This window comes from Geodermatophilus sp. SYSU D01176 (genome assembly GCF_054050015.1).
This window is the reverse complement of record NZ_JBJGYN010000017.1, coordinates 1-57,338: the sequence shown is the minus strand read 5'-3', so window position 1 is coordinate 57,338 and position 57,338 is coordinate 1. Positions and strand designations below refer to the sequence as shown.

The window sequence follows — 57,338 nt, the reverse complement described above, 5'->3', positions numbered from 1 at the left end:
GGCAGCCCGGTGAGGTCGTCGTGGCTGGCCTGCCAGGCCAGGGCCTCCTGGTCGCGCACCCGCTCGGTGATGTCGGTGTGCGTGACGACGACCTGGCCCGTCGCCTCGACGCGGGCGGCCTGCAGCCGGAACCAGATGGTGTCGGGGCTCAGCACGCGGGGGTAGTCGTGGATGAAGGGCCGGTCGGCGACGCCCGGCCCGCCGGCCAGGAGCTCGCCGATGCCCGTGCCGATGGCCTGCCGGTTCTCCGGGGACAGGTGCTGGGAGAGCACGGTCAGGTAGTCGTCGCCGACCAGCCCGGGGCGGAGTCCGGCGCGGCGGACGAGCTCCCCCTGCCGGATCCACCGGCGGTTCACCGACGCGATCCGGCCGTCGCCGTCCAGCAGCACCGTGGCCGGGGGCAGCGCCTCCAGCACCGCGCTCAGCTGCTGCAGCTCGGCCGCCGTCCGGTCCTCGGTGCGGTGGCGCTCGTCGACGTCGCGGAGGAAGGCGGTGAGGCCGTCGGCGTCACCGAAGGCCCGGATCTCGTACCACCGGCCGTGGGGCTCGTAGAAGTACTCGAACTCGCGGACCTGCCCGCCGAGCAGCACCGCCCGGTACTCGGTCTCGATGACCGTGCCGAGCGTCTCGGGGAAGCACTCGAACGCGTACCGGCCGATCATGTCCTCGGCCCGGCGGCCGAGGACCCGCTCGGCGGCGGCGTTCACGTAGGTGAAGCGCCACGTCCGGTCGATCCGGTAGACGGCGTCGGTGACCGCGGAGAAGGGGTCGACGGGGGCGACCTGCCCGGTCGGAACGTGTCGGTGCACCCTGTCCGCTCTCTCTTCCCCTGCGGTACACGTCGGCCCCCGCCCGCGGGACCACACCCTCCACCGTCCCCCGCGGCACCGCGAGGGCGCGACGCACGACCGAGGGTAACCACACGTATGCAATTCAGACAGGGGTGACCCGGGCCCGCTCCACGATCGCGCGGACCGGCGTCCCGCCGGGGAGCGTGCCGGGCACCGCAGCCCAGTCGCCGGCCAGCCGGGTCGCGCAGAAGGTGTCGGCCACCGCCGCGGGGGCGTGCCGCAGGAGGAGCGAGGCCTGCAGGCACAGGGCCAGCAGGCCAGCGATGCGGCGCGCGCGCAGGGCGAGTTGCTCGGGGTCGGCGAGCTCGGCGGCCAGCCGGCCGACGGCGGCGTCCAGCCGGGCGTCGGCACCGCGGGCGAGCTCGATCTCGGCGCGGACGGCGGCGAGCGAGGCCGAGGAACGGCCCATCGCGCGGAGGACGTCGAGGGCGATGACGTTGCCCGACCCCTCCCAGATGCTGTTCAGCGGCGCCTGGCGGTACAGCCGCGGCATGCCGGACTCCTCGACGTAGCCGTTGCCGCCGAGCACCTCGAGCGCCTCGGCGACCACCGTCGGGGTGCGCTTGCAGATCCAGAACTTGGCGGCGGCCCCGGCCAGGCGGAGGAGGTCGGACTCCCCCGCGTCGACGGCCGCGGCCAGCCGGACCGCCAGCGCCGTGGCGGCCTCGCTCTCCACGGCCAGGTCGGCGAGGACGTTCTGCATGAGCGGCTGGTCGGCCAGCAGCGCGCCGAAGGCCCGCCGGTGCGTCGCGTGGTGGACGGCCTGGGTGAGGGCGGCCCGGATGGTGGCGGCCGAGCCGAGCACGCAGTCCAGCCGCGTCGTGTTGACCATCTCGATGATCGTCGGGACGCCGCGGCCGGGTTCGCCGACCGGCCAGGCCGTCGTCCCCTCGAACTCGACCTCGCCGGAGGCGTTGGCGCGGTCGCCGAGCTTGTCCTTGAGCCGCTGCAGGCGGAACACGTTGCGGGTGCCGTCGGGCAGCACGCGCGGCACGAGGAAGCAGGACAGGCCCTCGGGCAGCTGGGCGAGGACGAGGAACAGGTCGCTCATCGGGGCGCTGGTGAACCACTTGTGCCCGGTCAGCGCGTAGCTGCCGTCGGCGTTCGGGACGGCGCGCGTGGTGTTGGCCCGGACGTCGGAGCCGCCCTGCTTCTCGGTCATGCCCATGCCGGCGACCAGGCCGCGCTTGCCGGCGGGGTCGGTGAGCCCGAACTCGTAGGCGGTCGCGGTGAGGCCGGGCTCGTACCGCGCCGCGAGCCCGGGGGCTGCGCGCAGCGCCGGGACGGCGGCGTAGGTCATGGTCACCGGGCAGCCGTGGCCCATCTCCACCTGCGTCCAGCCGAGGTAGCCGACGGCGCGGCGGACGTGGGCGTGCGGCTCAACCGGGGTGGTGGGGTGGGCGGAGGACACAGCGCTCCAGGGCGCGCCGGCGAGGCCGTGCTCGAACGCGGTGCGCATGAGGTCGTGCCAGGCGGGGTGGAACTCGACCTCGTCGATCCGGTGGCCGTAGCGGTCGTGCGTCCGCAGGCGCGGCGGGTTCTCGGTCGCCAGCCGGCCCCACTCCTGGGCCTGCTCGCTGCCGGCCAGGGCGCCCAGCGCCTCGAGCGAGTCGAGGGTGGCCACGTCGGCGTGCCGGACGCAGGCCTCGGCCAGGGCGGTGTCGCCGGCGATCGGGTCGTACCCGATCAGCGGCGGGACCTGGTTGGTGACCTCGTGGGGGACGCCCATGAGCAGACGATGACATCGTCGTCCTCCGGACGACACCGCGGCCACGTGCCGTCCCCTGGTCGCGCTGAGCTCCCTCGACGTTCCTCGCGGGAGCCTTCGGGCCCACTCGCTCACGACACCCGCTCGGCCGGCCTCTCCTCCTCCTCGCCGGCGTGGGCGATGTGGGCGAGCTGCCGCCAGATGAGGGCCAGGATGACCGCCGAGCCGACGAAGCCGAACCAGAACGGTCCGGTCACGCCCCACACGCGGGCGACGAGCCCGCCGACCAGCTGCCCGGCGAGGATGCCGCCGAAGACACCCATCGCGTAGAGGCTGCCGACGCGGCCCTGCAGTCCCAGCGGCACGGCGCGCATCCGCAGCGTCCGCGACGTCGTGCTCCACACGAAGGCGTGCGCCCCGAAGACCACCATGACGACCATGGCCACCCAGGCGGTGGTGGTGACGGCCAGGGCGAGGTGGGTCAGGGTCTCCAGCACCAGGCCCACGCGCATGAGCGTGGCCAGGCTGGCGTGCCGCTCGAGCCAGTCGTAGGACGCCGTCCCGACGATGCCGCCGACGGCCAGGGCCGTGCTGAGCAGCCCGAAGCCGACCGGCCCCAGGTCGAGCCGCTGGTCGGCGTAGAGCACGAGGACCGACCAGGCGGCGCCGTAGGTGACGTTGAAGCTGACGATGGTCACGGTCAGGGTGCGGACGGCGGCGTTGCCCCAGGTCCAGCGCAGGCCCTCGGCGATGTCCTGCCGGACGTGCGAGCGCTCCGCCGGTCGCCTCCGCGCCGGCAGGCGCATGCGCGAGACGAGCAGTGCGCTCAGCACGACCAGCACCGCCTGGGCGACGAAGGGCCAGGCCGTGCCGGCGACGAAGAGGACGGCGCCCACGGCCGGCCCGGCCAGCTCGTTCATCGTGAGCGCGCCGGCCATCAACCGGGCGTTGCCGATGCCCAGGTCGGCGCGGGCCACCACCATCGGCAGCAGCGTGCCGGTGGTGGCGTCGGCGAAGACCTCGGCGACGCCGAGGACGAACAGCGCGGTGAGGACGACGCCGATGCCGACGTCCCCGGTGGACAGCGCGGCCGCGAGGACCACCAGCACGCCGGCACGGGCGAGGTCCACGGCGATGACCAGCCGCCGCCGGTCGACCCGGTCGGCGAGGACGCCGGCGTGCAGGCCGAACAGCAGCCAGGGCAGCCGTTGCAGCAGGGCGCCGAGGGCGACCAGCAGCGGGTCCTGCGTCTGGCTGGCGACCAGCAGCGGGCCGGCAGCGAGGGCGATGCCGTCGCCGAGGTTGCCCACCCACGAGGACCCGACCAGCCAGCGGAACGAGCTCCCCATCCGGGCGGGCAGCACTGCCTCGACCAGCCCCCGCACGGATAGGGACTGTAGGCACCGCCAGCGACGCGGTCCGCCGCTCTTCGGCCCTACGGCCGTCACTGTCACCACTGCACGTGACCCCGTTCCGCACGCACGGCAGCCGCGCGTTCCACGTGGAACGCGCGGCGGCGGGGATCGTCGGTCGGGATCAGGCGGCGGACACGAGTGGTGGTCCGGTCCGTTGGGGGCCGGTGAGGATCTCGGGGCCGTCGGGCCGCCAGGTGCGCCAGCGGCCGTCGGGTTGCCGCTGGACCCGGAAGTGCAGCTCGTCCACAGATGCGGCCCGCGTCTTGACCGGGTGCCGATCATGCCCCGGTCACCGTCCGCGCGTGCACCCGGAGACCGAGCAACTCCTCATGCCGCCGCTCTCCAGCCGGCACACCGTGGCCCTGGCCGAGCTCTACGCCGACCCCGACGGCCCGCACGTATCCGGCTTCGGCGGCGCGGACGGCAACGCGTCCGGCCTCCTCCCGGTCCCCCAGCTCGCCGCGCAGGAAGGCGGGTTGCAGGGTCCCCCTGGAGGTCCCCGCCGGCGTCCGCGGCACGGAACGCGTGCAGCGCACCGGCCAGGTCCCCGAGCTCCCCGAGGGCGGTGCCGATCGGGGCCTGCGCACCGCGGTCCCCGTTGGCCAGGGCCGCCTCCAGCACCGGCAGGGCCTCTGCCCAGCGTTCGAGGTCCAGGAGCACCAGGTCCCGATCGAGCCGGGCGTCCTGCTCCCCGCCCTCGACCGCGGTCGTGAAGGCCTCGAGCGCCTCGTCCAGGGGACCGAGCCCCCGGAGGGCGTTGCCCAGCCCGACCGACGCCACCACCGAGCCCCCCGCGGCCGCCTCCTGGAAGCAGCGCCGGGCATCGGGAAGACGGCCGGCCTCGGCGAGGTCGTAGCCCAGCTCGTAGAGCTCGTCGGCATCCCCGCTCCCGAGGATCCGCGCCAGCCGGGCGTCCCGACCGTCCAGGAGCTCACGACGGCGCGTCGGGGTCGCGCCGACGGGCGGATCCGCCGGCTCGTCCCCCGATCGGGGGAGGACGTCAGCGCAGCGGGCGGACCAGCCGGCCGATCGCGAGCTGGGCGAGCGGCGCGTACCCGGCCACCAGCGGCGCCGGGCCGGTCACCCGCAGGCCCGTGGTGGCGCCGCCGTCCGGCCCCTCGGAGACCCAGTGCAGGAGGTGCAGCCGCACCGGCCCGCGCGAGACCGTCCACGACCAGCGCCGCGCAGCCTCGTCCACCGACTCGACGACGAACGGCAGGCTCGCCCCCAGCGGCACGCGCACCCGCCCGCGCACGCCCGCCACCAACCGCGCCACGGGCAGGTCGACCCCGGTGATCTGCGGCGCCCAGTCCGACCAGCGCGCGGGGACGGCGTAGCGCTCCCAGACCGCGTCCGGCCCGAGGGGGCCCGTCGCGTGCAGCGTCAGGGACGTCATGGCAACTCCTCGTCGGCCAGCGGCCGGGCGCGGCACTGCACCACGACGGCGGTCAGCCCCTCGTCGGTTCCGGACGCGTGGTCCTCCCCCGGCTCCCACAGCGCCGCCTCCCCGGCCCGCAGCGGGCGCCGGTCTCCGGACGCGCCCGACACCCAGCCCCGGCCGGAGACGACGAGGAGCAGTTGCCACAGCCGCGTCGGGTGCCGCCCGATCGACCCGCCCGCCGCCAGCCGGACGACGTCCACGGCGAACCCGTCCTGCGACTCCTCCACGAGCGCCGCGCGCAGCAGCTCACGCCGGAGCTGTCGTACTCCCCCAGCGTCCGGGGCGGGACGGCGAGCAGCTCCATCAGGCGGGCGGCCCGCCGAGCAGCAGCTGCCGCAGCATGTGCATCGCCAGGGAGACCGACCGGTGCCGCACCGCCGAGCGCGAGCCGGGCAGCACCACAGACCGCGGCTGCCGTCCGTCGGGGCCCACCGCGCACAGGTGCACGGTTCCGACCGGCTTCTCCGGGGAACCGCCGCCGGGACCGGCGATGCCGGTGATGCCGACCCCCACGTCCGCGCCGAAGCGGTCCCGCGCCCCCTCGGCCAGCGCCGCGGCCACCTGCGGGCTCACCGCGCCGTACGACGCCAGCAGCTCCGGGGGGACGCCGACCAGCGCCTCCTTCGCCGAGTTCGCGTACGACGCCACCCCGCCCAGTACCCACGCCGACGACCCGGCCCGCTCGGTCAGCCGCGCCACCAGCAGCCCGCTGGTGCAGGACTCCGCCGTCGCCACGGTCAGCCCCCACGAGGCGAACGCCGACGCCACCAGGTCGTCCACGCTGGGCCCGGTCGAGAACAGCTGCGGACCGTGCGCCGCCGTCACCGCCTCGACCAGCCGGTCGTACTCCGGCTGCGCGTCCGGGCGGTAGCGGGTGACGACCTCCAGCTCGCCGTCCCGCAGGCACGTGGTGATCTCCAGGCCGGGCCACTCCGACTGCCGCAGCGTCACCGCCAGCTGCGACTCGAGCGTCCGCCACAGCCGCAGGGTCTCCTGGCGCAGCTCGGTGCGGCCGGTCAGCGCCCGCTGCACCGGCTCGGCCGCCAGCGCGGCCGGCCACATGCCCTGCAGCTCCGACGGCGGCCCGGGGAGGACGACGACCACCGGCCCGTCCCGCCCGTCGGCCGGGGGGACGACGAGGCCCGGCGCGGTCCCCACCGGCGGCAGCACGGTCGCCCCCTCGGGCACGAGCGCCTGCTTCCGGACGCCGGCCGCCAGCGCCTCCGGGTCGGCGTGCCACCCGCGGTGGGCCACGAGCCGCTCGACGATGCCGGCGATCTGCCGCTCCAGCACCGGGTCGACCGACGAGGGCCGGCCCTGCACGTCGCCGACGACCTCCGCGGTCAGGTCGTCGGCGGTCGGGCCGAGCCCACCGGTGGTGAGGACGACGTCCTCGCTGCGCAGGAAGCGCAGCGCGTTGCGCAGGTCCTCGGGCCGGTCGCCGACGACGAGCACCGCGCCGACGTCCACCCCCAGCCGGCGCAGCTCCTCGGCCAGCCAAGGGCCGTTGCGGTCGCTCACGCGGCCGGTGAGCACCTCGGTCCCGGTGACGACGATCCCTGCGCGCACTGCCACCGGGCCGACCCTAGTGAGACCTCGGCCGGTCCGCGTTTCCTGCCGGGCAGCGGGGCGCCGCGCCACTAGCGTGCGGGGACGAACCGGTCCGGCGCGCCCGCGCCCGAGCCAGGAGGAACCGTGACGCACCCGATCACCACCCCCGAGCCACCGGCCCCGCGGGACCCGGCCGAGACCGGCACCCAGGAGATCGGCGTGGGCGCGACCGCGGCCACCGCCCCCGGCACCCACCAGATGCCGCGGGTGGACGCCGACCCGCTGCCCGGCGGCGTGCAGCCCACCGGCCCGGTCGCCTCGCTGCCCGGCCCGCCCGGGACCGTTCCCCCGCCCCCGGCAGACACCGTCGGCCACCCGGTCGGCCTCCCCCTCACCAGCGGGGACAGCCCCCGCCGGGGCCGGGTGCCGCGCACCCCCCGCCCGTCACGCACCCCCGGCGCGACGCGGGCCCCGCGCTCGCCGCAGCAGCGGGCCGTCCGCCTGGGCGCCGGCCTGGCCGCGCTCTCCCTCGTGCTGCTCCAACTGGGCCTCGCGCTGGGCTTCGGCGAGGCGTCGCTGTGGTCGACGGTGACCCTGTGGTCGGTCTTCGCGACCCTCGCCACCCTCCTCGGCGCGCTGCCGTTCACCGGCCGGGTCCTCCCCGCGGCCCGGCGGCGTCCCGATGCGGCGTGGAAGGTGGCCGCCGCCGGACTCACCGGCGTGGCCGTGTTCTGGGTGCTGGTCGTGCTGCCGCGCGTCGACAGCGACCGCGGCTTCGTCCTCACCGCCGCGCTGGCCGCCCTCGGCGCCGCGCTCTGGATCGCCCCCAGCCGCCACCGGGGCTGAGCGACGGGTCAGCCGCGGCCGTTCCCCTTGCCGGACGAGTCCGGCTTCTCCTTGTCCTTGCCGTTCTGCCTGCCGTTCCCCGGCGCCTCCTCCTCGTCGACCTCGGCGACCTCGGCGGCGCCGTCCCGGACGGGCACCGGAGCCGGCGCGGGGGCGGGCGCCGGAGCGGGCGCGACCGGCACGGGGACGACCTCGGGGACGACCGGTTCCGGGACGACGGGTGCCGTGACGACCGATCCGGGGGCGGGCACCGGAACCGGCGGGGCCGTCGCGACGGTGAGCGTCACCAGGTCACCGGGGGCCAGCGCCCCGACCGGCCCGATCTCCACCACCGAGCCCGGGGGGACGCCGGAGCGCGCCACCGTCGTGCGCTGCACCCGCAGGCCGAGTGCCGCGAGTTCGGCCTCCACAGCGTCGGCCGGGCGTCCGACGTGGTCGGCGGCCGCGACCACCGGCGCCGCGACCGGCTCCACCGGCGCGGACGTCGGGGCCACGGTGTCGGCGACGGCGGCCGTCGTCCCGGCGTCCCCGCCGCCGAGCACCTGCAGCGTCCCGACCCCGAGCCCCACGCCCAGCAGCAGCGCGGCCGCCGGGACCAGCAGCCGCCGTCGGGGACCCGCGGGGACGGCCGGCAGGGCCGCGGTCGTCGCCGGCAGCGGCGCCAGCGGGCGGCCGGCGCGCACGGCGTCGATCGCCGCGCGGACGGCGGCCCCGTCCGGGAAGCGCAGCGCCGGGTCCTTGACCATGGCGCGGGCGACGAGGGTGCGCACCGGCTCCGGGACGTCGTCGGGCAGCGGGTCGGGCTCGTCGCGGATCTGCGCGAGCGCGATCTGCACCGCGCTCTCGCCGTCGATCGGGCGCCGGCCGGCCAGGCACTCGTAGGTGATCGCGCCCAGCGCGTAGACGTCGCTGGCCGGGCCCGCCTTGGCGCCGTCGGCCTGCTCCGGTGAGAGGTAGTGGGCGGTGCCGACGACCTGCCCGGTACGGGTGAGCGGCACGCTCGAGGCCGACAAGGCGATCCCGAAGTCCGTGATCTTGACGACGCCGTCCCAGCCGACCAGCACGTTGCCCGGCTTGACGTCGCGGTGCACCACCCCGGCGGCGTGCGCCACGGCCAGCGCCGCGGCGGTCTGGCGGACGATGTCCAGCGTCCGGTTCGGGTCCAGCCGGCCGCAGCGGGCGAGCAGCGCCGACAGCGGCTCACCCTCGACCAGCTCCATCACCAGGTAGGCGAGGGTCTCCCCGTGGGCGGTGACGACCTCTCCGTAGTCGTGCAGCGCCGCGATGTTCGGGTGCACCAGCCGGGCGGTGTGCTGGGCCTCGGCGCGGAAGCGGGCGAGGAACGTCGGGTCGCCGGTGTACTCGCTGCGCAGCACCTTGACCGCCACCGGCCGGTCCAGCAGCGCGTCGTGGGCCCGCCAGACCTGCCCCATGCCACCGGTGGCGAGGAGCGCGAGCAGCTCGTAGCGGTCGCCGAGCGTGCGCACCCCCGGCTCAGCCACCCGTTCCTCCTGCACGTCCGCGCCCGCGGCGGTCCCGCAGCGAGCTCCCAGGGTGCCACCCCCCGGCCGACCCGAAACCCCGGAGCGGCACGTCCACCCGTCCGTGGACGCTCAGCGGTCGTCGCGGTCCCGGTCGTCCTCCCACGGCGGCCCGGAGGACGACGGCTCGGTGTCCTCCGGAGGACCGGACGGCTCCGACGTGCTCGGCTCGGCGGTGGTCGGGTCGGGCTCCGCAGCGTCGGACTCCGCCGGCGGGGGGGTCGTCGGCTCGGTGGTCCCGGGCGGGGGCGACGTCCCGGTCCCCGGAGCGCTGCCCGCCGGCTCCTCCTCCGGCGTGGCGGTCGGCGTGGGGGCCGACTCGGTCGAGACGGGCGCGGGCTCCGGCTCGGGGGTCTGCTGCGGCCGGTCGCCGGTGTCCTCGGAGACGCGGGTCGCCGGCGCGGGGTCGCGCTGCCGCGTCGGGGCGGGCTCCGGCGCGACCGCGTACCGGACCCGCACGGCGTCGCCGGGCCGCAGCTCCGCGCCGGCCGGGTCGACGGCGGTGACGACGCCGGGGGCGGCGGCGGCGGTGACCTCCTCCACCCGCTGCACCAGCAGGCCGAGCGCCGAGAGCGCGAGCGCCGCCTCGTCGACCTGCCGCCCGACGTAGTCCTCGGCGGCCAGCACGATCCGGGCGTCCTCGGTCTGCGCGGCGACCACGGTGGGCCCGGGGTCCTCGTCGCCGGAGACGGCCACGAAGACACCGGCGGCGGCGCCGGCACCGAGCAGCAGCGTCACCACCGGCACGAGGACGGCGGCCAGGCCGCGCCGGCGGGGCGCCGGTGGGCGCACCGTCTGCGTCGCCGGGCCGGCGGCCGGGCCCTCGACCGGCGGCCGGACGGGGAGGACGGCGACGCTGCGGGTCGGCGCGGGCTCGGGGACCGGGCGGCCGGCCCGGACGTCCTCGACCGCGGCGACGAACGCGGCGCCGTCGGCCATCCGTGCCGCCGGGTCCTTGGCCAGCGCGCGGCGGATCAGCGTCCGCACGTCGCCGGGCAGGTCGTCGGGCAGCGGTTCGGGGTCGTCGCGCACCTGCTTCAGCGCGATCGTCACCGCGTTGTCCCCGTCGAAGGCCGGGTGGCCGGTCAGGCACTCGTAGCCGACCAGGCCCAGGGCGTAGACGTCGCTGGCGGGGGTGGCGTGGTGGCCCTCGGCGACCTCGGGCGCGAGGTACTGCGGGGTGCCGATGACCTGGCCGGTGCGGGTGAGCGGCACGCTGCCGGCCGACCAGGCGATGCCGAAGTCGGTGATCTTCACGCTGCCGTCGTCGCGGACCAGGATGTTGCCGGGCTTGACGTCGCGGTGCACCAGGCCCACCCGGTGGGCCTCGGCGAGCGCGGAGGCGGTCTGCTCGAGCAGGGACAGGGTGACGGCGGCCGGCAGCCGGCCCTCCCGTTCCAGGACCGCCGACAGCGGCACGCCCTCGACCAGCTCCATCACCAGGTAGGCGAGCGTCTCGCCGCTGCCGTCGGTGGCCTCGGTCTCGCCGTAGTCGAAGACGGCGGCGATGTTGGGGTGGCTCAGCCCGGCGGCGTGCTGGGCCTCGGCGCGGAAGCGGGCGCGGAAGGTGGGGTCGCCGGTGTACTCGCTGCGCAGCACCTTGACCGCGACCGGGCGGCCGAGGAGGACGTCGGTGCCGCGCCAGACCTGCCCCATGCCGCCGGCGGCGATCAGCTCGGCGAGCTCGTACCGCTCACCCAGGTTGCGCCGACCCGGCTCCACCACCGTGGCTCACTCCTCGCCTGTGACCGGCCGTACGACTGCGGCCGCCGGGGGCGCCGGTGCCCCTCGTCCCTGGATGTCCCGCACCCCGTACGGCTACACATGGCGTGGTGGGCGCCGGGCGTGTCGACCGGGTGGACGGCGCCGCGCGCCCCGGCCGCGCCGCGTCCCGTCCGCCGTCCATCCTCCCAGGCCGGCGGGCCCCCGTGCCCGGACCGTTCCGTCACGATCCGGCCACGGTCGCGCCCCCCGGGCGGGATCGCCGGTCTCCTACGCTTCCGGCCCCAGGAGCGCGCGGGACCGCCGATCCCGCTGCGTGGGGGCACACCGAGGACGACCGAGGAGGGGCGCCGATGCCCGAGACCGTGACCCGCGAGGACGCCGGCGGCGTCGCCACCATCACGATGCTGCGGCCGGGGCTGACCCACCAGTCGCGCCGCGAGCTGCTCGACGTCGTCCGCGAGGTGGCCGCCGACGGGTCGGTGCGGGCCGTGGTGCTCACCGGCACCGGCCGGGCCTTCTGCGTCGGCCAGGACCTCGGCCAGCACGTGGAGGCGCTGCGCGGGGACGCCGCGACGTCGCTGTCGGTGGTCGAGGACGAGTACAACCCGCTGGTGCTGGCGCTGGCCGGGCTGCGGGTGCCGGTGGTCGTGGCCGTCAACGGCGCCGCGGCCGGCGCGGGACTCGGCATCGCGCTCGCCGGCGACCTGCGGGTGGCCGCCGCGGGTGCCAAGTTCACCACCGCCTTCGCCGGAATCGGGCTGTCCAGCGACTCGGCCCTGGCCTCCCGCCTGGTGCACTGCGTCGGCGGCTCCCGCGCGGCCGAGCTGCTGCTGCTCCCCGAGCCGTTCCTCGCCGAGACCGCTGCAGGGTGGGGTCTGGTGCACCACGTGGTGCCCGCCGAGCAGGTGCTGGCGGAGGCACAGGCGCTGGCCGCGCGGCTCGCCGCCGGCCCCACCGCCGCCTACCGGGCGATCAAGACGGTGCTGGCCACGGCGGCCACCGACTCCCTCGAGGACACCCTGGCACTCGAGGCACGGCTGCAGACCGACCTCGGCAGCACCGCCGACCACCGCGAGGCCGTCGAGGCCTTCCTGGAGAAGCGCGCCCCGCACTTCACCGGTCGTTGACCGAGCGTCCCTTGCCCCGCACCTCGTGCGGTGCCAGGCTGCGGCGGTTCCGGCAGCCCGACGGGGGGAGCGGCACGTGACGGGACCCACCAGGTCCGACCCGGCGGCGTCGCACCGCGCGCTCCCCCGGCGGGTCGTGCTCACCGGCAACACCGCCGCCGAGGCGCCCCCGGCGCGGCCGGCGGTGACCAGCGACCTCGCCCCGCCGCTCCCGCGCACCCGGCCGCCCCGGCCCGCGACCGTGCGCGCGACCGCGGCGCTGTGGTGGGCCGGCTGCCTGGCGGCGGCCACCGGGATCCCCGCGGCCCTGCTCGACCTCGGCGGGCTGCGCGACCGGCTGGCCGCGCTGGCGACCGCCGAGGACCCCGCCGTCCCCGCCGACCTGGTCGCCGACGGCGTGCGGGCCACCATCGCGCTGGTCCTCGGCGGGGTCGCCGCACTGGTCGCCGTCTCGCTGGTGTGGACGGCGCTGCTGCTGCGCGGCCGCGGGTGGGCCCGCTGGGCACTGCTGCTCACCGCGCTGCCCACCGTGCTGGCCCTCGACGTGGCGCAGACCGTGGTCGCCGGGGGCGCCGACCTGGACCGGTGGGCGCTACTGGCCGCCGCCGGGCTGTTCCTCGTCGCCCTCCTGCCGCTGCTGACCCGCTCGGCCCGCGCCTCCTTCTCCACCCGCTGACCGGTCCAGCCGGGCGAGCAGCGCCTCGCACGCCCGGACGACGACCTCGGCGGCGTCCGCGGCGGCCCGGCCGGCGAGCGGGTCAGCGGCGGCCTCCCGCCAGCGGGCGAGCGCGTCCAGCGCCGCCTTCCGCAGGACGTCGTCCGGTGTGCCGGCCGGCAGCCCGAGACGCGCGGCAGGACCGGTGCCCCCGGCGCCGAGCAGCCGCTCCCCCTCGGCCCGCAGCTCGTCCGGGAGCGGGCTGCCCGCCGCGCGGGACCGGGCCAGCAGGTCCAGCTCGGCGAGGTCGGGGGTGGCCAGGCGCAGCCGCTCCAGCGCGGCGCGCAGGTCGCCGTCCCCCGGGACGGGGTGCTCGCGCAGCACCGCCTCCAGCAGCCGCAGCGCCGTCCCGGCGCGCAGCTGCGCGCCCCGCTCGGTGAAGTGCACCTGCAGCAGCCGCCGCAGCTCGGTCAGCCCGCTCCGTGCCAGCAGCTCCTCGGCCAGCGTGGTGGCTTCCGGGACGCCGGCCCGCACCAGCGCGATCGACAGCCGGATGCCGAACAGGCCCAGGCGCTCGAGGAGCGCGGCCCGCACGTCCGCCGAGAGCGGCACCGGCGCCTCGGGCCGGGTGAAGCGGTCGGCGGTGAGCAGCATCCGGGACACCTGCCGCTGGTCGGCGTCGGCCAGCGCGCGCAGCGCCACGAAGTCGCCGTGCCGGAGCGTCCGGCCGGCCAGCGCCAGCAGCCCGGCGACGGGGACCACCGCGGAGCTCACCGCCGCGACCTGCGGATCGGCCGACATCCGGCGGGCCACGGCGTCGGCGGCGTGCAGCGCGTCGAGCCGCCCGGCCCCGACCTCGTCGGCGCGGGAGAGGACGGTGATCGTCGTCGTCAGCGCGCCCTCCCCGCCGGTGCCGGCCTGGAAGGCGGCCAGCACGGCGACGTCCTCGGGCTGCGGCTGGCGGGTGAGGAAGACGACGGCGTCGGCGCCGGCCGGTCCCTCGTCGGTGCCGAGGAAGCCGTGGGTGCGCGCGCTGGTGCCGGTGGACAGCGACGCGATGCCCGGGGTGTCGACCACGGTCGCCGGCCGCAGGTCGTCGGCCGGCCAGTCCACGACCAGCTGCGCGACCTCCTCCGGCGGCGTGCCACCGAGCTCCAGGCGCAGCCCGCCGTCCGCGCGGCGCACCGGCAGCGTCCGCCGTGCCCCGTCGGTGCCATGCAGCTCCACGCGCGGCGTGGCGCCGTGCCGGTAGAGGGTGACCACCCGGGTGCACTCGCCGGCGTCGGTGGGCGCGACGCGCGCGCCCACCAGGGCGTTGACCAGCGTCGACTTGCCCGACTTCACCCGGCCGACCAGGGCGAGGCGCAGCGGCTCGTCCAGCCGCCGGCGCTGGGCCGCGAGCCGGGCCGCGGCCTCGGGGACGCCGGCGTAGTGCGCCAGCGCGTCGTCGAGCAGCGCGCGGACGTCGTCCAGGGGCGTCGTCACGCGGCGGGCACCGCGGCCCGGTTCAGGGAGCGGACGTCGGCGGCCAGCCGGTCGAGCTGGTCGCGCCGCTGCCGCAGGGAGCGGATCCGGGCGTCGCGCTCGGCGGTGGCCTCCCGGGTCGAGCGCTGGGCGGCGGCGACCGCGTCGGCCAGTGACCGGGACATCTCCTCGGCGGTGTCGGTGATCAGGTCGCGCAGCGTGCGGGAGACGGTGCGCAGCCGGTCCTTGAGGTGCTTGCCGACCTGGAACACCACCTCGTCCAGGTGCCGGCGCACCGCGTTCTTCGCCTCCGCCCGCCGCCGCTGCAGGCGCTGCTTCTGGTCGTCGTTGTAGGCCTTGCGGCCGAGCAGGACGCCGGCGGCCAGCGAGACCGGGTTGATGATCGCCATCCCGGCCAGGCTGGTCACCAGGCCGGTCATGAGGACGCCGGTGTAGGAGCCGCGCAGCCCGATCAGGGTCCGCTCCCGCAGCGTCATCGCGCCGTCGTCCAGCTCCGGCAGGTCGACCAGGCCCGCCAGCGCGTCCCCGGCGGCGCCGACCGACAGCGCGGGGACCGATCCGCCGCCGTCCCGGGCGAACTGCTCGATGACCCGTGCCGCCAGCCACTCCGAGCGCTGCTCGGCCCAGACGTAGCTGTCGGCGACCGCGGCGGCGATCCGCCGGTCCAGCCACTCGACCAGCTCCGGCCACATCGGGCCGGGGTCCTGCGCGTCGATGGCCTCCTCGGCCTCGCGGAGGACCGCCCGCGAGCGGTCGCGCAGGTCGAAGTCGATGTCGGCCACGAGGTCGCTGACGCCGTCGGCCAGCACCTGCTGCCAGCGCGAGGAGCGGCGCCGCAGCTCGTCGGCGGCGGCACGGGCGTCCTCGAGCCCGCGCACGAGCTCGTCGCGGGCGGCCGGGTCCTCCAGGCCGGCCAGCTCGGAGCGCACCGCCAGGGACAGGTGCTCGGTGACGGAGGTGAGGTCGTGCACCAGCGCCCGGCGGGCGAGGACCTCCGCGCGGTCGGCCACCTCGCGCCGCAGGTGGGTGACGAGCTCGCCGATCCCGGACTCCTCGTGCAGCTCCCGGTCGCGGTGCTGCACCGCCAGCTGGGCCAGGGTGGCGGAGACGGCGAACAGCGGGGCCTCGATCCCGCGGCGGGCGAGGTGGCCCCGGTCGAGGTCGGCCACCTCCCGCCAGTGCGGGCAGGCGTCGGTCTTGGTCAGGACGCACACGACCGTCGGGCACAGCGCGACGGCCTGCTCGAGGAAGGCCATCTCCGGGGCGGTGAACTCCTGGCTGGCGTCGGACACCAGCAGGACGGCGCCCGCGGTGGGCAGCAGGTCGACGGTGCGCAGCGCCCGGTGCGAGCCGACGCCGCCGACGCCGGCGGTGTCCACCAGCTCGAGGCCGTCCAGGAGCCGGCGCGGCAGCTCCACCTCGGCCTGGACGAGCCGCTCGGTGTCCGCGCCGGTGACCCGCGCCGCGACCTGGTCGATGGGCACCGGCACGCGCTCGGTCGGCCCGTCGTCCGCCGGCTGGGGTCCGGTGGCCAGCACGAGGCTGGCGCGCGGGGCCTCCCCCGCCCGCACCACCGTGGGGACGACGGTCGCCACGTCGTCGGCCACCGGGCAGACCGGCGCGCCGACCAGCCCGTTGACCAGCGAGCTCTTGCCCTGCTTGGGCTCGCCGACGACGAGGACGCGCACCCGGGGGTCGGCGCTGCGGGCGCGGGCCTGCAGCAGCCGGCGCTGCAGGTCGGGCCGCTCGCACGCTTGCGCGAGCGTCACCGCCCGGTCCAGCACCTGCGACGTCGTGACCACGGGCACACCTCCTCGTGTCCCGGTCTATCACCGGGAAGCGGGTCGGGGACAGGCAGCAGCGGGTCCCGGTCGCCCCCGCGGAGCGACCGGGACCCGGGTCACCTGCAGGTCAGGCGCCGGCCTCGACGATCGACTCCTCGGCGTCGATCACGATGGTCTCCTCCTCGACGAAGACGGCGTCGACGGAGTTGTCCTCGTTCTGCGACTCCTCCTGCTGCCCGGCGTTGGCGTCGTCGCCGGCGATCGCGACCTGGTTGTCGCTGGCGATGTCGTCGTCCGAGGCGTCGATCGTGGTGGTGTCGTCGTCGGAGTGGTCGTTGCCGTTCAGCGAGCCGTTGAACGAGTCGTCGACCCCGTCGTCGTCGGACAGGTCGTTGCCGTTGAACGAGCCGTTGACGCTGTTGTCGGTCTGCGAGTTGTCCGAGTGGTCGTTGCCGACGTTCTCCTGCGACAGGTCGTTGCCGTTGAACGAGTCGTCGACCCCGTCGTTGTCCTGCGAGAGGTCGTTGCCGTTGAACGAGCCGTTGACGCTGTTGTCGGTGTTGTCGCCGACCTGCCCCCCGGTGGTGGCGGTCACGTCGTTGTCCTCGTTGTCGCTGCCGTTGCCGTTGAACGAGTCCTCGGCGTGGTCGACGTCCAGGCCGTCGTTGTCCTGGTTGAAGCTGTCGACCGCCTGGTCGCCACCGATGTTGACCGGGCTGTTCTCCAGGTCGACGTCCACGTCGGTGTTGTAGGAGTCGTGCACCGAGTTGTCGCTGTTGTCGACCGAGGAGTCCTCGACGTCGTCGCCGGCGACGATGCCGCCCTCGTTGTCGATCTGGGTGACGTCGCCCTCGACGTCACCGAAGATCGCCTGCGCGTCGCCGCTCACCCAGATGCTGTGCGAGGCGTCGATCTCGACGGTGGTCTCGTTGTGCGTGTAGTGCACCTCCTGCAGGTGCGTGATGACCACCGTTTCCGTGCCGCCGGCGGGCACGGGCGCGGAGTGGCCCCCGCCACCGCCGCCGCCGGTGTGGCCGCCCTCGTACTCGCAGTCCTCGTCCTCCACCGGCACGGGCTTGTGGTCGGGCTTCTCGGCGTCGTCGCAGTCGCGGTCGTGGCCGTGGCCGTGGCCGTGGCCGTGGCCGTGGCCGCCGCGGTCGTAACCGTCCTCGTCGTCGCGGCCGTGGCCACCACCGTCGTGGCCGTGGCCACCCCCGTCGTGGCCGTCCCGCCCGCCGCCGTAGCCGCCCCCGTCGGCCCAGCCGGTGACCGTGGACATGTCCGTCACCATGGGCATGAGGTCGGCGACCTCCTCGGGGGAGGTGTCGTGCAGGCCGGCCGCGGCCAGCTCGCCCTCCGGGTTCGCCGCGTAGGCCTCGGCCTTCTCCGGGTTGCGGAGCAGGTCGAGGATGAAGTCGAGCAGCGTGCTCGCGATGGTCGACATGGCGCACTCCTGGGTCTCGAGCCGTCCACCGTCGGCCGGCTGCTGCGGCGCAGTCCACGCCCGGACGCCGTCCCCCGGCATCGGGGAGGCGCCCCCCACCGCCCGGCCCCCATGGGGGATGCGCGCTGACTCTCCGTTAGGGGCTCCGGGGTGTCGCCCCCTCCTCACCGTCAGGTGCGGCCCGCGGCCCGCGACGGCCGAGACAGGCGGGGCGGGAGCGACATACGTTGCGACGACCTCGACCGGCCAGCGCGGGCCGGGCAGGAGGCGAGCGGGGGGCGATCGGTGCGCAACGACGAGTACGGGCTGGGGGTCGACGTCGGGGACGGCGCCGTCTCCGCGGCGGTCTGCGGCGTGGACGGCGGCGCGGTGCCGCTGCCCCTCGGCGAGGGCCGGGTCACGGCGGTGGTCGGCGACGACGAGCGGACGGCGCTGGTCCCGGCCGACGGCACGGCGCGCAGCCCGCACCTGGTGGCGCGGGTCGGCGACCCGGTGCCGGTCTACGCCGGGGGTCGCGGGGTGGCGGCCGCTGATCTGGTCGCAGACGTCGTCCAGCGGGTCCGCGAGCTGGCCGCGGCGCGGGAGGGCCGGCCGGATTCCTGGACGGTGGTGACCGTGCCGCCGTCCTGGGCCGGGCACCGCTGCGCCGCGCTGGCCCGCGCGCTCGCCGCCGCCGGGGTCCCCCGCTTCTCGCTCGTCTCGTCCGCGGTCGCGGCCGTCTCCGCGCACGTCGCCGCCGGCGACCTGCCGGCCGAGCCGACGGCGGCCGTCTACGACCTGGGCGCCGGCTCGCTCGACACCGCCGTCGTCGGCCCCACCGCGGACGACCCGCTGGCGCACCTCGCCGTCCCCCCGGCGCCGCTGGCGTGGGGCGGGCGGGACATCGACGACGTGGTCCTCGCCCACGTCGTCGGCTGCCTGGGGACGCCGGTCGGGGACGCCGGTGCGCTGCGGGCGGCCTGCGCGACCGCCAAGGAGGCGCTGTCGACGGCGACCGCCGTGCGCGTGGACGTCGACGGGGTCGGGGACGGACCGGTCCGGCTCACCCGCGAGGAGCTCGACGAGGTCCTGGACGAGCCGGTGCGGCGGTCGGTCGCGGTGCTGGCCGCCGCGGCGGCCGCCGCCGGGCTGGCCCCGGAGGACCTGGACGCCGTCGTGCTGACCGGCGGCGGGGTCCGGGTGCCGCTGGTCGCCGAGGTGCTCTCCGGTGAGCTGGGCCGGCCGCTGGTCGTCGGGGACGATCCCGCGCTGACCCCCGCGCTGGGTGCGGCCGCACTGGCGGCGGAGGCGCTCGCGGTCGACGCGCTCGCCCCGGACCCGACCGTCGCGGGAACGGCCGCCGTCGAGATGCCTCCCGTCCCGCCCGAGGTCGCCACGGCGGCCACCGAGGAGCGGCAGCTCGCCCTCCCCCCGGCCCGCGGCCCGCGGGACCGGAGCCGGCCGGCGTCCGCGCCCCGGGCGGCGACCCGCCCACCGCGGCGGGCGCGGCGCGTCGGCCGCGGCGTGGTGCTGACCGGCCTGGTGCTCGGGCTGCTGCTGCTCGGGCCCGCGGCTGCCGGCCTGTTCGACGCCGTCCTCGCGCCGGCACCCTCCGGTGGGCAGGCGGTGGCCGAGGCCGACGACGGGGGCGTGGTCGCCCGGGGGTCGGCCGCGGTGGGCGACAGCGACAGCGGCGCCGCCGTCGCGCGGGGCGGGGACGACGCCGAGGCGGCCGCACCGCGGACGTCCGCGGGCTCCCCCGGCTCCCCGGCCCGGACCAGCCTCGCCGCCGCCCTGGCCACCGCCGCGCGCACCGGCCCGCCGTCGGGGTCGGGCAGCGCCGAGCCGGACTCCGAGCGCGCCGCTCCGGGGAGCACGACCGCCGCCTCCGGTACCACCCCCCGGGGTTCCGCCACCGCGACCCCCGGCACCCCCACCGCCCAGACGCCCGGTGCCCCGGGGACCTCGTCGGGCCCGACCACGTCGGCCGGCACACCACCGGTTCCCGGGCAGTCGACGGCCTCGCAGCCGCCGGTCTCCGAGCCCCCGGCATCGCAGCCTCCGGCCTCCGAGCCGCCTGCCTCGCAACCCCCGGCCTCCGAGCCCCCCGCCTCCGAGCCCCTCGCCTCGGAACTCCCGGCCTCCGAGCCGCCGGCCTCGCAGCCGCCGGCGGAGCCGCAACCCCAGCAGCCCGCGGCCGAGCAGCCGACCGGAGAGCAGCCCGACTCCGAGGCGGCACCTCCCCCGGCCGACACCGCCGACGCGCCGGCGGAGCCGGCGTGAGCACCGCGACGCCGTGGGGCCCGGAGCTGGTCCGGGAGCTGACCGCCCCCTCCGGCCGGGCGCCCGCCGTCGTGACGGTGCAGGGCCCCGGGGGGACGGGGAAGTCGCTGCTGCTGGGCGAGCTGGCGACGGCGCACGCGCGGGCAGGGTTGGCCGTGCTGGACGCCGTCCCCGAGGACCCCTGCGCGCTGCCGGGGCCCGTGGCGGTCCTCGTGGACGACGCCCACCGGCTGGCCGAGACCGACGTCACCCGCCTCGCGCTGCTGCTGCGCTCGCCCACCGCCCGCGTCGTGCTCGCGCTGCGCCCCTGGCCGCGGCCCCCGGCGCTCGGCGCGCTGCTGGCGGAACTCGGCCCGGCCCGCCGCACCGTCGTCCTCAGGCACGCCGACCGGACCCAGCTGCGCACCTGGGCCCGGGAACTGCTGGGCGAGGCGCTGGCCCCGCCGCTCGCCGACGCCGTGCTGGCCCAGAGCGGGGGAGTGCCCGCGCTCGCCGTCCCGCTGCTGCGCGCGCTGGGCCGGCGCGGCGGCGTCCCCGCCCAGGCCGGCCGGCTTCCCGTGCCGGAGGAGGTGACCGACCGGGTGCGGGCCGACCTCGCCGCCGTGGACGAGCCGACCCGGGCGCTGCTGCACGCCCTCGCGGCCGGGGCGCCCCTGGACGAGGACGTGCTGGGCGAGGTGCTCGGGGTGCCGCCGGACCGGGCGGTCGACCTGCTCGAGGCCGGCCGGGCGACCGGGCTGCTGCTCGACACCGGCGAGGTGGTGCCGCTCGCGGCCCGGGCGCTGCTCGCCGCCACCCCGCCCGACGTCACCCGCCGGGCGCGCCGCCAGCTGCTGGCGCTGCTCGTGGAGCGCGGCGACGAGCCCGTCGAGCTGGCCCGGCGGCTGGCCGCGGAACGAGTGCGCGACCGGCACGCCGCGCGCCTGCTGGAGCGGCACGGCGAGGCGGCGTTGAGCGACGACCCGGCGCTGGCCGCCCAGCTGCTCGGGGAGGCCGCGCGCAGCGGGGCGCCGGTGGCGTCGCTGGCCGGGCGGCGCGCACAGGCCGCGGCGCTCGCCGGGGACCTCGACGGCGCGCTGCAGTGGGCCGACACCGCGCTGGCCGACGAGACCGCCCCCGACCGGGGCCGCGCGGCCGGGGTGGCCGCGGCCGTCCTCGCCCAGCGTGGCCTGCTGTCGCGAGCCGCGGGGCTGTGCCGCCTGGCCGGCGCCGAGCGGTCGGGGTCCGCGGCCCTGGCGCTGCTGGCGACCGGCGCGCCGGAGGCGGCGACCACCGCGCTGGACGAGGCACGCGCCGTCCCGGGGCTGCCCACGGTGCTGTCGGTGAGCGAGGAGCTGACCGCGCAGGGCGTGCTGCAGTCGCTGCGCACCGGGGAGGACGCCGCCGCGGACATCGCCGCCGCCCTGTCGACGCTGACCCGCGCGGCCGCGCTGCTGGAACCGGTGGGCCGCACCGCGCTGCTGGTCGACTCCCCCGCCGCGCTCGCGGCGCTCGTCGCGCTGCACAGCGGCGAGCTGGGGGTGGCCGAGTCGGTGCTGCAGCGCGCGGTCGACGCCGACCTCGGCGGTCCGCCGTGCCGGCGCCGGCACCGGCTGCTGCTGGCCTGGATCGCGATGCTGGCCGGCCGGCTGTCGCTGGCGCGGGAGCAGGTCCGGCGGGCGCAGGAGGGCGGCCGGCCGTTCGAGCCGCGCGACGACGTCGTCCTGCAGGCCCTGGAGGTCGGGCTGGCGCGGCGCAGCAGCGACCTGCCGGCGCTGGTCCAGGCGTGGGTGCGGGCGCGGGAGGCGGTGGTCCGCCACCCGGTGGACCTGTTCACCCTGCTGCCCTTGGGCGAGCTGGTGGTGGCCGCGGCGCGGTTGCGGGACGGTGAGCGGCTGCGCCCGCACCTGGCCGAGGCGCAGGCGCTGCTGGCGCGGCTGGGCGACCCGCAGCTGTGGGCGGCCTCGCTGCACTGGAGCGGCGCGCAGGCGGCGATCCTGGCCGACGACCCCGAGGGGCTGCGGCCGCACGCGGCGGCGCTGGTGGCGGCGGCGCGGACCAGCCCCTACGCGGCGACGCTGGCCCGGGCCGGGCGGACCTGGCTGCAGGTGCTGTCGGGCGACGTCGACCCCGACGAGGTGGTGTCCGCGGCGGAGCAGCTCACCGCGGTGGGGCTGGGCTGGGACGGATCGCGGCTGGCCGGGCAGGCGGCCGCGCGGGCGACCGACGCGCGGGCCCGCTCGGTGCTGCTGGGCTGCGCCCGGTCACTGGCCGACAGCGCGGGGTGCGAGACCGCCCCGGCGGTGCCGCTCCCGCGGCAGGCGGGTGAGGGCACGCCGCCGGCGGTCACCGGGGCGCTCAGCGACCGGGAGCGGGAGGTGGCCCGGCTGGTCGTGGCCGGGCAGACCTACCGCGAGATCGGCGGGCGGCTCTACATCTCGGCGAAGACGGTGGAGCACCACGTCTCCCGGATGCGCCAGCGGCTGGGCGCGGGCACCCGGTCGGACCTGCTCGCCCGGCTGCGCGCCGAACTCGCCGAGGAGACCGAACCCGCCTAGCCCTCACGGCGATCCCCGCGGGGATCGCCGGAGGAGGTCAGCGGGACAGGACGACGCAGGCGGGGCAGACGTCGCGGGCCGGCGTCGGCCAGGCCTGCTCGACGTCGATGCGGGCCAGCGAGCCGCAGAGGGTCAGCTCACAGGCGCCGTCGACCTCGGCGGTCGGGCGGTGCAGTTCGACGGCGTGCCAGAGGGCGGTCGTCGGGCCGTGGGCGCGGCTGCGGGCGGCGACGACGGTGGCGGCGAGGGTGGAGGCGCTCATGCCCCTGGTGTCGGCAGGACGCCGGTGCCCGGTTACGGCCGTCCGCGGGGACCTCACCCGGAGGGGTGAGCCGGTACACCCCGAGCGGGTCGAGCGGGCCCGGGGGCAGGATGCCGGACATGGAGCTGACCAAGCACGGCCATGCCTGCGTCGTCCTCAGCGAGGACGACCGGCGGCTCGTCATCGACCCCGGGGTGTTCACCGACCCCTCGGTGCTGCAGGGGGCGAGCGCGGTCCTGGTGACCCACGAGCACGCCGACCACTTCGCGCCCGAGGTGCTCCGCGCGGCCATGGACGCCGATCCCGCCCTGCGGGTGTGGACGAACGGGTCGGTGGCCGCACAGCTCGACGGCGCGGCCGGCCGGGTGCACGTGGTGGGGGACGGCGACGCGCTCACGATCGCCGGTGTCGACGTCACCGTGCACGGGGAGCTGCACGCGGTCATCCACCCGGAGATCCCGCGGGTGGGCAACGTCGGGTTCCTGGTCGGCGGCGTGGTCTTCCACCCGGGGGACGCGTTGACGGTCCCGAGCGAGCCGGTGACGACGCTGCTGCTGCCGGTGCACGCGCCGTGGTCGAAGACTGCCGAGCTGATCGACTACGTCCGGGCCGTGGACGCGGACCAGGCGTACGCCATCCACGACGGGCTGCTCAACGACGCCGGCCTGGGCATCGTCGGCGGCCTGCTGGGCGAACGGGGGCCGGGGACGCCGACCCCGTTCAGCCGGCTGACCCCGGGGGACTCCGTCGAGCTCTGACAGCGGTGTGCTGGTTGGTTGACGGTTCGTGCCGTCGTAGCGGCGAGATCGGCGCTCTCGCACGGTCACCGGCCTCGACGCGTGCGAGATCGCCGGTCTCGCCCGTTGAGCCACCCCCACCAACCCGAGAACCCCCGGGGACCGGGGTCAGCGGACGGCGCGGTGGCGCCCGCCGGACACGCCCTCGGCCACGCCGATGAGCAGGATCGCGGCGAGCAGGGCGAAGAGGAAGCCCCAGAAGTTCAGCTCGGTGATCGAGCCGACGTCCAGCCAGTCGGCGATGAGACCGCCGATGACGGCGCCGACGACGCCGAGCAGCATCGTCGCGAGGATGCTCATCCGCTGCCGGCCGGGCTTGAGCAGCCGGGCCAGGGCCCCGATGACCAGGCCGACGACGATGAGTCCGAGGATCTGCACGGTCTCCTCCTTCGTGCTCGTGGGGCGTCGTCGCGGACCGGGCCCGCGCCGCCCACGACCGGCTGTCCCCGGGGGACTCGTCGGGTGCTGAGCCCCCCGGGGACCGGCGTCAGCGGACGGCGCGGTTGCGGCCGCCCGTCGTCCCGGCGTAGATGCCCACGAGGATCACCGCGGCGACGACCGCGAGGATGAACCCGAGCACGTTCAGCTCGAAGATGCCCCCGGTGCCGAGCAGGCTGGCGATGAAGCCACCGATCAGCGCGCCGACGACGCCGAGCAGCATGGTCGCGACGATGCTCATGGACTGCTTGCCCGGCCTGATGAGCCGGGCGAGCGCCCCGATGATCAGGCCGACGACGATGAGCCCGAGGATGTCCATCACCATGGCGTTCTCCCTTGCAGCCGGGGGGCGCGCCCAGAGGTGGCGCACCCCAACAGCCGGATCCGTACCCACAAGATCACACGGGCACACGTACCGGCGGCAGGGTCGCAGGTCACACGGCTGGTAGCTGCGCCACGTGAGCGGGCAACCGGTCCAGCTCGCCCTCCACCGTGCGCTGCACCATCTCCCGCACCCCGCCCCGCATGAGCCGCTGCGTGAGGCGGTGGGTGAGCCGCCCGTCGGAGTGCGGCTCGTGGCTGACGGTGATGGTGACGCGGGTGGCCCCGGGCCCGGCGTCGGCGAGCTCGATGCGCGTCGTCCAGGTCTCGGGGGTCAGCTCCAGGCGGGTGGTGACCCGCTCCTGCGGCACCCACTCGACGATCTCGCCCCGCGGCGCGCCCGCCGGCGGCTGCACGCCGTCGTCCAGGCGGCCGGGGACGCAGACGAACCGGGTGCCGAGGCCCGGCCGGCTGCGGCCGTCGACGAGGTAGGAGACGTCGCAGACGGCGCAGTACGGCTCGAGGACGGCGAGCGCCTCCCACACCCGGCGCCGCTCGTGGGGCACCTCACGGCTACCGGTGACGGTGACCGGCTGGGGCATCGGACCTCCGGGGACGACGGGGAGCGGCCCCGCCGACGGTAGTCCGCAACGGCCACCCTCCAGGGGCCCGCCGGCCCCGGGAAGGACCCCGTCCTCCTCATCCCTCGCAGGCTCGGGGTGAGCCTCGGGACGGGGGCCGGGACGGGGTCCTCCGACGAGGCGTGGGGGGAAGGGTGGTCCCTTCTTCAGCGGCCGCTGACCGAGACCTCGAACTCGACCTGGCTCACGTCGGGGCGCAGCCGGGAGAAGCTGTGCACGAGGGGGTGGCCGGCGCTGTCGCGGACCGTCGTCCGGACCACCAGCAGCGGCGAGCCGGCGACCACCTGCAGCAGGTCGGCCTCGTCCGGAGCGGCGGTGCCCACGTCGACGACGATCCGCGCGTGGGCGAGGTCGGCCGAGTACTCCCGCCGGAGGAACTCGTACAGCGAGCCCTGGCTCAGGTCGGCCTCGGCCGCCCGCGGGTAGGTGGCAGCCGGCAGGAAGCTGTGCGCCACGTGGTTCGGTGCGCCGTCGACGCTGCGCAGCCGCACCAGCTCGACGACGTCGGTCGCGGGCTCCAGGCCCAGCTCGGTGGCGACCGGCGGCTGGACCGGGACGATCCGCTGGGTGAGGACCGTGGTGCCCACCTGCGCGCCCTGCTCGGTCATCACCGAGCTCCAGCCGGCGATGCGGTGCACGAAGCTCTCGCGGTACTCGTGGCGGATCGCCGGGCGGGTCACGTAGGTGCCCCGGCCCTGCTCGCGCACGAGGTGGCCGTCGGCCACCAGGCCGTCGACCGCACGGCGCAGGGTGATCCGGCTGACCCCGTACTCCTCGCACAGCACCGGCTCGGGCGGCAGCAGCGTGTGCTCGGGCAACGCGGACACCCGGCGGCGCAGGTTCTCGCGGACCGAGAGGTACTTCGGTCCCGACACGGCGCTCGTCACGGCTCAAAGGTACTGCGCATGTAGACGTCTGGTCGTCTACAGACGTCTCCCTCACCCGACCGTGTCCCCCCGATCACCCCACCCGACGATGACCTCCGGCCATGTTTACCCCCGACGGATGGCACACATGATGTGGTGTCCTCCCGGCATCCTCGCGCGGTCACTGTCAGAAGTGGCCGAGTGCCGGGAGAGGCCGTGGACGGGAGGGGGACGGTCGTGGCCCAGGACCACCGTGCCCGCCAGTACGCCGCCACGCACCAGCGGATCTACGAGGCCGCCATGGAGCTGTTCCGGGAGAACGGCTACGAGGACGTGCCGATCTCCCGCCTGGCCGCCGCGGCCGGGGTCTCGGTGCAGACCTTCTACGCGCACTACCCGGGCAAGGACGAGCTGATCATGGCGCTGCCCGACCGGGCCGAGGTCGACGCCCTGCTGGCGTCGGTGCCCGCCGACCGGCCGCTGGGTGAGCGGATGCGCGCCGTGATCCACGCCTTCATCAGGGGGCTCGCCGGGGAGCGCCGGACCGACGCCCTGGCCCGGTGGCGGGTCATCACCGCGACGCCCCGGCTCCGCTACCGGGCGGCCGAGTACGAGCGGGCGACGGCGCAGATGTTCCTCGAGGCGCTCGGCGAGGACGAGCGGGCGGACCCCGCCGCCTCCGTCGTCGTCACCGCCCACATGTCGGCCTACACGCAGGCGCTGCTGCGCTGGGCGGAGTCCGGCGGCGAGCTGTCGTTGGAGGAGGTCATCGAGGAGGCCCTGGCCGCGCTGCGGGGGCTGTGAGCCTCAGGGGGCACGCAGCTCGACGACCGCGACCTCGGGCCGGGCGCCGATCCGCATGGGCGGGCCCCAGGAGCCCGCGCCGGTCGTGACGTAGAGCTGGGTGTTCCCGACCCGGGACAGCCCCTGCACGACCGGCTGGTCGAGCCGCACGGCGTAGTCGAAGGGCCACAGCTGGCCGCCGTGCGTGTGCCCGGACAGCTGCAGCCCCACCCCGGCCGCCGCCGCCTGCGCCACCTGCACCGGCTGGTGGGCCAGGAGCACCACCGGGACGGCGTCGTCGCGGCCGTCGAGCGCGGTGTCGAGGTCGGCGCCGTGGCCGGGCACACCCGAGCTGATCGCCGTCCGGTCGTCGATGCCGGCGAGGTCGACGTACGCGCCGCCGCGCCGGATCGGCACCCGCTCGTTGCGCAGCACCTGCACACCCAGCGTCGGCAGGTGGCGCAGCCACGCGGTCGTGTCCACGAAGTACTCGTGGTTGCCCGTGACGAAGTAGACGCCCTGCTCGCTCACCAGGTCGGCCAGCGGGGCGACCTCCTCGCGCAGCTCGCTCAGCTCGCCGTCGACCAGGTCGCCGACGATCGCCACCACGTCGGGCCGCTGGGCGTTGACGATCTCGACCAGCCGCTCGAACCGCCGGGTGCTCGACATGGCGGAGAGGTGGCCGTCGGAGAAGGTGACGATCCGCAGGCCGTCGAGGGCCGGGGACAGCCCGGGCAGGGTGACCGGGACCCGGCGGACCACCGGTGCGCTGTTGGCGAAGTAGGCGCCGGCGCCCGCGGTGCCCAGCGCCACCGCCCCCGCCGTCACCGCCAGCCCGCGGGCCAGCAGCAACCGCCGCGAGGGGGAGAGGACCCCGTCCTCCTCACCGTGGGAGGACCCCGGCCTCCCCACCCTTCGCCGGCTCAGGGCGGTGCCCTGGACGGGGCCGCGGCGAGCCTCTGGACGGGGCCGCCCCGGGACGGCACCGCCTCCACGTGCCGTTCCCTCGTCGCGTCGAGCCGCTGCGTCGTCGCTTCCCGGAGCTCTCCGGGCCCCACTCGCGACGACCTGCTCGTCCCCGGCCACCGTCGCCGGGCTCGCCGTCCCCCGGAACCGTCCGCGCAGGATGAGCCTCAGCGGCTCGAGGGCGAGCAGGGTGAGGAAGAGGTAGAACGCGACGCCCAGCCAGCTGAAGCCGACCCACTGGACCACGGTGCTGAGCAGCGAGTCCTGCCGGCGGAGCAGCACCGCTCCCACCGGCAGGACGGCGAGGAGCACCATGCCCAGCGTCAGCAGCCGCCGCCCCCGGCCGGGGCGGGTGGTGCTGCGGACCAGCCGCCACCACAGGTAGCCGTGCAGCAGCAGCACGGCCAGGAGGACGACGGTGGCGAAGCCCAGCAGGCCGATCAGGGACAGTTCCGGCTCCTCGTGCTCACGGTGCGGCCGGGACGGCCCCCCTCCCCGGACACGACGCTCCCGCGCCGCCCGTGGTTCCCCGCGGGTCCTAGCCCAGCTTGGCCACGGCCTTGACCGCGCGCCGCAGGTCCGGCTCCAGTGTCCAGAACTCCGCCTCGGCCGCCGCTGCCCGGGCCTCTTCGAGGCCGTGCAGCCGGCCGTAGGTCCAGGCGTTCTCACCCGCGGCGAACGCGGCCCGGCCGACCCGGACCGTGACCTCCCGGGTGACGACGGTGTCCTGGGCGGCGCCGAGCTGGTCCTGCACCTGCTTGGTGCACGCGACCAGCGCGCCGGCCGGCTCGCCGAACTCCACCTCGGCCACCTCCGCGGTGTAACGGACCCGCTTGGTGGCCTTGCGGACCTCGTGCAGCAGGTGGTGCCGCTCCTCGCCCTCGGCCTCCCGCGCGGCCTCGACCAGTCGGCGCAGCCGCTTGCCGGTGCGGCGGACCGCGTCGGCCAGTTGCGCAGGTGCCGGCTGCCCGGCCTGTTCGGTCAGCGGGGGGTCGGCCAGCAGGGCGTCGAGGGCGTCGAGGAGCTGCAGGTAGCGCCGGTCGGTGAGGGTGCGGGTGACCCGGCGGGCGCCGCCCTCGTGGTCCTTGATCTGGGTCTGCTGCAGCCGGGCGGCGACCGGCCCGAGCACGAGTTCCACCGGCTGCGCGGCCACCAGCTCGCGCAGGTGGGCCAGCGCGACCTCGGCGTCCCGCGCCCCGGAGAGCTCGGCACCCACCCACTGCAGCTCCGCGCGCAGCGGATCGGTGTGCTCGCGGTCCAGCACCGGGCGGAACGCGGCGAGGATGCTGCGCAGCCGGCGGCAGGCCACCCGCAGGTCGTGCACCCCCTCCGGTTGCTCGGTGCGCACCGCGAGGTCGGCGTCCCGCAGCGCCTGCAGCTGGCCGGCCAGCGCGCCGAGGACGACCTCGCCGGCCGTGCGGGTCACCTTCTTGCCCTTCTTGCCCTTCTTCCCCTTCGCGCCGGTGCCGGCCGCGGCCGGCACCGGACCGGCCGCCGCGGGCAGCCGGCCGTCGAGCACCCGGCCGAGCTTCGAGGGGACGGTGGAGGGCCGGGCGCCGGCCGCGGTGAGCCGCTCGGCGACCGGCTCCAGCAGCGCCTCGTCGCCGTCCACCAGCTCGACCTCGAGCTCCCGCCAGGTGGTGACGGTGGCCGGCTCGCCCGGCTCCGTCGCCAGCGCGGTGCCGACGACGGCGTCGTCGGCGACCTCCGCGAGCACCCGGCCGCCCTCGTCGAGCAGCCGGTGCACGAGCCGGCGGGTGGTGATGGTGGCGACCGGCCCGGTGGTCGCGGTGCCCAGCAGGCCGAGGACCGGCGCGACGACGGCGCGGGGAGCGGTGCGGGCCGCGCGGCCCAGCGGCTGGCGCAGCTCCCGCCGGGCGCCGTCCGCCCCGGGCAGCTTGACGTGCCAGCCCGCGTCGGCGCCCCCGGTGCGCCGCCGCAGCGTCACCCGCGAACGCAGCAGCCGCAGGTCGGCGGTGTCGTAGTAGGTCGCCTCGAGCGCCTGCTCGTCCGGATCGCTGACGGCGGCGACCCCGCCCACGCCGGTCAGGTCCGGCAGGGCGAAGGTCTCGTCGGCCTCGAACTTGCGCTCGACCTCGACGTGCTCGGTGGTCACGCATGCCACGGTAGGCAGGGACGCGCAGGCCAGCACGCCGGCGGACGCGCGCGGGCGACGTCATGTTCGGCCGGTGTCCCGGGTGGGCACGCTCGTCCCGCAGGGTCCCGTGGGGGATCTGCGACGACGAGGGGAGCCGACCCGGTGTTGAGCGAACGAGAACTGTCGGCGGCGATCGGCAGCGCGGCCTACGGGCCCGACGGCGAGAAGATCGGCACGGTCGAGCACTTCTTCACCGACGACCGCACCGGCGCTCCCACCTGGGTGGCGGTCTCGACCGGCCTGTTCGGCACCCGGCACTCCGTGGTCCCCGCGACCGACGCGACCTTCACCGAGGGCAGCGTGCGCCTGACGGTCACCAAGGACGCCGTCCGCTCCGCTCCGTCGGTCTCCGATCAGCACCTCGACCCCGACGACGAGGCCCTGCTGCGCCGCCACTACGGCCTGGACGCCGGGACGACGGCGGCCCGGACGGGCGACGACACGACCACCCGCGACCTGTCCCAGCTGTCGCCCGAGGCCGGGTCACGCGACACCCGGCAGGACACGGTGGACGTCGACCGGGCGGCCGCGCGCGGGGAGACCGTCCCGGTCGCCGCCGTCCCCCCGACGCCCCCGCCCTCGGACGGCGCCATGACCCGCAGCGAGGAGCAGCTGCGGGTGGCCACCGAGCGGTACGCGGCCAAGCGGGTGCGGGTGGTGAAGTACGTCGTCACCGAGGAGGTGCAGGTGACCGTCCCGATCCGCCGCGAGGAGATCCGGATCGAGGAGATCCCCCTGGACGACGGCGTCCCGACGACCGGCGACGCCCTCGACGCGGTCGGCACGGGGGGCCTGCCGGAGACGATCGTCCTGCACGCCGAGCGGCCGGTGGTCGGCACCGAGGTCGTCCCGGTCGAGCGGGTGCGGCTGCGCACCGAGTGGGTGCAGGAGCAGGTGCAGGTGCGCGACCAGGTGCTCCGTGAGCGGGTCGACGTCGACCAGGACCACGTGGGCCAGGGCCATGTGGGCGAGGACCACGTCCGCCGGGACCACGGGGGCGAGGACCACGTCGGCCGGGACCACCACGGCCGGGACCACGACGGCCGGGACCACGACGGCCAGGACCGCGTCGGCTGACCCGCTACGCCCGCCGGTCGGCGAGGCTCTGCCGTCAGCGCCTGTCGGCGAGGCTCTGCCGTCAGCGCCTGTCGGCGAGGAACTGCAACCGCTCGCGGGTCGCGGTCACCTCGGCCGGGTCGACGTCGGCCACCAGCACCGTCTCGACCCCGGCGGCGGTCGCCAGCAGCTCCCCCATCGGGTTGACGATGCGGCTGTCGCCGGTGTGCTCGGTGCCGTCGCCCGCGGTGCCGACCCGGTTGCAGCCGACGACGTAGGCCTGGTTCTCGATCGCCCGGGCCTGCAGCAGCGTCTGCCAGTGCAGCCGGCGGGCGGCCGGCCAGTTCGCCGTCACCAGGTAGACGTCGGTGTCCAGCGCGGCGGACCAGAAGACGTCGGCGAAGCGCAGGTCGTAACAGACGAACGGGGTGACCCGCAGGCCGCCGACGTCCACGGTCACCGGCTTCTCCCCGGCCCGGAAGCGCTCGTGCTCGCCGCCGTGGGTGAACGGGTGCAGCTTGCGGTAGCGGTGCACCGTCCCGTCGGGCGCAGCCAGGACGAAGGAGTTGTAGGGCAGGTCGCCGTCCGGGGCTACCTCCGGGCAGCTCCCGGCCACCCAGACGCCGTGCTCGGCCGCCCGCTCCTGCAGGAACTGCGCCGACGGGCCGCCCTCGGGCTCCCCGATGCCCGGCGTCATGGAGAAGCCGGTGGAGAACGTCTCGCTGAGCAGCACGAAGTCCGCCCCGGCACCGACGGCCCGGGCGACCAGCGGCGCCAGCCGGGCGAAGTTCGCCGCCCGGTCCTCCCAGACGATGTCGTGCTGCACCACCGCGAACCTCATCGACCCCTCCTCCCCCGCGATCCCCGCGGGGATCGCCGCTCAGGCCATCCTGCCCAGTCGCTCGACCGCCTCGCCCAGCACCGCGTCACCCTTGCAGAACGCGAAGCGCACCAGGTGACGGCCCAGGTGTGCGTGCTGCGCGGAGTAGAAGACCACGGTCGGGACGGCGACCACACCGGCACGCTCGGGCAGCGACCGGCAGAAGGCCAGACCGTCCCCGTCGGGCTGCACCGGCCGGACGTCGACCGTCGCGAAGTACGTCGCCTCCGGGCACACCACGGGCAGCCCCGCGGCGGTCAGGCCCTCCACCAGGAGGTCGCGGCGGTCCTCCAGGTCGCGGGCGATGCCGGTGAAGTACGCGTCGGGCAGCCGCAGCCCGGCCGCGACCGCCGGCTGGAACGGCCCCCCGTTCACGTAGGTGAGGAACTGCTTGGCCGTGCGGACGGCGGACACCAGCGGGGCCGGCCCGCAGATCCAGCCGATCTTCCAGCCGGTGACGTTGAAGGTCTTGCCGGCGCTGCTCACCACGAGGGTGCGCTCGCGCATGCCGGGCACGGTGGCCAGCGAGGCGTGCCGGCTGCCCGAGAAGACCAGGTGCTCGTACACCTCGTCGGCCAGGACCAGCAGCTCGTGCTCCATCGCCAGCGCGGCCAGGATGCCGAGCTCCGCGCGGGTGAACACCTTCCCGGTGGGGTTGTGCGGGGTGTTGAGCAGCAGCAGCCGCGCCCGCGGCGTGACCACGGCCCGCAGCTCGGCGGCGTCGAAGGTCCACGGGCCGGCGCCGGACGCCGGGGGCCGCAGCGGCACGGGCCGGGCGACCCCGCCGGCCATCGCGATCCCGGCGGCGTAGCTGTCGTACATCGGCTCGAAGAGGACGACCTCGTCGCCGGGCTCGAGCAACGCCAGCAACGCGGCGGTCAGCGCCTCGGTGGCGCCGGCGGTCACCAGCACCTCGCTGTCGGCGTCGTAGGCGTGGCCGCCGAAGCGCTGCACGTGCTCGGCGACCGTGTGCCGCAGCTCCGGGATGCCCGGGCCCGGCGGGTACTGGTCGTGCGCGGTGCCGATGGCCGCGCGGGCGACGTCGAGCACCTCGGGCGGGCCCGGGTAGTCGGGGAAGCCCTGACCGAGGTTGATCGAGCCCGTGGCGACGGCGAGCGCGCTCATCTCGGCGAAGACCGTCGTCCCGAAGCCCTGCAGGCGGGCCGACAGGTACGGCGCGCGGGTCATGGGGTCAGCCTGTCAGTTCCACGTGGAACCGCGCCCCTCGGCGGTTTCCGCGGAAACCGCCGGAGTGAACCGCCAGGGACACTGGTCCGCCTCCGCGCCTCGGCCCGCCCCGCGCTCCCCTCGGCGACTTCCGCGGAGATCGCCGGAGTCAGCCGACGCGCACGTCCTCCATGCCCTCGATCTGCACCACGTCCCCGCGCCGGACCTGCCGGCCGCGCCGCTCCTCGGGCTCGCCGTTCACCCGGACCGCGCCGGTGAGCAGCACGTCCTTGACCTGCGCACCGGTCGGGACGGCGTCCACCAGCTTGAGCAGCTGACCGAGCCGGATGGACTCCTCGCCGGGCCGCAGATGCACGGTGCGCACGCTCACCACCCGCCCAGCTCGTCGCCGACCGCGACGGAGCTCGGGCGGGTGACCAGCGCGCCGACCGCCAGGCACCCGCCCCGCTCGCGGTGGATGGTCTTGAGGACGCCGGTGTCCCGGCCGATCCCGCCGGGCTGCGGCCGGGTGACCATGACGCAGCGGTCCACCTGCTTGACGACGTCCAGCCCGGCGCCGCCCAGCCACACGCGCTGCCCGACCAGCGCGTCCTCCCCCGCCCCGTCGAGGACGACGTTGGCGCGGAACCGGCGCCGGTCCCAGGCGCCCAGCGTGCCGGTGGAGACCAGCGAGACGCGGGTGCGGGAGCTGTCGTGGAAGGCGCCGCGGGCACCGGGGAAGGCGTCCCGAGAAGGACCCCTCTGCCCCCCATCGCTCGCAAGCTCGCGCTGGGCTCCTGCAGAGGGGCCAGCGTCGTCGCCGGCCTCCCCGACCTCGGTGGGGTTCTCGTACAGCCGCTCGCCGGGCGCGTCCGCCGCGGCCCGCAGCGCCACCGCCCGGCCCAGCCAGTCCGACAGCACGGCGTCGTCGGCCGTGAGGCGCCCGTCCGGCAGCACCACCTCGGCGCGGCCGTCGGGGCGCAGCCGGCCGGTGAGGAACAGCAGGTCCGGCACCCGCCGGGCGGTGAGCCCGTAGCCGGTCACGACGTCGAACAGCGCCCACTGCCGGTCGCCGGCCAGACCCTCGTGACCGACGTCGACGCCGGTCAGCCGCTCCCCCTGCAGCGACTTGACCGGGTAGCGCCACAGCTCGGCGACCTGCACGTCAGCCGTTCCAGCCCAGCGTCCAGGTGCCGGCCCACTCCGCACCCGGCTCGAGGACGACGAGGTCGACGTGGTCGGCCAGCGCGTTGGGCGGACAGGTCATCGGCTCCACCGCGACACTGCGCCGGCGCTGCCCGGGCTGCAGCGTGTCGCCGGTGAAGACCTGCAGCCACGGCCACGACGGGTCGACGGCGAGCTCCAGGGTGCCCAGCGCCGCGCTGCGCAGCCGGACCCGCGCCCAGCCGTCGGCGTCGCGGTCGAGGTCGGTGACCGGGGTGTCGAAGGCGCGGTCCCCGATCCGGCCGGCCGTCCCGTCGAGGGGACGCCGCTCCCCCGTCGGGAGCCCGCCGTCGTCCACCACCAGCTCGGTGCGCGCGGGCAGCTCGAGCTCGGCGTCGGCGATGCCGCCGTCCTCCTGCGCCCCGACGGCCAGGTAGGGGTGGAAGCCGGCACCGAAGGGAGCGGGCTCGGAGCCGGCGTTGCGGACCCGCATCGTCACGGTGAGACGCTCCGGTCCGAGCACGTGGTCGATCGCCGCGGCGAGCCGGAACGGGTAGCCGGACCGGGCCTCGACGACGGTGCCGACGGTGACCGCGTCGCCGGACTGCTCGAGCACCGCCCACGGCTGCCAGCCGACCAGCCCGTGCATGGCGGTGGGCTTGTCCGGGCCGGCCAGCTCCAGCTGCAGGTCCCGGCCGTCCCAGCTCCAGCGGCCGTCGCGGATCCGGTTGGGCCAGGGCAGCAGCACGCGGCCGCGGCTGGCGCCCGGCACCGTGCCTGCGGCGTAGCCGTCGAGGAGCTCGCGGTCGCCGGCGGTCAGCGTGCGCATCGCACCGCCACGCAGGTCGACCACCAGCCGCGCGTCGCCGGAGGCGATCTCGACCTCGGTGGGCTCGGTCGCGGGCCAGGTAGCGCTCATGGGCCCACCCCACCACACGACGGCCCTCCACCAACGGCGAGATCGGCGGTCTCGCACGGCTGGAGCCCCGCGACCGGCCGAGATCGCCGATCTCGCCCGATGAGGTCAGGACGGGTCGAGCACCCGCTCGTAGAAGGGGGAGTCGCCGTCGTCCGCCCCGGCACAGGCGCCGAACCCGGCGATCGGCCGGTAGCCGCGCCCTCGTACAGCGCGACGGCCTCCGGCTGCCGCGGACCGGTCTGCAGCCGCAGCGTCGTCCAGCCCCGGTCCCGCGCGGCGGCCTCCGGCCCGGCGAGCACGCCCCGACCGTACTGACGCGTTCCACGTGGAACCGGTGACGTCCGTCAGTACCGCCGGGCCGCGCCCCCGACCCAGACTGGAGCCCCGACCCGAGGAGGCCACCCCGATGCCCGAGCCGCACCTGCGCGCCGCCGACGCCGACCGCGCGGCCGTCGCCACCCTGCTCGGTGAGCAGATGAGCGCCGGGCGGCTCACCGTCGCCGAGTACGACGAGCGACTGGCCCGCGCCTACGCCGCCCGCACCTACGGCGAGCTCGAGGCGCTCACCGCCGACCTCCCACGCCCGGCCGCGCAGCCCGCGCCGGTCCGCCATGGTGCCGTCCACCGCGTGCCCGCGTGCGGCTGGAGCGGAGGGCCGTCGCGCCAGGCGGCCTGGCGGAACTGGGCCGTGACCGCTGTCATCGTCCTCACCGTCTGGGCCGCTACGGTCATCGGCTCGGGCGAGTTCCGCTACTTCTGGCCGATCTGGGTCATCGGCCCGTGGGGGGCGGTGCTGCTCGCCCAGACGCTCGGCCGCCGCGGCCCCGACGAGGTCCGGCGCCGGCTCACCTGACGTGCGGGTGGCGAATCGCTGGAGTGGGTACAGCGATGCCGACCACCCACACCGGAGGACCGGGGGACCGATGCACACGATGACCGAGCGCTTCACCGACGCCCTGCACCGGATCGACAGCGACCGCGACGTCCAGCCGATGCTGGACCTCACGGGGGACGACGCCGAGCTGGTCAAGCTCGACGAGCACCACCAGGCCAGCGGCAAGGACGGCGCGAGGACCTTCTGGGAGGACTACCGCAACGTCTTCGGCGACCTGGAGACCACGTTCACGCACAGCATCGTCGGCGAGGAGAGCGCCGCCCTCGAGTGGACCTCGACCGGCACTCTGCGCAGCGGCAAGCCCTTCCGGTACCGCGGGGTGACCGTCATCGAGGGCGACGAGGACCGGCTCACCGGCGTCCGCACCTACTACGACTCCGCGGCCTTCGTGCAGGAGCGCGGCGGCACAGCCTGAGCGGGACCCCGGATGCAGCGAGCCGGCCCCCGTCGGGGACCGGCTCGCTGTGGTGTGGGCGAGGGGGGAGTTGACGGAGCGTCACTGGGCGATTCCCCATCCGGGACGGTGTCCGCGTTCGACGCGGACCCGAGCGAGGTGTCGGTGTCGTTGGGCGGTTGTGCCGTCGACGGTCCGCATTCGGGCCCGGTCGTCCTGGGGTTCATGGTCGCGACCGTACGACCGCATCCCGACAACGATCCGGCCGTTCCCGCACGGGACCGGCAGCGCTGCGCTTGGGCGAACTGCGCCTGGCGCCGCCGCCGCGGGCAGTCGCAGGACAGGCCTCAGCGTCCTGTGACCGTAGGGGCGCGCATCTCGTCGGCGAGCCGAAGCACCAGTCGGTCGCATCCAGATTCGAAACCCCGAGGCTGAGACGGTCTGCGGTGCACCTCGACGGCGGCGTGCGCGGGAAGCTGAGGGCCGGCGAGGAGCGCACGGCCGGAACCCGGCGGCTCTGTGGCGTCGGGCCGGACGCCGGCCGGCTTGGGACCGCCGGAAGTGTCAGACCCGGCGATGACACTGGCTGCTGTACGTCGGCGCGGCGAAGAGTGAACGACAGCAGGGCGCGACCCGCTCAATCCGCGATCGGCCGCGCGGCGGGTCGGCTGCCCGGCTCTGAGGTAGACCTAGGCGGGCTGCAGTCGGTCGGCCAGCCCTGCCGCGGTGAAGGCGGCGGCGACGTCGTCGCGGCTCTCGGTGAAGTGGCCCCAGCTGTCGCAGTGGGCGGCCACGACCCGGCGGGCGCCGAGGATCTGCGCGGCCTCGACAGCCTGGGTGCCGTCGATGGTCACCAGCGCGCCGTCGAAGAACGGAGTGCGGGCGGCGCCGGCGAAGAGGACCGCGGTGTCGACCGGGCCCACGCGGTCGGCGATCTCCCGGACGAGGTCCAACGAGGCGTTGTCGCCGCTGACGTAGACGGTGGGCAGGTCCGCGGCGGTCAGGACGAAGCCGATCACCTCGCCGGTGACCGGCTCGCAACCCTCGGGGCCGTGCTGGGCGGGAGCGGCCGTCACCGTCACGGTCCCTCCGTCGGGACGGGGCAGCTCGACGGTGTCCCACGGGGCGAGGCCGCGGGCGGTGCCACCGAGGCGCTCGGCACCGCTGGGCGTCGTGAGCGTGAGCGGCACGTCGGCCAGTAGCTCCCGGCCGGCGTTGTCGAGGTTGTCCGGGTGCTGGTCATGGGACAGCAGCACCGCGTCGACGGCGCCGATGTCGGCCGGGCCGACCGGGCAGGGAGCGGTCTTGGTCAGCACCAGGCCCGGGCCCAGCGGGTACTCGCCGGGAGCGTCGAAGGTCGGGTCCGTGAGGAACCGCAGGCCCCCGTACTCGGTGAGGGTGGTCGGGCCGCTGAGGACCCGGACGGGGATGGGGATGGGGCCGGCGGTGGAACGGACGTCGGTCAAGGTGACACCTCACGGGTATGGGTCGGATATTCCGTGAGGTGACGGTAGACGTTTCTCACGGGAGATCGCAAGGCGTACCATGAGAACCATGTTGGAGGCCGTGACCGCCGAGTCCGCGCATCGCGCCCTGCCGCCGGCGCCGGGTGCCGAGCAGCACCTTGCCCTGGATTTCGCCAACAGCGCCGTGGCGTTGCCGGGAGGTCAGTTCCTCGAGCTGCTGGGCACGCCTGCGGCCGCGACGGAGTGGCTGGCCGATCGCGATCTCGCGCCGTCGGATGCCGGTCTGCGGGACCAGTGCGCGGCGCAACTGCGGGCCTTGCGAGAGCAGGTCCGGGCGCTGCTGGCGTCGCGGATCGACGGCCTCCCGGCTCCCGCGGCCGCCGTGCGGGCGGTCAACGAGGCGCTGACCAGCGTGCCCACGGCGGCCCTGTTGCAGTGGGACGAGGCGCACGGGCTGCACCGGACGCCGCCGCACCGCACCACGCAGATCGTCGACCACGCGCTGGCCGTGCTGGCCGCGGACGCCGCCGACCTGCTCACCGGGCGCGACGCCGAGCGCCTGGCCGCGTGCGCGTCCCCGCCGTGCAACCGGTACCTGCTGCGCACGCACGGCCGCCGGCACTGGTGCTCGGTCCGCTGCGGCGACCGCGCCCGCGCCGCCCGCGCGTACGCCCGCCGCAGCCAGCTCAAGGGCGCCTGACGGCCGTCCTCCGCTGGGCGGACGCAGGCCGCGATTCGGCGCAGCATCAGTGGTGCTCGGTTCCGTGGAGGTCCTCGGTCGTCGAGGGCTTGCTCGGGCGACCCGTGTCCGCCGCCGTGGTACTGGTGCACGACGGCGTGCCCCTCGTCCCGGCCGATGAGCCAGCGGTTGACCGGCACGGTGACGACGAAGGCGACGGCGAGTGCGCCCCAGGGCGGCGGGCTGTCCAGACCGGCGTCCATCGCGCCGGGCACCAGCAGCATCACCGCGTTGTCGACGATCTCCATGACGGTGATCGAGACGGTGTCGGCGGCCAGCGCGACCGGGATCGCCGCGCGCAGCGGCAGCCCTGAGCGCATCACCGGCCCGATGGTGAACGAGTAGCTGAACACGAACGCCAGCACGACTGCCAGCACGATGGTCTGCACGTCCGACCAGCCCAGCGCGGAGCCGATGACCATGCCCAGGACCTCGCCGATCGCGCAGCCGGTGAGGCAGTGCAGGGTTGCGGACACGGCCAGCCGGGTCAGGGCGGCGCCGGTCGGGCGGCCTTGGTGCACGGAGTGGTCCACGGGGTGCTCCTCGGTCGGTCACGTGCTGGGTGGGCAGGTACCCGGTCAGACGGCGGCCGCGCGGGACGCGTCGTCGGCACGCTGGGTGCCGCGGGTGGTGACGGCCAGCGCGACGAGGACGGCGGCGGCCAGCAGCAGGCCGGCTCCGGCGAGGAAGCCGGAGGTGTAGCCGTGCGCCAGCGCCTCGCCGGCGCGGGCCACGACGTCGTCGTCGGCGTCGGCCAGCCCCTGCTGCAGCACCCGGGTGGCGTGGGGCAGCGTCTCGTCGGCGGCGGTGGTGGAGACGGTGGTCAGCACGGCCAGCCCGAGCGCGGCGCCGATCTGCTGGGCCATGTTGACCAGAGCCGAAGCCACGCCGGCCCGGTCCTCGGCGACCCGGTGCACGGCGGTGAGCGTCAGCGGCACGAACGCCAAGCCGAGGCCGAAGGACGTGAGGAACAGCGCGGGCATGACGTCGACGGTGTAGGAGGGGTCCACGTCAAGCCGGGACAGCCACGCCATGCCGGCGGCGGCCAGGACCAGCCCGGGCGCGGCCAGCACGCGCGGCGCCAGACGCTCGACCAGCTTGGACGCCATGCCCGAGGCCAGGATGATGCCGGCGGCGAAGGGCAGCGAGGCGACGCCGGTCTTCAGGGCGCCGTACTGCAGCACCTGCTGCAGGAACAGCGCCAGCAGGTAGAAGCTGCCCATCAGCCCGGCGCCGATGAACAGCACGGTGGCGTAGGCGCCGGCGCGGTTGCGGTCGGCGAACAGGCTCAGCGGCAGCAGCGGACCGGTGGTGCGCGCCTGCAGCACCAGGAACACGACCAGCAGGACCGCGGCGCCGGCGAACGCGGTCAGGGTGAGCGCGTCGGTCCAGCCGTGCTCGCCGGCGCGGGTGAGGGCGTAGACCAGGGCGACCATCGCGCCGGTGCCGGTCACCGCGCCGGGGGTGGCCAGCCGGCCCCGGCCGCGGCTGCCCTCGGGCAGGGCGCCGGTGCCGGCGAGCACCGCCAGGCCCACGGGCACGTTGATGAAGAAGACCCAACGCCAGTCCAGCAGTCCGGTCAGGGCGCCGCCGAGTAGTAGGCCGCCGATGATGCCGACCGCGGACATGGCCCCGTACACGGCCATCGCGGAGTTGCGCGGCTTGCCCGCGGGGAACGTGGTGGCGATCAGTGCCAGCGCGTTGGGCGCGGCCAGCGCCGCACCCACACCCTGGAGGGCACGGGCGGCGATGAGCACGGTCCCGTCGGGCGCCAGGCCACCGAGCAGTGAGGCGGCCACGAACACGACCAGACCGATCCGCAGCACCCGCCGCCGGCCGAACAGGTCACCGACCCGGCCGCCGAACAGCAGCAGCGCGCCGAAGACCAGGACGTAGGCGTTGATGACCCACAGCAGGCCGGCCGCGGGCATGCCCAGGTCGGCCTGGATGCTCGGCAGCGCGATGTTGGCGATGCCGTCGTCGAGCACGAGCATCAGCTGGGTCGTGGCGATCACCAGCAGGGGCAGAACGAGTCCGCGACCGGCCGGGGATGCCGTCTGAGCGAGCGACTGGTCTGGCGAGGCGGCTGACACGAGGGAGCTCCCGGGAATCGTGGGAGCCCGGTCTTGGTACCCCCTGGCGGTATCCAGTCAAGGAATACCCCCCGGAGGTATATTTCCGGAAGCATGGGTGAGCGATGTCACGACCGGCCTGGATGACGAGCTGGCTTCGGGGAACCGCTCGCCCCAACGTCGCAGGGGCCCATCTGGCGTGGGCCCCTGCGGACGGCGACGGCGTCAGTCGGTGCGCGGCCGCGGCTCGCGGTGCAGCCACGGGTGGTCGCCGCCGTAGAGCGCGATGACGGCAGCGGCGACCTCCTTCGGCCGAGCCACCGTGTACCGGCCGTTGACGCCCTCGGGCTCGTGCCTGGCGAAGGCCACCGACACCGCGTGGCTGAACTCGCGCTCGACCACCGTGATGGCGTGGTGGCGCACGGTGTGGCCGGTGACCTGCTCCTTGTCCGCCCAGGCCAGGCGGGCCTGGATGCGGTCCTCGAAGAGGTGGTCGAAGCGACGGCTGCCGATGGGGGCACCGCGCCGGCGGCCGTCCGGGTGGTAGCGGAAGACGGCGTCGCCGGGCCGGACCGCACCCCGGCCGACCGCGAAGGCGTGCAGCTTGGCGACGAACCAGTCGGGCACCGGCTGGTGGACGACCTTGCCGAACTTCTCGTCGAGCCGGATGGTGCACTGGACGTGGTCCAGCCCGCCGAGGGTCAGGTTGAGGATGCCCTCCTGGCGGGCTCCGGCGATGAGGATCGTCTCCAGGATGTGCTCGTCGAGCACCGGGTCGTCGCCGGTCCTGGTGGCCACGGCCCACACCTCGTCGAGCTGGAACTGCTCGAAGGCCATGCGGGTGCCGTCGCTGCGCTCGGGCTTGGCGATCTCCTGCGAGGGGTCGAAGGCCTTCGCGAGGTGGCGGTCCTTGACGGCGACCTTGAACATGCGCCGCCAGACGCCGACCGCGTTGTACTTCGCGCCGCTGGCGGTGCTGGTGCGGACCTCGCGTCCGGCGGCCTCACGGTTGGCCGCCCGGGTGGCGGCGCTGTCCAGCCCGCGGGACTCGATGTGGCGGAGGGCCTCCTCGAGGTGGCTGGGCAGGACCTCATCTACCCACTTCTCCCCCAGGCCCAGGTACACCTTCTCTTCCGGCGGCACGTCCAGCGGCCAGCCCTCGGCCAGGGAGCGGTACGTCTTCTTCGTGCCACCGGTGAGCCCGACGAGGGTCTTCGTCGCCAGGTCGGCGACGGTGATGCGCTCGCCGGGAACCAGGTTGGCGGCCGGACCCGCGGCGGGGGCCGGGATCTGGAAGCCGAGGACCTCGGGGGTGACGAGTCCGGCGTCGACGAGCTGGCGGACCTTCGCCATCGCCGCGGCGCACTCGGCGAGAGGACCGGCCAGGGCGGCGGTCTCGGCGCTGGTCAAAGCGGTCGACTCGGGGTGGGACATGGGTTCTCCTCGGTGTGGCCGGCGGCGCCGGCTCGGGTGTTGACGAGCCGGACCGTGCGGGCGATCGGCCGCAGGGCAGTCACCGACAGAACTGACATGGGGTGGTTGGAGCCGGCTGCGGATTGCGCCGTGACCCCGGAAGTCACCGGTCGCAGTCCCCGGCAGCGGGGCAGTCGGGTCTCGCCGAGGACGGGCCACCGCCGAGGGTCGACGAGAGTGTGTGGGCCATCACTGGCTCATCCAGTTGCACATACCCCCCGGGGTATCCATGATGGACGACGTGGACATCCCCCAGAGCGAGCTCGCCGACGTCGTCAAGCGCCTCCGCCGCATCGAGGGTCAGATCGGCGGCATCGTGAAGATGATCGAGGACGGCCGGGACTGCTCGTCCGTCGTCACCCAGCTGGCGGCGGCGTCGAAGGCGCTGAGCAAGGCCGGCTTCGCGGTCATCTCCACCGGGATGCGCTACTGCTCGACCGCCGAGGACGGCGAGACCCGCGAGGTCGACCTGCGCGAGCTCGAGCGCCTCTTCCTGACCCTCGCCTGACCAACGACTTCCGGAGCAGTCATGAACCCGCAGATCCCCCAGCTCACCCCCGCCGAGGCCGCCGACCGCACCGAGGCCGTCCTGCTCGACGTCCGCGAGGCCGACGAGGTCGCCGCAGGCCGGGTCACCGGCAGCATGCACATCCCGCTGGGCCAGCTTGCCGCCCGCGCCTTCGAGCTCGACCGCGCCCGACCGGTCGTCACCGTCTGCCGCAGCGGCGGCCGCAGCTCGCAGGCCGCGCAGTTCCTCGTCGCCCAGGGCTACGACGTCGCCAACCTCGCCGACGGCATGACGGCCTGGACCGCCGACGGCCGGCCGGTCATCAGCCGCTGAGCCTCGTCTCTCATTTCGTCCGCAGATACCCCTGCCCCGTACCGTACCGAGGAGCTCTTCGTGCAGATCGACGTCATCGAGACCACCGGCCTCGGCGACCGCAGCTACCTGATCAGCGCCGAGGGCGTCGGCGTGGTCATCGACCCGCAGCGCGACATTGACCGCGTGCTCGCCCTGGCCGAGAAACGTGCCGTCCGCATCGCGTTGGTGGCCGACACGCACATCCACAACGACTTCGTCGCGGGATCGCTGGAGCTGGCCCGCACCGTCGGCGCCGAGTACGCCCTTCCCGCCGGCGACACCGTGGCCTTCGAGCGGACCCCCGCCACCGACGGCGACGTGCTCACCGCCGGCCCGATGCGGCTGCGGGTGGTGCACACCCCCGGCCACACCCACCACCACGTCAGCTATGTGCTCACCGACGCCGGCGGCGCCGTGCAGGCGGTGTTCACCGGCGGGTCGATGCTCTACGGCGCGACCGGCCGCACCGACCTGGTCGGCCCCGAGCACACCCATGACCTCACCCACGCCCAGTACCACTCGGTGCGCCGGCTGGTCGACGAGCTGCCCGCCGGCACCCCGGTGTTCCCCAGCCACGGCTTCGGCAGCTTCTGTGCTGCGACCCCGACCAGCGGGGAGTCCTCCACCGTCGGCGAGCAGGCGCGGGTGAACCCGGCGCTGACCCAGGACGAGCAGACCTTCGTCGACCAGCTGATCGCCGGGCTGACCGCGATCCCGGCCTGGTACGCGCACATGGGCCCGGCCAACGCCGCCGGCCCGGCACCGGTGGACCTGTCGATGCCGCGGCCGGTCGACCCGGCCGAGCTCGCCGACCGGCTGGCCGCCGGGGAGTGGGTGATCGACCTGCGCAGCCGCACCGCGTTCGCCGCGGGTCACCTGCCCGGCGCGCTGAACTTGGAGCTCGCGATCGCCAACTTCGTCACCTACGTCGGGTGGCTCATCCCGTGGGGCGCGCCGATCACCCTGATCGGGGAGACCGAGCAGCAGGTCGCCGACGCCCGCCGCGAGCTGGTCCGCATCGGCATCGACCGGCTCGCCGGCGCCGCGATCGGCAGCCCCGAGGCCCTGGCCGCCGGCCGCGAGCTGGCCTCCTACCCGGTCAGCGACTTCGCCGGCCTGGCCGCGGCGATGGCCGCCGACCCCGACCTGGTGGTCCTCGACGCCCGCCGCGACGACGAGCGCGCCGGCGGCGGGGTGCGCGGCTCGCTGCACATCCCGATCCACGACCTGGCCGACCGCCTCGACGAGGTCCCCGCCGGCGACGTCTGGGTGTACTGCGGGTCGGGCTACCGCGCCGCGATCGCTGCCTCGCTGCTGGCCCGCGCCGGTCGCCGGCCGGCGCTGGTCAACGGCGGCTACGGCGACCCCGACTCCGGCGCGGCCGCCGCCGGCCTGCACGCCCAGCCCGCCGCCGTCTGACCCCTTCCAGACCCGGCGGCCACCGGGCGCCCCGCTCCGGTAGCCCCGGCCCCGCCTGCCCGCACCACCTCAGCAACAGACCCAGAGGACACCGCACCCCGTGAGCTCCCGCACCGCCGACCTGATCACCCCCGCCGAGCTGGCCGCCCGGTCTGCCGGCACCGCACCCACCCTGATCGACGTGCGCACCCCGGCCGAGTACGAGACCGCGCACATCCCCGGCTCGATCAACATCCCGCTGCCACTGGTCCAGCAACACGCCACCGACCTGGCCGGTGAGCTGGCCGGCCCGGTCGTGCTGGTCTGCCAGGCCGGCGGCCGGGCCCGCACCGCGCACGCAGCGCTGGCCGCGGCCGGCGCGCAGCGGCTGGCCGTCCTCGACGGCGGCGTCGCCGCGCACACCGCCGCCGGGCAGCCGGTCCGCCGCGGCCGCACCCGCTGGGCGCTGGAGCGCCAGGTCCGCCTGGTCGCCGGCGCCCTGGTCGCCGCCAGCATCCTGGCCAGCCTGCGCTTCCCCCGCGCCCGCTTCCTCGCCGGCGGGGTCGGCGCCGGCCTGGCCACCGCCGCGCTCACCGACACCTGCGCGATGGGCGCGGCGCTGGCCCGACTGCCGTACAACCGCGGCAGCCGCCCGGTCACCGTCGACGACGCGCGGGAAGCGCTGCGGTCGTGATCGTCGCCGTCCCCGCCGGGCTGGTCATCGGCGCGCTCGTCGGCCTGCTCGGCGGCGGCGGCTCCATCCTCGCCGTCCCCGCCCTGGTCTACGCCGCCGGCCAAGAGCTGCCCCAGGCCGTCGCCACCTCGCTGCTGGTCGTCGGCATCACCTCGCTGGTCGCGCTGCTGCCCCGCCTTCGCGCCGGCCAGATCGCCTGGCGGATCGCGGCCCTGTTCGCCGCGGCCGGCGCGGCCACCGCCTTCGCCGGCGCCGCGGTCAACCGGCTACTTCCCGACGACGTCGTCCTCGGCCTGTTCGCCGCCCTCATGATCGGCACCGGGGTGCGGATGCTGGCCGAGAAGCTCACCACGGGCGTGGCCTGCGCGGTCGAGAGCGGCCGGGTCAACTGGCGCCGCTGCCTGCCGCGCACCCTGGCCGGCGGGCTGGTCGTCGGCTTCCTCACCGGCCTGCTCGGCGTGGGCGGCGGGTTCCTGATCATCCCGGTGCTGGTCGTCGTCCTGGGCCTGCCGATGACCACCGCGATCGGCACGTCGCTGGTCATCATCGCGGCCAACTCCGCAGCCGGCTTCGCCGCGCACGCCGGTGAAGCCCCTCTGGACGTGCCGGTCACCGTCGCGTTCACCGCAGCCGCGGTGCTCGCCGGACTGGCCGCCGGTCGCGTCGCCACCCGGGTCGACACCGCCCGGCTACGCCGGTGGTTCGCCTACCTGGTGTTCGCCGTCGCGGCCCTCATCCTCGCCCAGATCGGCGCCGGCCTGCTCGGGTAGCCCGTCGGCCGGCGACACCGCGATGCGGTCCGCAGCGGAGCCGAGGTCCGCCGGCAGGAGGCGCACCCCGCGTGCCGGCTGCTGGCTCTGAGGCGGCCCTCAGCCGCCAACTCGGTCCTCGTTCGCGTGGTGAACGCGACCGCAACCGCCTCGGCCATCCACCGTCCTCGGACACGGCTGCCGCCCGCCGCGCGCGGCGCCGGCGCGGACTCCGGCACGCCCCCCGCCTCGACCTCCGAGGGAAGCGCACCGGTGAGCAGCTGCAGCGGATCGGCGACCGGGAACAGGTGCAGCTCGCCGGCGTCGACGACGACGCCAGCCAGCACCTGGTCGCCGGGACGGACGTCCAGGGTGACGAGCACGGCCGGCGGCAGGGTCAGGCGGCGGTCGGCGTCGACCGGCACTCGGGTCAGCAGCGGGCTGTCGGCGGCGGCGCGGATGACGACGTGCCCGTTCTCCCGGGCGGCCACGAGCAGGGTCTGCCGCGTCCAGCCCAGTGCGCCCAGCGCCTTGCCGAGGTTGACCCGGTTCTGCCCGTCGATGCGCGGCGCGTACGCGTGCCGGACGGCGCCGTCGCGTGGCGGCCGGGGGGTGCGATCGGAGATGTGCACGACCGGGGCCAGGACCTCGGCGGCGGCACCACCGTCGGCCCCGCGGCCTAGCCTTCGGGCGGAGCGCGTCGGTGCCCGGGTGCGGCGCGCGGATGGCGGCGACGCGGGCGGCGGTGCGGTGAGCGGTGTCCAGTCCAGCGGGCATGGACGGACTGGTGCCGGGAGATCCGGCGGTGTCAGTCGATCCCGGGACCGGATCTCGCCCCGCGGATGCTGGCCGGTCTCCGCCGGCTGCGGACGGTCGCCGGTGTGGCCTGCCGTCCGCGGCGCGGGACTGGGTCCCGGCCTTTTGGAGGGACTGGGGGATTCCCAGTCCGTGGTGGGCAAGGGGGGAGTTGACGGTGCGGGGCTGGGCGATTCCCCAGCACGATCGGCGCTGTGGTCCACCGCCTGGGATTCAGGCTGCCGCCCCTCGCCGCGCAGGCTGCCTGGAGCCTTCGTGATCATGGTCTGGAGGCTACGGACCGCCTCGGACAGTGCAGCGTCGCGATCGCCGCGCACGGGTGGCGACCCACCGCGCACCGGGATGCGATCCAGGCCGGCAAGGGCGAGCGCGCTGGGAAATGCCACGCGCTGCCTGCGGCCTGAAGCCGGACGGGGAGGACCGATGGATCAGCGCTAAGCGGCTGCGCACCGCCGTGGCGGTGCTCGAGCAGGCCGCCCGTCTCATGGGAGGACCTGGGCTGCGGCTCACCGACTGGGCTGGTCTGCTGCACCTCGCCCTGCATCGGCTGGAGGACTGGCCGGACCGACAGTGGTGTGTCCAGGGACGGCGGGACGGCGGGAACCCATAGTGTCGTACCGTGCCCAGCCCTGTGCGTGCCGCCGCAGTGGCTTCGACTGGCCGTTGGAGAGTCCCGGAGCCACTCCTGCAGCGCGCCATCCAGCAACTGCATGCGCTTCCCGGCGCGGACCGCGGAGCCCTAGTGGATGCCCTCTTTGCCGTCGGCTCTACGTGCAGCTGCGGCGCCCCGCGCGACGTCCGGGTCATCCCGACCGTTGCTGACTTCGACCTCGGGTGTGGCGCACCGAAGTGCCGGTCCACCCGGCTCGCGGAGCTGAAGCCGCACTGGACTCCGATCCACGAGTCCCACGTGTCCGCTGTCGAGCTGACCGAGGCTCGATTGCGCTACGGCTTCATCCACGCGCTCGCGGACTACTGTGGTGACCCTCAGCCGTCCTGCCAGCCGAACGCTGCCTGGCCCTCCGGCTGTACGCATGATCGGCACTACCGCACCGGTCGGCTCGTTGCCCCGCAAGTCGTTGTTGCCGCACTCCGGTCGACCGCTCATAGCCGTCAACCTGTGGTCCTCCTGTCCGACAAGCCGGACGCCCGCGACGCCACCGAGGTGTACCAGCCGAGCGGTTACACCATCGACCCCGCCGCCGTCGTCCTTCGACCGCTCGCCACAGCCATCAAGGACTTCGCCGAGACCGTCGACCGGCTCCCCCTGACGCCCATCAACCGGCTGCGTGCGCAGGGCGTCTTCGTGCCGCTCCTGGTCGCCGTAGTAGTGGGCTGGCGGCCCCTACTCGATGAAGCGGCCGTTCAGCAGTTGACCCCGGCGTGGCTACTGAGCCGTCTGAGGCGACTCGCCGCCTGAGCCGCCGTAGCGGAGGCGCGGTAGACGCCGCGATCGCCGTCAACTGCTCTCGCTGCGCTACGTCGCCCTCGGACGCGGCCGCACAGTGACAAGCACATGGCCGGGCGGCCCGCCGTTGTGCCGCCGCGCAACCCTGACTGAGACAGGGCGCGCCGCTACTGGTAGAAACCGCGGTACTCCTGACGGTTCGACGCGCATGCGGGGGCGTGAGGGTGAGCGCTGAGCAGGACGACGATCCGCGCGTTCTCGAAGTCGACCTGCTCGCCTGGGCGGACTGGAACAGGCGTCCAGCGGCGACGGCAACCCGCGACGAGGTCGTCAAGTACGTCGTTTACGCGCTCAGAGCGCGAGGCCTCTACTGCGGTGACAAGCCGGAGCCTGGACTCAAGGCGCTGCTCGGCGGACTCTCGCGCCTGCCGTGGGTCGAGCGAGAGTTCGGAGCTGCTGTGGCCGATCTCGCGCGGAGCAGCTCGGCCAACGTCACCCAGTCCGTTGCCGAGAGCCGCGAGACACTGGACGGGCTACTGCGGCTCGCCGTGCGGTGGGCGTACCCGCTGCTCGTCCTCAACGCTCGTGCGCGCAAGCAGGCGTACGACCGGATGCTGGGGATCATGCGGGAGTGGCCGCCGGAGGACCGCGCCGGCACGTTCTGGAGGCAGTACCTCAAGGACAACTTCGCGCGTGGAGGCTCCGCCCAGTCAGATGTGACGAAGGCGCTACTGACCTCGTGCGGGACCCGCGAGGAGGCCGCGGCTCTGCTGGCCGCTGCAGATCTCGAGTCGCCGGCTCGCGTGGCGCTGGCTCACCGGCTGGAGTTCCTGCGTCGCAAGGCCGTTCCCATCGCCCTCGGGGACAAGGGCGGCGACCCGATCCTCGACCTCGTGCGGGAGCTGGAGATGGTGCTCGGCGGGGATGGGCCGGCGGTCACCACCTCAGTTGCGCACGCACCCCCGGGTCAGGCTGTCGCCAGCCCTTCGTGGACCGGCCCGGCCGCAGGCGAGTACCTGGACCTGGTCCGGAAGGGCCCCGATGTGCTGAGAGGGCAGGGTGTCGATGACGTGGCGGCCGACGACATCGTCAACGCTGCCGTGGACAAGCTGATGGCGGCAGCCGTCGACGGGACTGTGCTGACGGGCGCCTGGCGACGGCTCCTGGACGACTGCCGCCGGGACCACTTCAGGGGCCCCCGCCGTCCCGGCATGGACCCCACCGTCATCGAGGGCATCCCGGACGACCATCAGTCGCCAGCAACGGTCCGCCAGACGGAGCGGAACGAGGCCAGGTCTGAGCGCCTCGCTCGCCGCCTGCACGCGGCGTTGGGCGCGCGAGCGGACTCGACTCCGGCGTGGCTTCTCGTAAAGAAGCTGGTCGGTGAGCCGGAGGTCTTGAAGAGCGTCCTGGTCGAGGCTGACGAGGTCCCGCACGTCGGCATCGACGTTGTGGACCGCAGACGGACCCAGCAGCACAAGAGGGTGCGGATGTGGGTGGGCGCCCAGCCCGAGGTGGGCAGGGGCGACGACGTCGACGGCTTGGCGAGGGACGTGGGGAGGCTGCTCAGGGACCTCTACGTGTCGGTCCGGGACGACGGCGCCTGCAGGCGTGAGCCGGAGGGGGGAAACGCCCCCTCGGCAGAGGGGGGAAACGCCCCTGGGGAGTGGGAACGAGACGAGTGAGCCGGTGAGCGCACGATGAACACCCGGAAAGCAGGTACGGCGCACGACTCGAACAGCAGCCCCGCGTGGTGGCGTTGGAACGTGCCGACGTTGCCGCCCGGGGGCGTTGTCACGCTACCGCTTCCTGAAGGGTCCCGGCTGTGGGTCGACGCGTTCGATCCGTGGACCGTCGTCGGCTGGGAGACTCCGGCGGGGGAGTTGCGGGGGCTGCAGGTCGCCTTCGGTCAGGCATGGAGCTCCAGCCTGGCTGGCGTGCTGTCCGGCTCCTCGGAGCCGGACGAGGACGCCTTTCGGCCGCCACGCCTAGACGATGGCTGGGCCCGGGTCGCCATCCTCGAGGCCCTGCGCACGATGAGCGCCGATCGGCTGTCTCCACACGATCTGTGCATCGATCTCGCCCTCGCCTGGACAACGGTCGGCCAGCTAGAGATGGCCGCCCTGTGGCTGGAGCTCGCCGAGGACAGGCTGTCGGACTGGGTTCAGCGCCGGGCCACTGGCCGGCTGCCAGCTCAAGCCGCTCCGATCGTCATGGAGGCCATCGACCTCGCCCTGCGCTTGCAGCCCGGCATCGACGGCGACGCCCTAGTCCCGAGAGCGCAAGATCCCGACGTGGGCCAGCCAGCCCGGCCGGACCTCACCGCCCTGGTGAACTCGGTGGCGAGCGGCTGGGCGGCTCCTTCTAAGGACTCCCTCGAGGGTGATGGCGCTCTGGTCCAGGCATGGGCCGCGCACCGGCTCGCCGAGGCGGCGCGCGGGTCAGGTGCCCAGGCCGCGGCCCGGCTGCTCGACGGGCGGGCAGTGGACTACATCGCCGAAGGCCGGGGCTCCGCGACTGACAGACGCTTCAAGACGCTCCAAGCCGCTCTACGCCGGCAGTCCGAGACCGAAGCGCTGACCCTGGCCGAGATCGCGGCCGTGCATGGCCTGTCCGGCAGCATCGAGGACGAGCTCCGCTTCCGTCCCACCGGGTTTGACCTTGCCCGGGCGCAAGCAAGATCTGGTGATGTGGATCAAGCCCGGGAGGCTCTGCTCGCTGCTCGAGCGATCTACGCGAGAGAGGGCCTGGAATCCCGGGTTGACGAGTGCGACCGGGCCCTGGCGGAGTTGACCGAGTCAGCCTCGACGGTTACGAGTTGGGTGCAATCCGTCGAGGAAGTTCTGTCGTCGTGGGCGGTGAAACTTCGCGAGGATTCCGCTCTAGCGCGTGCCTTCAGGGCCATGCCGTCGCGTGATCAGGCAGCGGAGCAGGACACCTTCGTGCTGGACGACCGCGCCTTCACCGACCTCGTCGGGCGGCCCCACAGGGAGAACGACCGCCTGCCCAGCCTTCATCTACAGGTGAAGGACACCCCTCCGCGCCTGCGCGCCGAGCTGGTCCTTCCCGCCGTGCTTGACCCGGCTGTCACAGCCATCACCGTGGTGGCGAGCACCGCGACCTGGGAGGTGCGCATCCCGCTCCAGCTCGACGACCGCAGTGATGCGAGCTTCGAGGGCGGCGGCGCGCTACCCCGCATGGGTCAGTCTGCTGTCCCGACCTTGCGCGTTGAGGTGACTCGTCGTGCCGGTTGAGGATCTCGGTTCTGGTACCGCGGCGTGGGAGCGGTTCCTGGACGCAACACTGGAGCGCGCCGACCCGGTCGCTACTCCCCGCATGCTCGCGCGCATCGCCTTCCTGACCGACCCAATCCTGGAAACCCCGAGCGGCCGCACCATCCCAGGGCTACCGGGAGGGCGACCGAACCGAGCGATCACCCGGGCGGCCGCTACGGCCCTCATGAGCTACGGCAACCCCGCCGGGGACGCCACCCAGCGCATGTGGCTCTTCCTCGGGCTCAGCCAGAGCGTCAAGCACTACAGGGAGCCGGAACCCGGCGAGCCCGACGAGCTCCCCGTCGTCCTGCAGCGCCTCAAGGACGCCGTCAGTGTCGGAGCCGGTCTCGGCCCCGACACCCATGCCTGGGCGCTGATCCGGCTCGCGGACATGAGACGCAACACGCACGAGCACGCGCTCGGCAGAGCAGCGGCCGACGAGGGGATCGGGCTGCTGGAGGAGGCTCCACTACCCGGCGATGGCCCGCTCCCTGCGCTCGCTGAAGCCACTGGACACGCGGACTGGCTCCCGGACCACCAGGAAGTCCGCACCTACCTGCTCGTGAAGGGCCTGGGGTGGTCGGCCATCTCGTCCCGCATGTTGCGGGACTTTCCCGCGGCAATCGCGCAGCGTGACCGGCAGATCGAGAAGGCGCGGCTACTGCCGCAACGCCCCTTCGTGCTCTGCAATGCCCTGGGCCAGCGCGCGGAGCTCGCCCGCAGCCTCGGCGACGTCGCCACGGCCCTGCCGCTTCTCGACGAGCAGGAGGAAGTAGCCCGTCGCAGCGGTCAGGCAGACGCGCGCGTCCGGTTCCTGCTCAGCGCAGCCCAGTCGGCCCTGTTCTTCGACGACTGGGACGGCAGCATCAGGCTGCGCCGGGAGCGCATCGTCACCCGTCTTGAGCCGCTGCTGGACGTACCTGTCGACCCCTCACCGGCCGGCCTGCTCACCGTCCTGCCGGATCTGAAGGATCGCGGGCATCGCAGCGCCCTCACGGGCGTCGGGAATGATGCCTACGACAGCGCTCGCTGCCTCATCGACTCCGGGCGAGCGCGGCAGGACGCGACCGTCCGGGAGGAAGCCCGGGGCTACCTCGACGTCGCCGCGGAGGCCTGGTCGGACATCGCGCTGAACGGCCGGACGGCCGTGGGCTTCCGGCGGCTCGAGCTCGACGCGCTCGAGGGTGTCGCTGGCGACCCCCTCACGGTGGGACGGCGCATGGTGGCGTACAGCCGCGCCTGGCGGCGCGCGGCTGGCCAGCGGCGCAGCGCGATCAAGGCGGTGGCATACGGGGCGCCTGGTGATGGCGAAGTGCTTGACCGCCTGAACGAGCTGCTCGCCGGCGCGCCAGCCGTCGAGGCGGCGCACCTGAGCGTCGGGATCGCCAACTGGCACCTGCATCACGGTGGTGTACTCGCGGATGGCGGGGACCGGCTCGCGGCCCGGCTCGCGTGGCAGCGCGCTGGCGATGCAGCGGCGACAGCGATCAGCGGGTTGACGGTTGATCGCGCCGATGGGCCGCCGGTGCTGCTGAACGCGACAGAGGTGCTCGAGGCCTTCCTGATCCAGGGAGTGGCGATCCGGCAGCGGAGGGAGGCCGGGGACCCCTCGCCGGAGGTCTCCGAGGGCGCCGAGCTCACCCTTCGCCTCCGTTCCCTCCCCGCGATCGCGCAGCGCTTCACCGCCTCCGGGACCCCCGTGCAGCGGCAGGTCCTCGACCGCCTGTACGAGCAGTGGCTCGCCGACACGCTGCAGCTGGCCGTTCGGCAGGGGGCGCTGGACAGCGTCGACCAGACGGCTGAGGTGATGCGCCGTGACCTGGTGGGCGCCGTGCTGTACGCCATCGCCGACAACCCCCTGGCTCCCGAGCAAGTCGCCGTACTGGCACGGCAGCTCAGAGCGTCGCTGCGGGCGACCTCCGAGGACCTCGAGGGCGAGAGCGGCGCCTCGAGCAACGCGAAGGGCCCCGGTGACGACGGCCAGGGTTCGGATGGGCCCGGGATCTCTCCCCACCGCCGGGCCGCCAACGTGGCTGCCCAGCTGGACAAGACGCTGGACGTCGTGGGCAGCGTGCTGGGCCCGCTCGCCCGGTCGATGTTCGACCCGCGCACCGTGCTGCTGCACACGACCACCGCGACGGCTCAGCGGCTGTACCCGGACCGCGCGGGTGCCGTGCTCTCCTTGATCCTGTTCCACAGCGGCGAGGAGCCGCTGGTGCTCCGCCGGATGTCATGGCGGCCCGCCCCGGACACCGAACTGCTGGAGCACGTGGACGTGGTGCCGGCGCCACGCTGGCTGCCGGGGTTGGGGATCGATGACCACCCCGACAGGTTCTTCGCCCGGCTGGCGCGGCTGCCGGAGGTGCTCCTTCCCCGCCCGCTATTGGACGTCCTCGCGGCAGCGGACGTTGACCACCCCTTACCGCTGACGGTCATCCCCACCGGGCTGCTGACCGTCCCGTTCGCGGCGCTGCAGGTGGGCGACCGGCTGCTGCTCGACGTCGCCTCGCTCGCGGTCGTGCAGTCGCTCCAGGCCGCCGAGAACCTGTCCCGCCCCGGTGTCACGCCGACGATCGAGGCGCTCGAGGTCGGCGTCTACGACACCGCCCGTCTGCCCTTCGCGAGGCAGGAGTGGGAGGCGCTGCAACTGCACCACCCGGGGACGCGGCCGGCGTCCTCGATCCGCGAGCTGGCCGCCCTCCTGGGCGATCCACGCGCCCTCGGCGCGCCGGGCGTACTCGCCCTCGCGGTACACGGGTCGCGCGGCGCTGACGGCTGGACGCAGGCGAAGCAGCTGCCCAGCGGGGAGGTTCTGACCTCCGTGCACGTGCTGGAGTGGTACCTGCCCCAGCTCGTCGTCGGCGCGTCCTGCAATACCGACATCCGCGCCGACGCTGGCGGCGAGCTGGGCGGCTTCCCCCTGGCCTTTCAGCTCCGCGGCGCGGTCAGCATCGTCGGCTCGCTCCACTACATCGAGGACGAGGCGACGGCGCAGATCATGGCGCTCTTCTACGCGGCGACTGCCGCCGGCATGGGCGCGGCCGCCGCGCTGCGGCAGGCGCAGCGCAGCTGGATCGCCGCCGACCGCCGGCACCGGCTCCCGGAGATGGAGCGCTGGGCGTACCTCCTCTGCTACGGCCTGTCTGGGTAGCCGGCCGGCCTCCTGGCAGGACAGCTAGGCGCGGGCCAGGCGGCGCCCCAGGGCGGCAACTGGCCAGGCGACCGCCGTGAACAGCACGGCGACGCCTAGCTGCGCGAGGGAGGTGGGGGAGCACGCACCGGCCAGCAGGGGGCCAGCCGAAGCGCCGGCGAGTGCGACCCCCGCCCCGAGCAGGGCTGGCACGAGCGCGGGCGCGAAGCCGGCCGCCACGCCGAAGATCCCGGCGACCACGACCGAGACCCCGGTCGCCGCCGGCCCGCTGTCCACGACCGAGACGCCGAGCGGGCTGACGAGGAAGGCCACCACGTCCACCACGGCAAACAGGCCCAGGCCACCGGCGGCCAGCGATGTTGACCGGCGGTTGCCGGGCAGGTGGTTGCCGACGGCGAAGGCGGCCACGAAGGCGAGGACGACGGCCGCGAGGGCGGCTGCGCGCAGGGGGGCTGGGACGCCGGTCGCGCAACCGCCGCGGAGTAAGCCCGCGGCGGTCACGACCGCTGCCGCCGCACCGAGCCCGCCGAGGACCAGATCGCCCAGTCGGGAACCGGCGAGGGCCCCCGCGCCAGCGAGTAGGCCGAGAACCGCGACCGCCCGGGCGTCCTCCGTCAGGCTGGCGGTCGCCAGGCCGCCGAGCGCCAGGACTAGCAGCCCCGTGGGCGTGGCGCCGGTGGGCCGCGGTGCGCGGTACCGGCGCAGGGCCCGCGGCCGGTGCGCACCGGCCCGCCCCTCGCCGATCGCGGGGCGTGCGCCTGACACGATCAGCGCCAGGCCGCCGAGGAGGAGCGCCAGCAGGAGCCCCAGGCTGAGAAGCGTGGGCATGGGCAGAGCCCTCCGAGCGTCGGCGGAGCAGTAGTCGGGCGGCGCGGAGCCGGCGGGGTCACGGCCGTCTCCGCGCCGCGATCGGTCAGGCGGCGAGCGGCTCCCCCGGGTGGTCCCCAAGCCCGAGGCGGACCTGCCGGTCGCACTCGCGCGCGAGGTTGGGGTGCCCGCCGCCGCGGCCCAGGACCTGAACCACCTGCAGGCCGGCGGCGCGGCAGCGGCGCGCCGTGTCGGTGAACAGCCCGTCGCCGGAGGCGATCACCAGCCGCTGGTAGGCCCGGGCCACCGCGTCAAGGTCCTGCACCTCCTGCATCAGCACGAGGTCCGCGCCGTTGATGCCGCGGCCAACCACCCGGCGCAGCCCCCGCTGCGGGAGCTCGAACCAGGCGACCGCGGCCAGCAGCGGGCCGGTGCCGACGACCACGTGGTCGTCGCGGTCCAGCCGGAGGGTCGCGGCGTAAGCCGCCCACGCGGCGGCCACGTCACTGGCCAGCCGCACCGGGCCGAGGAGGTTCTCCAGGTCAACGAGGTGAAGCGTGCGGATGCCCGTGGCGCGGTGCGCGCCGGGACGCCGGTGGCGGGTGGTGGTGGCGGTGACTGTCATGGGAGCCTCCCTCGCCGCGGCCCGCTGCTCGGGCCGTCCACCCGCTGAAGTACTTCCCCCCGGTCAACGGCATGGCCGGATGACGGCGGCGGGGCCCGTGGCAAGCACCCCGCCGCCGCCCGCACCCGGCTCCCCGGGTGCCCGCTCACCTCAGTCGGTCGCCGTCCTGGGGTGCAGCTGGACGACGCCGTCCCCGCCAGTCCCGGTGGGGACGTCCTCCGTCCCGGTGCGGACGTCGTCCTCCATCCCGGCCTCGCGGATGTCGTCCGTCTCGGCGGACTCGCCGACGCCCTCGTCGCCGACGCGCGCATGCAGCGCCGCCACCCGCGCCTGGAGCTCGGCGAGCGTCTCGTGCAGGGGGACGTCGGCCCACAGGTCGGCGGGGCGGTGGCGGTCCAGCACGTCGATCGCCGCGGTGATCGCGTGCAGCGTGACGCGCACGAACCCGAGGTCCAGGTGCTCGGGCGTCACTCCCTGCGGAAGGCGGTAGGCAGTGAGGGGGAGCCCGGCGTCCCCGGCGTGGAGCTCCGCGCCCGCGTCCCACGCCTCGGGCGCGAGCGCGGTCGGCGCCCCGGCGGGAAGGTCGCTGCGCCGGGCGCGGGCCTGCAGCACCAGGTCCTCGCCGGTCGCCACCAGCTGGTCGACGGTGTCGAGGGCCGTCAGCACGTCGCTGCGCAGGGCGAGCCAGGCCTGGTGCCAGGCGACGAGGGTGGCCCGGACGCGCTCGGAGACCCGGGTGACGCGCGCCCCGTCAGCGGAGACCGCGGCGTCACGCCGCCTGTTGGTCCCGTCCTGCTCGCTGACCGCGAAGGCGCGGGCGGCGAAGTCAGCCAGGACGAGCACCCCGAAGAACCAGCCCATCGTGGTCGACGGCAGGCGCTGGGCCCCCAGGCTGAGCCCCTGCGTGTAGCGCCAGCTGACGAGCTCGATCACGATCCAGACGGCGGCGATGACCAGGGCGGCCCCGAACATGGCGGCCACCTGCTGCCAGCGCCGCTCGGCCGGGTCGGCGGCCGGGTGGCGCAGCAGCCGCTGCCAGGCCGGGCCGGCGGTGCGCGCCGCGAGGAGGCCCAGCGTCGGGATGGCGATGGCCAGTACGACCGGGCCCAGCCTGCTGAGCGACCACAGCGGGTCCGTGGGCTCGATGTTCTCGCCGAAGACCTGGTACCAGAAGACGATCTCGGCGCCGACGAAGACCAGTTCGACCGCCGCCAGCACCCGCGGGTCCAGGAGCGAGCGGGCGTGGTCGATCGGCCGACCGAGCACCGCCTTCTGGCGCTCGCGCTGCTCCGCCAGCCGGACATCGCGGAGACCAGCCCCGGCACCCGTTAGGTGCCAGGCCTGCGCCAGCACCGCGTCCCGGGCCGCGCCGACCGCCGCGAGGAGGGCCTGCGACCCCTTGAGCAGTCGGCCGGCCTCGTCCCGGTCCCTTCCGGACGCGGTACGAGCGACGGCGACGCCTGCCCGTGCAACCTCGTTCGTCCTCCCGTCCGGCACGCCGGAGCTGTCCTTCTCGTCACGGAGACCACAAGCGAGGTCGCGGCTCACTCGACCGGTCGCGAGCGGGCGGCGCAGGATCCGCCGCATCCACTCCCCTGCGTTCGTCATCGTGTTCCTCTCGGGCTGTACGCCGCGCCGCTCGGCGCGGTCGACTGGACAGCGACTTCCCCCCGAGACGCCAAGCGGGGGCCGGGCCCCGGGCCGGGGCCCCCCCCGGGGCGGCA

At 75.3% G+C, this 57,338-nt stretch carries 51 protein-coding genes and 1 pseudogene (1 of these 52 running past the window's edge); 20 read left to right on the top strand and 32 right to left on the bottom strand.

Going from position 1 to position 57,338, the window contains the following annotated elements; genetic code table 11:
* The 7 genes from ACI78Z_RS11510 to ACI78Z_RS11480 all read right to left on the bottom strand — a co-directional run.
* A protein-coding gene (locus ACI78Z_RS11510) for a putative bifunctional diguanylate cyclase/phosphodiesterase (RefSeq protein ID WP_457036669.1) crosses the window boundary here: on the bottom strand, positions 1–809 show its start. It extends 1,291 nt beyond the left edge of the window; 809 of the gene's 2,100 nt are visible here — the first part of the coding sequence; the start codon lies at positions 807–809; its stop codon lies off the left edge, out of view.
* 124 nt (positions 810–933) lie between these two features.
* A complete protein-coding gene (locus ACI78Z_RS11505; RefSeq protein WP_457036668.1) occupies positions 934–2,580 on the bottom strand; it encodes an acyl-CoA dehydrogenase family protein in 1,647 nt (548 codons plus the stop codon).
* A 110-nt stretch (positions 2,581–2,690) separates the two neighbouring features.
* On the bottom strand, positions 2,691–3,944 hold the full coding sequence (locus tag ACI78Z_RS11500; protein ID WP_457036667.1) for an MFS transporter: 1,254 nt from the start codon (positions 3,942–3,944) through the stop codon (positions 2,691–2,693).
* Positions 3,945–4,301: 357 nt separating this feature from the next.
* Complete coding sequence (locus ACI78Z_RS11495; protein WP_457036706.1) at positions 4,302–4,835, bottom strand: tetratricopeptide repeat protein; 534 nt, start codon at positions 4,833–4,835, stop codon at positions 4,302–4,304.
* A gap of 139 nt (positions 4,836–4,974) precedes the next feature.
* Positions 4,975–5,370, bottom strand: coding sequence for an SRPBCC family protein (locus tag ACI78Z_RS11490; RefSeq protein WP_457036666.1), 396 nt, complete (start codon positions 5,368–5,370; stop codon positions 4,975–4,977).
* Positions 5,367–5,642: a cupin domain-containing protein gene (locus ACI78Z_RS11485; protein ID WP_457036665.1), complete on the bottom strand. Its 276-nt coding sequence runs from the start codon at positions 5,640–5,642 to the stop codon at positions 5,367–5,369. The genes ACI78Z_RS11490 and ACI78Z_RS11485 overlap by 4 nt, the downstream gene beginning before the upstream one ends.
* Positions 5,643–5,718: 76 nt before the next feature.
* Positions 5,719–6,990 (bottom strand): competence/damage-inducible protein A, encoded by a 1,272-nt coding sequence (locus ACI78Z_RS11480; RefSeq protein ID WP_457036664.1) that lies wholly within the window; start codon positions 6,988–6,990, stop codon positions 5,719–5,721.
* A 120-nt stretch (positions 6,991–7,110) separates the two neighbouring features.
* Between ACI78Z_RS11480 and ACI78Z_RS11475 the strand changes: the two genes are divergently transcribed.
* On the top strand, positions 7,111–7,812 hold the full coding sequence (locus ACI78Z_RS11475; RefSeq protein ID WP_457036663.1) for a hypothetical protein: 702 nt from the start codon (positions 7,111–7,113) through the stop codon (positions 7,810–7,812).
* 8 nt (positions 7,813–7,820) lie between these two features.
* On the opposite strand, the gene ACI78Z_RS11470 is transcribed toward ACI78Z_RS11475, so the two are convergent.
* Both ACI78Z_RS11470 and ACI78Z_RS11465 read right to left on the bottom strand, forming a co-directional pair.
* Positions 7,821–9,314 (bottom strand): protein kinase domain-containing protein, encoded by a 1,494-nt coding sequence (locus ACI78Z_RS11470; protein WP_457036662.1) that lies wholly within the window; start codon positions 9,312–9,314, stop codon positions 7,821–7,823.
* 111 nt (positions 9,315–9,425) lie between these two features.
* The gene (locus ACI78Z_RS11465; RefSeq protein ID WP_457036661.1) at positions 9,426–11,078 is read right to left on the bottom strand and encodes a protein kinase domain-containing protein; all 1,653 of its coding nucleotides are present in this window, start codon (positions 11,076–11,078) and stop codon (positions 9,426–9,428) included.
* Between the two features lie 350 nt (positions 11,079–11,428).
* Between ACI78Z_RS11465 and ACI78Z_RS11460 the strand changes: the two genes are divergently transcribed.
* The gene (locus tag ACI78Z_RS11460; protein WP_457036660.1) at positions 11,429–12,205 is read left to right on the top strand and encodes an enoyl-CoA hydratase-related protein; all 777 of its coding nucleotides are present in this window, start codon (positions 11,429–11,431) and stop codon (positions 12,203–12,205) included.
* A 76-nt stretch (positions 12,206–12,281) separates the two neighbouring features.
* Positions 12,282–12,881 carry a hypothetical protein gene (locus ACI78Z_RS11455; protein ID WP_457036659.1) on the top strand — a complete coding sequence of 200 codons (600 nt, stop codon included), beginning with the start codon at positions 12,282–12,284 and terminating at the stop codon, positions 12,879–12,881.
* Here the strand turns inward: ACI78Z_RS11455 and ACI78Z_RS11450 are convergent.
* The 3 genes from ACI78Z_RS11450 to ACI78Z_RS11440 form a co-directional block, all read right to left on the bottom strand.
* Positions 12,798–14,345, bottom strand: coding sequence for a dynamin family protein (locus tag ACI78Z_RS11450; RefSeq protein WP_457036658.1), 1,548 nt, complete (start codon positions 14,343–14,345; stop codon positions 12,798–12,800). The two genes, ACI78Z_RS11455 and ACI78Z_RS11450, sit on opposite strands and share 84 nt — an antisense overlap.
* Complete coding sequence (locus ACI78Z_RS11445; protein WP_457036657.1) at positions 14,342–16,147, bottom strand: dynamin family protein; 1,806 nt, start codon at positions 16,145–16,147, stop codon at positions 14,342–14,344. The genes ACI78Z_RS11450 and ACI78Z_RS11445 overlap by 4 nt, the downstream gene beginning before the upstream one ends.
* Positions 16,148–16,256: 109 nt before the next feature.
* A complete protein-coding gene (locus ACI78Z_RS11440; RefSeq protein ID WP_457036656.1) occupies positions 16,257–17,573 on the bottom strand; it encodes an IniB N-terminal domain-containing protein in 1,317 nt (438 codons plus the stop codon).
* A gap of 285 nt (positions 17,574–17,858) precedes the next feature.
* Here ACI78Z_RS11440 and ACI78Z_RS11435 point away from each other — a divergent pair, with 285 nt between their 5' ends.
* Entirely contained in the window at positions 17,859–19,835 is a 1,977-nt protein-coding gene (locus ACI78Z_RS11435; protein WP_457036655.1) for an Hsp70 family protein, read from the top strand.
* A complete protein-coding gene (locus ACI78Z_RS11430) occupies positions 19,832–22,372 on the top strand; it encodes a LuxR C-terminal-related transcriptional regulator (protein WP_457036654.1) in 2,541 nt (846 codons plus the stop codon). The genes ACI78Z_RS11435 and ACI78Z_RS11430 overlap by 4 nt, the downstream gene beginning before the upstream one ends.
* 37 nt (positions 22,373–22,409) lie before the next feature.
* On the opposite strand, the gene ACI78Z_RS11425 is transcribed toward ACI78Z_RS11430, so the two are convergent.
* Positions 22,410–22,634: a hypothetical protein gene (locus ACI78Z_RS11425; protein ID WP_457036653.1), complete on the bottom strand. Its 225-nt coding sequence runs from the start codon at positions 22,632–22,634 to the stop codon at positions 22,410–22,412.
* A gap of 119 nt (positions 22,635–22,753) precedes the next feature.
* Between ACI78Z_RS11425 and ACI78Z_RS11420 the strand changes: the two genes are divergently transcribed.
* On the top strand, positions 22,754–23,392 hold the full coding sequence (locus tag ACI78Z_RS11420; RefSeq protein WP_457036652.1) for an MBL fold metallo-hydrolase: 639 nt from the start codon (positions 22,754–22,756) through the stop codon (positions 23,390–23,392).
* A 147-nt stretch (positions 23,393–23,539) separates the two neighbouring features.
* Here ACI78Z_RS11420 and ACI78Z_RS11415 read toward each other — a convergent pair whose 3' ends face one another.
* The 4 genes from ACI78Z_RS11415 to ACI78Z_RS11400 all read right to left on the bottom strand — a co-directional run bounded on the left by ACI78Z_RS11415 (position 23,540) and on the right by ACI78Z_RS11400 (position 25,718).
* Entirely contained in the window at positions 23,540–23,809 is a 270-nt protein-coding gene (locus ACI78Z_RS11415; RefSeq protein ID WP_457036651.1) for a GlsB/YeaQ/YmgE family stress response membrane protein, read from the bottom strand.
* A 109-nt stretch (positions 23,810–23,918) separates the two neighbouring features.
* Positions 23,919–24,194 carry a GlsB/YeaQ/YmgE family stress response membrane protein gene (locus ACI78Z_RS11410; RefSeq protein WP_245700755.1) on the bottom strand — a complete coding sequence of 92 codons (276 nt, stop codon included), beginning with the start codon at positions 24,192–24,194 and terminating at the stop codon, positions 23,919–23,921.
* A 109-nt stretch (positions 24,195–24,303) separates the two neighbouring features.
* Positions 24,304–24,792: an SRPBCC family protein gene (locus tag ACI78Z_RS11405; protein ID WP_457036650.1), complete on the bottom strand. Its 489-nt coding sequence runs from the start codon at positions 24,790–24,792 to the stop codon at positions 24,304–24,306.
* Positions 24,793–24,977: 185 nt separating this feature from the next.
* Positions 24,978–25,718 carry a GntR family transcriptional regulator gene (locus ACI78Z_RS11400; protein WP_457036649.1) on the bottom strand — a complete coding sequence of 247 codons (741 nt, stop codon included), beginning with the start codon at positions 25,716–25,718 and terminating at the stop codon, positions 24,978–24,980.
* A 216-nt stretch (positions 25,719–25,934) separates the two neighbouring features.
* Between ACI78Z_RS11400 and ACI78Z_RS11395 the strand changes: the two genes are divergently transcribed.
* On the top strand, positions 25,935–26,501 hold the full coding sequence (locus tag ACI78Z_RS11395; RefSeq protein ID WP_457036648.1) for a TetR/AcrR family transcriptional regulator: 567 nt from the start codon (positions 25,935–25,937) through the stop codon (positions 26,499–26,501).
* A gap of 3 nt (positions 26,502–26,504) precedes the next feature.
* On the opposite strand, the gene ACI78Z_RS11390 is transcribed toward ACI78Z_RS11395, so the two are convergent.
* Both ACI78Z_RS11390 and ACI78Z_RS11385 read right to left on the bottom strand, forming a co-directional pair.
* A complete protein-coding gene (locus ACI78Z_RS11390) occupies positions 26,505–27,848 on the bottom strand; it encodes a metallophosphoesterase (protein ID WP_457036647.1) in 1,344 nt (447 codons plus the stop codon).
* 136 nt (positions 27,849–27,984) lie between these two features.
* Entirely contained in the window at positions 27,985–29,562 is a 1,578-nt protein-coding gene (locus tag ACI78Z_RS11385) for a CYTH and CHAD domain-containing protein (protein ID WP_457036646.1), read from the bottom strand.
* Between the two features lie 144 nt (positions 29,563–29,706).
* Between ACI78Z_RS11385 and ACI78Z_RS11380 the strand changes: the two genes are divergently transcribed.
* Positions 29,707–30,681: a PRC and DUF2382 domain-containing protein gene (locus ACI78Z_RS11380; protein WP_457036645.1), complete on the top strand. Its 975-nt coding sequence runs from the start codon at positions 29,707–29,709 to the stop codon at positions 30,679–30,681.
* Positions 30,682–30,742: 61 nt separating this feature from the next.
* On the opposite strand, the gene ACI78Z_RS11375 is transcribed toward ACI78Z_RS11380, so the two are convergent.
* The 5 genes from ACI78Z_RS11375 to ACI78Z_RS11355 form a co-directional block, all read right to left on the bottom strand.
* The gene (locus tag ACI78Z_RS11375; RefSeq protein ID WP_457036644.1) at positions 30,743–31,501 is read right to left on the bottom strand and encodes a nitrilase-related carbon-nitrogen hydrolase; all 759 of its coding nucleotides are present in this window, start codon (positions 31,499–31,501) and stop codon (positions 30,743–30,745) included.
* A 39-nt stretch (positions 31,502–31,540) separates the two neighbouring features.
* Positions 31,541–32,728, bottom strand: a complete 1,188-nt coding sequence (locus tag ACI78Z_RS11370) for a pyridoxal phosphate-dependent aminotransferase (protein ID WP_457036643.1) — start codon at positions 32,726–32,728, stop codon at positions 31,541–31,543.
* A 148-nt stretch (positions 32,729–32,876) separates the two neighbouring features.
* Positions 32,877–33,092 carry an RNA-binding S4 domain-containing protein gene (locus ACI78Z_RS11365; RefSeq protein ID WP_457036642.1) on the bottom strand — a complete coding sequence of 72 codons (216 nt, stop codon included), beginning with the start codon at positions 33,090–33,092 and terminating at the stop codon, positions 32,877–32,879.
* A gap of 2 nt (positions 33,093–33,094) precedes the next feature.
* On the bottom strand, positions 33,095–33,871 hold the full coding sequence (locus ACI78Z_RS11360) for an MOSC domain-containing protein (protein WP_457036641.1): 777 nt from the start codon (positions 33,869–33,871) through the stop codon (positions 33,095–33,097).
* A 1-nt stretch (position 33,872) separates the two neighbouring features.
* On the bottom strand, positions 33,873–34,790 hold the full coding sequence (locus tag ACI78Z_RS11355; RefSeq protein WP_457036640.1) for an aldose 1-epimerase family protein: 918 nt from the start codon (positions 34,788–34,790) through the stop codon (positions 33,873–33,875).
* 406 nt (positions 34,791–35,196) lie between these two features.
* Between ACI78Z_RS11355 and ACI78Z_RS11350 the strand changes: the two genes are divergently transcribed.
* Positions 35,197–35,643, top strand: a complete 447-nt coding sequence (locus tag ACI78Z_RS11350) for a DUF1707 SHOCT-like domain-containing protein (RefSeq protein ID WP_457036639.1) — start codon at positions 35,197–35,199, stop codon at positions 35,641–35,643.
* A gap of 70 nt (positions 35,644–35,713) precedes the next feature.
* Positions 35,714–36,100 (top strand): nuclear transport factor 2 family protein, encoded by a 387-nt coding sequence (locus ACI78Z_RS11345; RefSeq protein WP_457036638.1) that lies wholly within the window; start codon positions 35,714–35,716, stop codon positions 36,098–36,100.
* 668 nt (positions 36,101–36,768) lie between these two features.
* On the opposite strand, the gene ACI78Z_RS11340 is transcribed toward ACI78Z_RS11345, so the two are convergent.
* The gene (locus ACI78Z_RS11340; RefSeq protein WP_457036637.1) at positions 36,769–37,545 is read right to left on the bottom strand and encodes an MBL fold metallo-hydrolase; all 777 of its coding nucleotides are present in this window, start codon (positions 37,543–37,545) and stop codon (positions 36,769–36,771) included.
* A gap of 88 nt (positions 37,546–37,633) precedes the next feature.
* Here ACI78Z_RS11340 and ACI78Z_RS11335 point away from each other — a divergent pair, with 88 nt between their 5' ends.
* Positions 37,634–38,245, top strand: a complete 612-nt coding sequence (locus ACI78Z_RS11335; protein ID WP_457036636.1) for an ABATE domain-containing protein — start codon at positions 37,634–37,636, stop codon at positions 38,243–38,245.
* Positions 38,246–38,454: 209 nt separating this feature from the next.
* Here the strand turns inward: ACI78Z_RS11335 and ACI78Z_RS11330 are convergent.
* The 3 genes and pseudogenes from ACI78Z_RS11330 to ACI78Z_RS11320 all read right to left on the bottom strand — a co-directional run.
* Positions 38,455–38,706: pseudogene (locus ACI78Z_RS11330) on the bottom strand (DUF4396 domain-containing protein); the annotation flags it as partial.
* A gap of 156 nt (positions 38,707–38,862) precedes the next feature.
* On the bottom strand, positions 38,863–40,299 hold the full coding sequence (locus ACI78Z_RS11325) for an MFS transporter (protein WP_457036635.1): 1,437 nt from the start codon (positions 40,297–40,299) through the stop codon (positions 38,863–38,865).
* Between the two features lie 282 nt (positions 40,300–40,581).
* A complete protein-coding gene (locus ACI78Z_RS11320; RefSeq protein ID WP_457036634.1) occupies positions 40,582–41,790 on the bottom strand; it encodes a hypothetical protein in 1,209 nt (402 codons plus the stop codon).
* Between the two features lie 280 nt (positions 41,791–42,070).
* Between ACI78Z_RS11320 and ACI78Z_RS11315 the strand changes: the two genes are divergently transcribed.
* The 5 genes from ACI78Z_RS11315 to ACI78Z_RS11295 all read left to right on the top strand — a co-directional run bounded on the left by ACI78Z_RS11315 (position 42,071) and on the right by ACI78Z_RS11295 (position 45,553).
* Entirely contained in the window at positions 42,071–42,337 is a 267-nt protein-coding gene (locus ACI78Z_RS11315; RefSeq protein WP_457036633.1) for a metal-sensitive transcriptional regulator, read from the top strand.
* Between the two features lie 21 nt (positions 42,338–42,358).
* A complete protein-coding gene (locus tag ACI78Z_RS11310; protein WP_457036632.1) occupies positions 42,359–42,670 on the top strand; it encodes a rhodanese-like domain-containing protein in 312 nt (103 codons plus the stop codon).
* 60 nt (positions 42,671–42,730) lie between these two features.
* Positions 42,731–44,110: an MBL fold metallo-hydrolase gene (locus ACI78Z_RS11305; protein WP_457036631.1), complete on the top strand. Its 1,380-nt coding sequence runs from the start codon at positions 42,731–42,733 to the stop codon at positions 44,108–44,110.
* A gap of 100 nt (positions 44,111–44,210) precedes the next feature.
* Positions 44,211–44,783, top strand: a complete 573-nt coding sequence (locus tag ACI78Z_RS11300) for a rhodanese-like domain-containing protein (protein WP_457036630.1) — start codon at positions 44,211–44,213, stop codon at positions 44,781–44,783.
* Entirely contained in the window at positions 44,780–45,553 is a 774-nt protein-coding gene (locus ACI78Z_RS11295; RefSeq protein ID WP_457036629.1) for a sulfite exporter TauE/SafE family protein, read from the top strand. The genes ACI78Z_RS11300 and ACI78Z_RS11295 overlap by 4 nt, the downstream gene beginning before the upstream one ends.
* Here ACI78Z_RS11295 and ACI78Z_RS11290 read toward each other — a convergent pair.
* Entirely contained in the window at positions 45,490–46,164 is a 675-nt protein-coding gene (locus tag ACI78Z_RS11290) for a hypothetical protein (RefSeq protein WP_457036628.1), read from the bottom strand. The genes ACI78Z_RS11295 and ACI78Z_RS11290 overlap by 64 nt on opposite strands.
* Before the next feature lie 1,094 nt (positions 46,165–47,258).
* Here ACI78Z_RS11290 and ACI78Z_RS11285 point away from each other — a divergent pair.
* The 4 genes from ACI78Z_RS11285 (at position 47,259) to ACI78Z_RS11270 (ending at position 54,182) form a co-directional block, all read left to right on the top strand.
* Entirely contained in the window at positions 47,259–47,768 is a 510-nt protein-coding gene (locus tag ACI78Z_RS11285; RefSeq protein WP_457036627.1) for a hypothetical protein, read from the top strand.
* A gap of 212 nt (positions 47,769–47,980) precedes the next feature.
* Positions 47,981–49,441, top strand: a complete 1,461-nt coding sequence (locus ACI78Z_RS11280) for a hypothetical protein (RefSeq protein WP_457036626.1) — start codon at positions 47,981–47,983, stop codon at positions 49,439–49,441.
* An 81-nt stretch (positions 49,442–49,522) separates the two neighbouring features.
* The gene (locus tag ACI78Z_RS11275) at positions 49,523–51,010 is read left to right on the top strand and encodes a hypothetical protein (protein ID WP_457036625.1); all 1,488 of its coding nucleotides are present in this window, start codon (positions 49,523–49,525) and stop codon (positions 51,008–51,010) included.
* Positions 51,000–54,182, top strand: a complete 3,183-nt coding sequence (locus ACI78Z_RS11270) for a CHAT domain-containing protein (RefSeq protein ID WP_457036624.1) — start codon at positions 51,000–51,002, stop codon at positions 54,180–54,182. The genes ACI78Z_RS11275 and ACI78Z_RS11270 overlap by 11 nt, the downstream gene beginning before the upstream one ends.
* 24 nt (positions 54,183–54,206) lie before the next feature.
* On the opposite strand, the gene ACI78Z_RS11265 is transcribed toward ACI78Z_RS11270, so the two are convergent.
* The 3 genes from ACI78Z_RS11265 to ACI78Z_RS11255 form a co-directional block, all read right to left on the bottom strand.
* Positions 54,207–55,010, bottom strand: coding sequence for a hypothetical protein (locus tag ACI78Z_RS11265; protein ID WP_457036623.1), 804 nt, complete (start codon positions 55,008–55,010; stop codon positions 54,207–54,209).
* A gap of 85 nt (positions 55,011–55,095) precedes the next feature.
* The gene (locus ACI78Z_RS11260; RefSeq protein WP_457036622.1) at positions 55,096–55,614 is read right to left on the bottom strand and encodes a hypothetical protein; all 519 of its coding nucleotides are present in this window, start codon (positions 55,612–55,614) and stop codon (positions 55,096–55,098) included.
* 150 nt (positions 55,615–55,764) lie between these two features.
* On the bottom strand, positions 55,765–57,222 hold the full coding sequence (locus ACI78Z_RS11255; protein ID WP_457036621.1) for a hypothetical protein: 1,458 nt from the start codon (positions 57,220–57,222) through the stop codon (positions 55,765–55,767).
* Positions 57,223–57,338: the final 116 nt, after the last annotated feature.

Coding starts and splice junctions, on each gene's coding strand:
- ACI78Z_RS11420 (WP_457036652.1), top strand. CDS start 22,754: ATGGAGCTGACCAAGCACGGCCATGCCTGCGTCGTCCTCAGCGAGGAC.
- ACI78Z_RS11355 (WP_457036640.1), bottom strand. CDS start 34,790: ATGAGCGCTACCTGGCCCGCGACCGAGCCCACCGAGGTCGAGATCGCC.
- ACI78Z_RS11375 (WP_457036644.1), bottom strand. CDS start 31,501: ATGAGGTTCGCGGTGGTGCAGCACGACATCGTCTGGGAGGACCGGGCG.
- ACI78Z_RS11260 (WP_457036622.1), bottom strand. CDS start 55,614: ATGACAGTCACCGCCACCACCACCCGCCACCGGCGTCCCGGCGCGCAC.
- ACI78Z_RS11405 (WP_457036650.1), bottom strand. CDS start 24,792: ATGCCCCAGCCGGTCACCGTCACCGGTAGCCGTGAGGTGCCCCACGAG.
- ACI78Z_RS11350 (WP_457036639.1), top strand. CDS start 35,197: ATGCCCGAGCCGCACCTGCGCGCCGCCGACGCCGACCGCGCGGCCGTC.
- ACI78Z_RS11335 (WP_457036636.1), top strand. CDS start 37,634: ATGTTGGAGGCCGTGACCGCCGAGTCCGCGCATCGCGCCCTGCCGCCG.
- ACI78Z_RS11440 (WP_457036656.1), bottom strand. CDS start 17,573: ATGTCGACCATCGCGAGCACGCTGCTCGACTTCATCCTCGACCTGCTC.
- ACI78Z_RS11345 (WP_457036638.1), top strand. CDS start 35,714: ATGCACACGATGACCGAGCGCTTCACCGACGCCCTGCACCGGATCGAC.
- ACI78Z_RS11320 (WP_457036634.1), bottom strand. CDS start 41,790: ATGTCCCACCCCGAGTCGACCGCTTTGACCAGCGCCGAGACCGCCGCC.
- ACI78Z_RS11370 (WP_457036643.1), bottom strand. CDS start 32,728: ATGACCCGCGCGCCGTACCTGTCGGCCCGCCTGCAGGGCTTCGGGACG.
- ACI78Z_RS11255 (WP_457036621.1), bottom strand. CDS start 57,222: ATGACGAACGCAGGGGAGTGGATGCGGCGGATCCTGCGCCGCCCGCTC.
- ACI78Z_RS11310 (WP_457036632.1), top strand. CDS start 42,359: ATGAACCCGCAGATCCCCCAGCTCACCCCCGCCGAGGCCGCCGACCGC.
- ACI78Z_RS11490 (WP_457036666.1), bottom strand. CDS start 5,370: ATGACGTCCCTGACGCTGCACGCGACGGGCCCCCTCGGGCCGGACGCG.
- ACI78Z_RS11425 (WP_457036653.1), bottom strand. CDS start 22,634: ATGAGCGCCTCCACCCTCGCCGCCACCGTCGTCGCCGCCCGCAGCCGC.
- ACI78Z_RS11410 (WP_245700755.1), bottom strand. CDS start 24,194: ATGGTGATGGACATCCTCGGGCTCATCGTCGTCGGCCTGATCATCGGG.
- ACI78Z_RS11460 (WP_457036660.1), top strand. CDS start 11,429: ATGCCCGAGACCGTGACCCGCGAGGACGCCGGCGGCGTCGCCACCATC.
- ACI78Z_RS11505 (WP_457036668.1), bottom strand. CDS start 2,580: ATGGGCGTCCCCCACGAGGTCACCAACCAGGTCCCGCCGCTGATCGGG.
- ACI78Z_RS11265 (WP_457036623.1), bottom strand. CDS start 55,010: ATGCCCACGCTTCTCAGCCTGGGGCTCCTGCTGGCGCTCCTCCTCGGC.